Origin of the sequence: Lysobacter sp. 5GHs7-4 (assembly GCF_021284765.1) — a bacterium.
Classification (GTDB): domain Bacteria; phylum Pseudomonadota; class Gammaproteobacteria; order Xanthomonadales; family Xanthomonadaceae; genus Lysobacter.
Genome location: NZ_CP089924.1, coordinates 3979050 through 4036720, shown reverse-complemented (window position 1 = coordinate 4036720; position 57671 = coordinate 3979050). Strand labels below are relative to the sequence as shown.

At 69.6% G+C, this 57671-nt stretch carries 42 protein-coding genes and 1 pseudogene (2 of these 43 cut by a window edge); 39 read left to right on the top strand and 4 right to left on the bottom strand.

The features are described from left to right. Positions 1-1372, bottom strand: partial view of an ATP-binding protein gene (locus LVB77_RS18170; RefSeq protein WP_232907472.1) — the 5' portion only. Its footprint begins 248 nt before the window's first position; the window shows 1372 of its 1620 coding nt (coding positions 1-1372); the start codon lies at positions 1370-1372; the stop codon falls past the left edge of the window. Between the two features lie 261 nt (positions 1373-1633). Between LVB77_RS18170 and sucC the strand changes: the two genes are divergently transcribed. The 6 genes from sucC to LVB77_RS18140 all read left to right on the top strand — a co-directional run bounded on the left by sucC (position 1634) and on the right by LVB77_RS18140 (position 6618). After that, positions 1634-2800, top strand: a complete 1167-nt coding sequence (gene sucC, locus LVB77_RS18165; RefSeq protein ID WP_232907469.1) for an ADP-forming succinate--CoA ligase subunit beta — start codon at positions 1634-1636, stop codon at positions 2798-2800. 12 nt (positions 2801-2812) lie between these two features. Continuing rightward, the gene (gene sucD / locus LVB77_RS18160; protein WP_232907468.1) at positions 2813-3688 is read left to right on the top strand and encodes a succinate--CoA ligase subunit alpha; all 876 of its coding nucleotides are present in this window, start codon (positions 2813-2815) and stop codon (positions 3686-3688) included. Positions 3689-3793: 105 nt separating this feature from the next. Further along, complete coding sequence (locus tag LVB77_RS18155) at positions 3794-4084, top strand: DUF1778 domain-containing protein (RefSeq protein WP_232907467.1); 291 nt, start codon at positions 3794-3796, stop codon at positions 4082-4084. Next, positions 4081-4377, top strand: coding sequence for a type II toxin-antitoxin system RelE/ParE family toxin (locus tag LVB77_RS18150; RefSeq protein ID WP_232907465.1), 297 nt, complete (start codon positions 4081-4083; stop codon positions 4375-4377). Before LVB77_RS18155 ends, LVB77_RS18150 begins: the two co-directional genes overlap by 4 nt. A gap of 144 nt (positions 4378-4521) precedes the next feature. Then, on the top strand, positions 4522-6159 hold the full coding sequence (locus LVB77_RS18145) for an NAD+ synthase (protein ID WP_232907464.1): 1638 nt from the start codon (positions 4522-4524) through the stop codon (positions 6157-6159). A gap of 75 nt (positions 6160-6234) precedes the next feature. Next, positions 6235-6618 (top strand): RidA family protein, encoded by a 384-nt coding sequence (locus LVB77_RS18140; RefSeq protein ID WP_232907463.1) that lies wholly within the window; start codon positions 6235-6237, stop codon positions 6616-6618. A gap of 44 nt (positions 6619-6662) precedes the next feature. Here LVB77_RS18140 and LVB77_RS18135 read toward each other — a convergent pair whose 3' ends face one another. Next, positions 6663-7730 carry an AraC family transcriptional regulator gene (locus LVB77_RS18135; RefSeq protein WP_232907462.1) on the bottom strand — a complete coding sequence of 356 codons (1068 nt, stop codon included), beginning with the start codon at positions 7728-7730 and terminating at the stop codon, positions 6663-6665. A 183-nt stretch (positions 7731-7913) separates the two neighbouring features. On the opposite strand from LVB77_RS18135, the gene LVB77_RS18130 reads away from it, so the two are divergent. From LVB77_RS18130 to LVB77_RS18030, 21 genes and pseudogenes are all read left to right on the top strand, one after another. After that, positions 7914-9143 carry a parallel beta-helix domain-containing protein gene (locus LVB77_RS18130; protein ID WP_232907461.1) on the top strand — a complete coding sequence of 410 codons (1230 nt, stop codon included), beginning with the start codon at positions 7914-7916 and terminating at the stop codon, positions 9141-9143. Between the two features lie 3 nt (positions 9144-9146). Beyond that, positions 9147-10295, top strand: a complete 1149-nt coding sequence (locus LVB77_RS18125; RefSeq protein WP_232907459.1) for an SO2930 family diheme c-type cytochrome — start codon at positions 9147-9149, stop codon at positions 10293-10295. A 93-nt stretch (positions 10296-10388) separates the two neighbouring features. Beyond that, entirely contained in the window at positions 10389-12824 is a 2436-nt protein-coding gene (locus LVB77_RS18120) for a TonB-dependent receptor (protein ID WP_232907458.1), read from the top strand. A gap of 299 nt (positions 12825-13123) precedes the next feature. Continuing rightward, positions 13124-15241, top strand: a complete 2118-nt coding sequence (gene recG / locus LVB77_RS18115) for an ATP-dependent DNA helicase RecG (RefSeq protein WP_232907457.1) — start codon at positions 13124-13126, stop codon at positions 15239-15241. 220 nt (positions 15242-15461) lie between these two features. Beyond that, the gene (locus tag LVB77_RS18110; protein WP_232907456.1) at positions 15462-16451 is read left to right on the top strand and encodes a glucokinase; all 990 of its coding nucleotides are present in this window, start codon (positions 15462-15464) and stop codon (positions 16449-16451) included. Between the two features lie 97 nt (positions 16452-16548). After that, complete coding sequence (locus LVB77_RS18105) at positions 16549-17556, top strand: N(4)-(beta-N-acetylglucosaminyl)-L-asparaginase (protein WP_232907455.1); 1008 nt, start codon at positions 16549-16551, stop codon at positions 17554-17556. Further along, positions 17553-18281: a copper homeostasis protein CutC gene (locus tag LVB77_RS18100; RefSeq protein ID WP_232907454.1), complete on the top strand. Its 729-nt coding sequence runs from the start codon at positions 17553-17555 to the stop codon at positions 18279-18281. Before LVB77_RS18105 ends, LVB77_RS18100 begins: the two co-directional genes overlap by 4 nt. 465 nt (positions 18282-18746) lie before the next feature. Further along, on the top strand, positions 18747-21710 hold the full coding sequence (locus LVB77_RS18095) for a TonB-dependent receptor (protein WP_232907453.1): 2964 nt from the start codon (positions 18747-18749) through the stop codon (positions 21708-21710). Positions 21711-21862: 152 nt separating this feature from the next. Further along, complete coding sequence (locus LVB77_RS18090) at positions 21863-24154, top strand: family 20 glycosylhydrolase (RefSeq protein WP_232907452.1); 2292 nt, start codon at positions 21863-21865, stop codon at positions 24152-24154. Further along, positions 24151-26625 carry a GH92 family glycosyl hydrolase gene (locus LVB77_RS18085; RefSeq protein WP_232907451.1) on the top strand — a complete coding sequence of 825 codons (2475 nt, stop codon included), beginning with the start codon at positions 24151-24153 and terminating at the stop codon, positions 26623-26625. Before LVB77_RS18090 ends, LVB77_RS18085 begins: the two co-directional genes overlap by 4 nt. A 153-nt stretch (positions 26626-26778) precedes the next feature. Further along, on the top strand, positions 26779-27828 hold the full coding sequence (locus LVB77_RS18080; protein ID WP_232907450.1) for a LacI family DNA-binding transcriptional regulator: 1050 nt from the start codon (positions 26779-26781) through the stop codon (positions 27826-27828). A gap of 52 nt (positions 27829-27880) precedes the next feature. Then, a complete protein-coding gene (locus tag LVB77_RS18075; protein WP_232907449.1) occupies positions 27881-29197 on the top strand; it encodes a sugar MFS transporter in 1317 nt (438 codons plus the stop codon). Positions 29198-29202: 5 nt separating this feature from the next. Beyond that, positions 29203-30222 (top strand): carbohydrate kinase, encoded by a 1020-nt coding sequence (locus tag LVB77_RS18070; RefSeq protein WP_232907448.1) that lies wholly within the window; start codon positions 29203-29205, stop codon positions 30220-30222. Beyond that, the gene (locus tag LVB77_RS18065) at positions 30212-31498 is read left to right on the top strand and encodes an AGE family epimerase/isomerase (protein ID WP_232907447.1); all 1287 of its coding nucleotides are present in this window, start codon (positions 30212-30214) and stop codon (positions 31496-31498) included. Before LVB77_RS18070 ends, LVB77_RS18065 begins: the two co-directional genes overlap by 11 nt. Before the next feature lie 4 nt (positions 31499-31502). After that, a pseudogene (locus tag LVB77_RS18060) lies at positions 31503-34142 on the top strand (glycoside hydrolase family 2 protein). Positions 34143-34211: 69 nt separating this feature from the next. Then, complete coding sequence (locus tag LVB77_RS18055; RefSeq protein WP_232907446.1) at positions 34212-35639, top strand: glycoside hydrolase family 47 protein; 1428 nt, start codon at positions 34212-34214, stop codon at positions 35637-35639. Further along, positions 35636-36742 (top strand): glycoside hydrolase family 99 protein, encoded by a 1107-nt coding sequence (locus LVB77_RS18050; protein ID WP_232907445.1) that lies wholly within the window; start codon positions 35636-35638, stop codon positions 36740-36742. The genes LVB77_RS18055 and LVB77_RS18050 overlap by 4 nt, the downstream gene beginning before the upstream one ends. Before the next feature lie 216 nt (positions 36743-36958). Beyond that, positions 36959-37555 (top strand): DUF4166 domain-containing protein, encoded by a 597-nt coding sequence (locus LVB77_RS18045; RefSeq protein WP_232907444.1) that lies wholly within the window; start codon positions 36959-36961, stop codon positions 37553-37555. Further along, positions 37552-38487: a nucleoside hydrolase gene (locus LVB77_RS18040; protein ID WP_232907443.1), complete on the top strand. Its 936-nt coding sequence runs from the start codon at positions 37552-37554 to the stop codon at positions 38485-38487. Before LVB77_RS18045 ends, LVB77_RS18040 begins: the two co-directional genes overlap by 4 nt. Positions 38488-38711: 224 nt before the next feature. Next, on the top strand, positions 38712-38954 hold the full coding sequence (locus LVB77_RS18035) for a type B 50S ribosomal protein L31 (RefSeq protein ID WP_232907442.1): 243 nt from the start codon (positions 38712-38714) through the stop codon (positions 38952-38954). Positions 38955-39283: 329 nt separating this feature from the next. After that, a complete protein-coding gene (locus LVB77_RS18030; RefSeq protein WP_232907441.1) occupies positions 39284-40618 on the top strand; it encodes a citrate synthase in 1335 nt (444 codons plus the stop codon). 693 nt (positions 40619-41311) lie between these two features. Here the strand turns inward: LVB77_RS18030 and LVB77_RS18025 are convergent. Then, positions 41312-41968, bottom strand: coding sequence for a hypothetical protein (locus LVB77_RS18025; protein WP_232907440.1), 657 nt, complete (start codon positions 41966-41968; stop codon positions 41312-41314). A 164-nt stretch (positions 41969-42132) separates the two neighbouring features. Beyond that, a complete protein-coding gene (locus LVB77_RS18020; RefSeq protein ID WP_232907439.1) occupies positions 42133-44661 on the bottom strand; it encodes a penicillin-binding protein 1A in 2529 nt (842 codons plus the stop codon). Between the two features lie 230 nt (positions 44662-44891). On the opposite strand from LVB77_RS18020, the gene LVB77_RS18015 reads away from it, so the two are divergent. The 12 genes from LVB77_RS18015 to LVB77_RS17960 all read left to right on the top strand — a co-directional run. Next, entirely contained in the window at positions 44892-45950 is a 1059-nt protein-coding gene (locus LVB77_RS18015; protein ID WP_232907438.1) for a pilus assembly protein PilM, read from the top strand. Then, on the top strand, positions 45950-46795 hold the full coding sequence (locus LVB77_RS18010; RefSeq protein WP_232907437.1) for a PilN domain-containing protein: 846 nt from the start codon (positions 45950-45952) through the stop codon (positions 46793-46795). The genes LVB77_RS18015 and LVB77_RS18010 overlap by 1 nt, the downstream gene beginning before the upstream one ends. Beyond that, complete coding sequence (gene pilO, locus LVB77_RS18005; RefSeq protein ID WP_232907436.1) at positions 46792-47508, top strand: type 4a pilus biogenesis protein PilO; 717 nt, start codon at positions 46792-46794, stop codon at positions 47506-47508. The genes LVB77_RS18010 and pilO overlap by 4 nt, the downstream gene beginning before the upstream one ends. After that, positions 47508-48056, top strand: coding sequence for a pilus assembly protein PilP (locus LVB77_RS18000; RefSeq protein ID WP_232907435.1), 549 nt, complete (start codon positions 47508-47510; stop codon positions 48054-48056). Before pilO ends, LVB77_RS18000 begins: the two co-directional genes overlap by 1 nt. A gap of 15 nt (positions 48057-48071) precedes the next feature. Next, positions 48072-50072 carry a type IV pilus secretin PilQ family protein gene (locus LVB77_RS17995; protein WP_232907434.1) on the top strand — a complete coding sequence of 667 codons (2001 nt, stop codon included), beginning with the start codon at positions 48072-48074 and terminating at the stop codon, positions 50070-50072. A 291-nt stretch (positions 50073-50363) separates the two neighbouring features. Beyond that, on the top strand, positions 50364-51401 hold the full coding sequence (locus tag LVB77_RS17990; RefSeq protein WP_232907433.1) for a MoxR family ATPase: 1038 nt from the start codon (positions 50364-50366) through the stop codon (positions 51399-51401). A 63-nt stretch (positions 51402-51464) separates the two neighbouring features. Continuing rightward, positions 51465-52406 (top strand): DUF58 domain-containing protein, encoded by a 942-nt coding sequence (locus LVB77_RS17985; protein ID WP_232907432.1) that lies wholly within the window; start codon positions 51465-51467, stop codon positions 52404-52406. Continuing rightward, positions 52406-52861: a DUF4381 domain-containing protein gene (locus LVB77_RS17980; RefSeq protein ID WP_232907431.1), complete on the top strand. Its 456-nt coding sequence runs from the start codon at positions 52406-52408 to the stop codon at positions 52859-52861. The genes LVB77_RS17985 and LVB77_RS17980 overlap by 1 nt, the downstream gene beginning before the upstream one ends. Further along, positions 52861-53877 (top strand): VWA domain-containing protein, encoded by a 1017-nt coding sequence (locus tag LVB77_RS17975; RefSeq protein ID WP_232907430.1) that lies wholly within the window; start codon positions 52861-52863, stop codon positions 53875-53877. Before LVB77_RS17980 ends, LVB77_RS17975 begins: the two co-directional genes overlap by 1 nt. Next, positions 53874-55598, top strand: coding sequence for a tetratricopeptide repeat protein (locus LVB77_RS17970; RefSeq protein WP_232907429.1), 1725 nt, complete (start codon positions 53874-53876; stop codon positions 55596-55598). The genes LVB77_RS17975 and LVB77_RS17970 overlap by 4 nt, the downstream gene beginning before the upstream one ends. A gap of 5 nt (positions 55599-55603) precedes the next feature. Then, positions 55604-57319, top strand: a complete 1716-nt coding sequence (locus LVB77_RS17965; RefSeq protein WP_232907428.1) for a BatD family protein — start codon at positions 55604-55606, stop codon at positions 57317-57319. Between the two features lie 96 nt (positions 57320-57415). Then, on the top strand, positions 57416-57671 hold the 5' end (the start) of the coding sequence (locus tag LVB77_RS17960; protein ID WP_232907427.1) for a dicarboxylate/amino acid:cation symporter. 1076 nt of this gene lie beyond the right edge of the window; the window shows 256 of its 1332 coding nt (coding positions 1-256); its start codon is at positions 57416-57418; the stop codon falls past the right edge of the window.

Genomic DNA, 57671 nt, shown 5'->3' with positions numbered 1-57671 from the left:
AGGCGTGCACGGTCACGCGCGCCGGCTCGCCCGGCATACGGCCGTAGGTCAGGGCGTTGTGCACCAGCACGGTCAGGGCCTGGTGCAGCTGGCGCGGATCGACCAGGGCGGCGATGCGCGGCTGAGCGGCGGTCGCGCGCAGGCTGTCGAGTTCGATCGGGTGGCTGGTGTTGTACTCGTCGACGAACTGGCGGTTGAAGCCGACCAGGTCGACGTGCTCGGGCTTGGCCGGCTCGCGCCGCGCCATGCCCAGCACGTTCTCGACGATGCCGTTCATGCGCGTGCCCTGCTGGCGCACGATTTCGAGCAGGCGGCGGTCGGCGACGGCGATGTCGCGCGATTCTTCCAGCAATTGCACGGCGTAGCTGATCGCGGCCAGCGGGTTGCGGATTTCGTGGGCGAGGCTGGCCGAGAACCGGCCCAGCGCGGCCAGGGTGATGGATTCGGCGCGGCGCGAGACCAGCGAGGTGTCGTCGAGGAAGATCAGGGTCTGGTCGCTGCCGGCGAGCAGGCGGGTGAAGCGCGGCACCACCTCGGGCTGGTCGGGCGCCATCTGCAGTGGGGTTTCGTCCGGCACCGCGTCGGCGCGCCAGCGGCCCAGCCGGCGCGCGAGCTCCGGCGAGGCGATCGCCAGGTTGCGGTGGCTGTGGTCGGAATGTTCGCCGGGGTCGCCCAGCAGCAGCATCGCCGCCTCGTTGGCCAGTCGCAGGCGGCCCTCGCCGTCGACCAGCAGCACGCCGGTGCGCATGCGGCGGATGATGAGCTCGTTGATCTCGGCGTAGTTGGCCGCCTCGGCGCCGCGCCGTTCGGCCAGGGCCGAGCTGGCGCGCATCTCGCGCCCGAGCAGGCTGGTCAGGGTGGCGATGGCCATGAAGCCCAGCGCGAACATCACCGGTTCGCCGACCACGCGGTCGCTGCCGTTGCCGACCAGCTCGCTGAAGGCGTACTCGCCCAGCAACAGCGCCACCGCGATCACGGCCATGCTCAGGCCATAGCGCATGCGCAGCAGCAGGGCGGCCGCGCCGACGTTGAACACCAGCATCAGGGCGATGCCGGTGCCGGCGGCGGGGAGGGCGTGCAGGGCCAGGATGCCGGCCAGCAGGTCGACGGTGATGCCGATCAGGGCCTGGGTGTGCAGGTCGCCGCGGCGCCCGGACACGAACAGCAGCATCGCCGCCAGCATGTAGCCCAGGACCACGCCCCGGGCCAGCAGCGGCAGGCTGGGGGCGCGGATCAGGACCTGGGCCGGCCCGAACACCAGCAGGGCCAGCAGGGCGGCCTCGAGCAGGCGGTACAGGGTGAAGAAGTACAGCTCGCGGCGCAGCGCGTGGTCGGCGTCGGAAGCGGCGACGGGGGCGAGACCTGACGGCAAGCGGCTGTCCCTGCACGGGCGGAGTGGCGCCGAGTATGCGCGAAAGCGCCCGGATCGCCCATGCGCCGGGCCCCCTCCCGGCGCCGGTCGTCGGCGCTGACAGGCCCGTCCCACGGGCTTTGCCGGGTCTGGCGGGGGAGGGGGCGGGCGGGGCCGGTTTTGCTCGCCTCGCCGCGATCGGCGACAATGCGGCCCCCTCGCGCTGGCCCGCCCAGCGGTCCGCTACTCGCGCGGGACGTCTTTCACTCCCCTCGGTGACGCATGAATTTTCACGAATATCAGGCAAAGCAGCTGTTTGCCGACTACGGCATTGCGGTGCCCGCCGGGCGCGTCGCGCGCACGCCGGATGAGGCCGTTGCGGCCGCGAAGGCCATCCCCGGCGACCTCTGGGTGGTCAAGGCCCAGATCCACGCCGGCGGCCGCGGCAAGGCCGGCGGCGTCAAGCTGGCCAAGAGCTATGACGAAGTGAAGCAGTACGCCACCGCCATGCTCGGCACCAAGATGGAGACCTACCAGTCCGCCGGCGTCGCGCTGCCGATCGACACGGTGCTGATCTCCGAAGGCACCGACATCGCCAAGGAGCTGTACCTGTCGGTGCTGGTCGACCGCTCGACCAAGTCGGTCACCTTCATCGCCTCCGCCGAAGGCGGCGTCGAGATCGAGAAGGTCGCCGCCGAGACCCCGGACCTGATCAAGACCCTGCACGTGAACTACGTCCAGGGCCTGCAGCCTTACCAGTGCCGCGACCTCGGCTTCGGCCTGGGCTTGAACGCCAAGCAGGTCGGCCAGCTGACCAAGATCATGCTGGGCCTGTACCGCCTGTTCAACGAGAAGGACCTGGCGCTGGTCGAACTGAACCCGCTGGCCATCCTCACCAACGGCGACCTCGCCGTGCTCGACGGCAAGGTCAACAGCGACGACAACGCCACGTTCCGTCACAAGGACCTGGCCGCGATGCGCGACATCCGCCAGGAAGACGAGACCGAGGTGTTGGCCAGCCAGCACGACCTCAACTACGTCACCATGGACGGCAACATCGGCTGCATGGTCAACGGCGCCGGCCTGGCGATGGCGACCATGGACGTGATCGCGCTCAACGGCGGTTCGCCGGCCAACTTCCTCGACGTCGGCGGCGGCGCCACCAAGGAACGCGTGACCGAGGCCTTCAAGCTCATCCTGAGCTCGGACAAGGTCAAGGCGATCTTCGTCAACATCTTCGGCGGCATCGTCCGCTGCGACATGATCGCCGACGGCATCATCGCCGCGGTCAAGGAAGTCGACGTCAAGGTGCCGGTGATCGTGCGCCTGGAAGGCACCAACGTCGAAGCCGGCAAGGAACTGCTGAAGAATTCGGGTCTGGCCATTACCCCGGCGGACGACATCAACGACGGCGCGAAGAAGGCGGTTGCCGCCGTCGCCGGCAAGTAAGGGGCCTATGACATGTCCGTTTTGATCAACAAGAACACCAAGGTCATCGTCCAGGGCTTCACCGGCACCCAGGGCAGCTTCCACGCCGAGCAGATGCTCGACTACGGCACCCAGGTCGTCGGCGGCGTGACCCCGGGCAAGGGCGGCACCCAGCACCTGGGCCTGCCGGTCTTCAACACCGTGCGCGACGCGGTCGCCGCCACCGGCGCCGACGCGTCGGTGATCTACGTGCCGCCGCCGTTCGCGGCCGACGCGATCCTGGAAGCGGCCGATGCCGGCATCAAGGTCATCGTCTGCATCACCGAAGGCATTCCGGTGCTGGACATGCTGCGCGTCAAGAACACCCTGGCCGGCTATCCGGACGCGGTGCTGATCGGACCGAACTGCCCGGGCGTGATCACGCCGGGCGAGTGCAAGATCGGCATCATGCCGGGCCACATCCACCTGCCGGGCAAGATCGGTATCGTCTCGCGCTCGGGCACGCTGACCTATGAAGCCGTCAAGCAGACCACCGACGCCGGCCTCGGCCAGTCGACCTGCATCGGCATCGGCGGCGACCCGATCAACGGCACCAACTTCATCGACGCGCTGAAGCTGTTCCAGAACGATCCGCAGACCGAGGGCATCATCATGGTCGGCGAAATCGGCGGTTCGGCCGAGGAAGAAGCGGCCGAGTTCATCGCCCAGCACGTGACCAAGCCGGTGGTCGGCTTCATCGCCGGCGCCTCGGCTCCGGCCGGCAAGCGCATGGGCCACGCCGGCGCGATCGCCTCGGGCGGCCAGGGCACGGCCGCGGGCAAGTTCGCGGCGATGGAAAAGGCCGGCATCACCACGGTCAAGTCGCCCGGCGATTTGGGCGCGGCGATCGCGAAGCGTCTGGCCAAGTAAGTCGGCGTCCGCGTCGTTGCGAAGAAGCCGCCTCCGGGCGGCTTCTTTGTTTGTAGCACACGTGTGCTACAGTGGCCGCGATCTCAAAGCGATCCGGAGGCGCCGATGTCGACCACCACGATCCGACTCACCGACGAGCTCAAGGCGCGCATCAGCCACGCCGCCGAACGCGCCGGTACCACCTCGCACAGCTTCATCCTCGGCGCCATCGAGGAGAAAGTCGGCGAAGCCGAGCGGCAGCGCGAGTTTCTCGACGAAGCCGAACGCCGCTGGCAGGCCTTCGTCTCCGATGGCCAGGTCTTCGCATGGGAGGACATGCGCGATTACCTGGAGCGCCGCGCGCGCGGCGAGAATCCGGATTTGCCCGTCAAGAAGACCTACGGACGCCGGCCGTGACCCGGATCGTCCTCTCGCCGGGACTGGCGGAGGATTTCGCACGCATTCTCGATCACTTGGATCGGCACGAGGTCGCGCAACGCGAAGAGCGCATCGCCGGCATCCTGCATGCCGTGGACGTGCTGGCCGACAATCCCCTGATCGGACGAACGCAGGCCGGAGGTTTGCGCGAACTGATCGTGGGCCGTGAAGGACGGGGCTACGTCGCCCTGTATCGATACTTGAACGAGTTCGACACGATCCTGATCTTGGCTATCCGAGGCCAGCGCGAGGCCGGTTACTCGCACGAATGAGATCGTGGCGCGACCGAAACAGCAAGGCCGAAGTTCACTAAGTCGGAATCAGCGTGGCTTTAGCCAACCCGATCTAACCAGCACGTACCGACCAGCACGTACCAACCAGCACGCACCAACCCCTGTTCCTCCGAGACTCACCGCATGTCCACGCAACTCCGCATCGCCCTGGCCCAGTTCGACTTCCCGGTCGGCGCCGTCGAGCGCAACGCCGAACGCATCGCCGAGATGATCGCGCAGGCGCGCGACCAGCATGGCGCCGACGTGGTGCTGTTCCCCGAACTGGCGATCAGCGGCTACCCGCCGGAAGACCTGCTGCTGCGCCCGAGCTTCCTGGCCGACTGCGAAGCCGCGCTGCTGCGAGTGGCCGCGACCACCACCGGCATCACCGCCGTGGTCGGCTGGCCGCAGGCGGCCGGCGCGGTGGTCTACAACGCCGCCAGCGTGCTGCGCGACGGGCGCGTGGAGGCCACCTACCGCAAGCGCGAACTGCCCAACTACGCGGTGTTCGACGAGCGCCGCTACTTCGACGTCGACCCCGACGGCGAGAACTGCGTGTTCGAGGTCAAGGGCGTGCCGGTGGGCGTGGTGATCTGCGAAGACCTGTGGTTCCCCGAGCCGCTGGCGGCGACCGCCGCGGCCGGCGCGGAACTGGTGCTGGTGCCCAACGCCTCGCCGTTCGCGCGCGACAAGCACGCCCAGCGCGATGCGCTGATCGCCCAGCGCGTGCACGAAAGCGGCTGCGCGCTGGCCTACCTCAACGTGGTCGGCGGGCAGGACGCGCTGGTGTTCGACGGCGCCTCGGTGCTGGCCAACGGCGACGGCCGCGTGCACAACGCCGCGCGCGCGTTCGAGGACCATTGGCTGGTCGCCGACTACGACGCCGCCACGCGCGCGTTCGCGCCGGTGGCCTGGCCGGAGGAAAGCGACGACGGCCGCGATTCGCTGGCCTGGCGCGCGGTGGTGCGCGGCACCCGTGACTACTGCCGCAAGAACGGCTTCGACTCGGTCTGGCTGGGCCTGTCGGGAGGCATCGATTCCTCGCTGGTGCTGGCGATCGCGGTCGATGCGCTGGGCGCGGAAAACGTCACCGCGGTGCGCATGCCCTCGCGCTACACCGCCGATCTGTCCAACGACCTGGCCGCCGAGCAGTGCCGGGCGCAGGGCGTGCGCCTGATCGCGCTGCCGATCGAAAAGCCGTTCCAGGGGTATCTGGACACGCTGGCCGAGGCGTTCGCCGGCAAGCCGGTCGATGTGACCGAGGAAAACCTGCAGTCGCGCACGCGCGGCGCGCTGCTGATGGCCCTGAGCAACAAATTCGGCGGCCTGCTGCTGACCACCGGCAACAAGAGCGAGTACGCGGTCGGCTACGCCACCATCTACGGCGACATGTGCGGCGGCTACGCGCCCATCAAGGACCTGTACAAGACCGAGGTCTACGATCTGGCGCGCTGGCGCAACGCGGTCGCCGGTGCGCCGCTGATTCCGCCCGGCGTGATCGACCGTCCGCCCTCGGCGGAACTGCGCGACAACCAGAAGGACCAGGACTCGCTGCCGCCCTACGATGTGCTCGACGCGATCCTGTTGCGTCATGTCGATCAGGAGCAGTCGCGCGACGAGATCGTCGCCGCCGGTTTCGCCGCCGACACCGTCGACCGCGTGTTGCGGCTGGTGCGGATCAGCGAGTGGAAGCGCCACCAGGCCGCGCCGGGGCCGAAGGTCTCGCACCGCGCGTTCGGGCGCGAGCGTCGCTATCCGATCAGCAACGGTTATCGCGGCTGATCTTCCGCCGGCGCGCGGTGGCGCCTTAGCATTCGTCGGTTCGTTCCGCCCCTATCCCCCATCAGGATTCCGCCCATGTCCAAGCAGATCATCAACACGCCCAAGGCCCCGTCCGCGATCGGTCCCTATTCGCAGGCCGTGCGCGTCGGCGATACCGTCTACACCTCCGGCCAGATCGCGCTGGACCCGGCCAGCGGCCTGGTCGTCGAGGGCGATATCGAAGCCCAGGCGCACCGCGTGTTCCTCAACCTCAAGGAAGTCTGCGAAGCCGCCGGCGGCTCGCTGGAGAACATCGTCCGCCTCGGCCTGTTCATGACCGACCTGAGCGATTTCGGCAAGGTCAACGCGGTGATGGGCGAGTACTTCAATCCGCCGTATCCGGCGCGCTCGACGGTGCAGGTGTCGGCGCTGCCGCGCGGCGTGAATTTCGAGGCCGACGCGATCATGGTGCTGGACTGATCGCCAACGTCTGAGAACACGATGCGCGGCGCCCGCGCCGCGCATCACGGCGCGGGCGGTTTCCGCGTCGCGCCTTCCTCCAGCAGCCGCTCGCGCGCCTCGCGCGGCGTGGTGCCGGTCAGGCGCTTGAAGGCGCGCCGGAACTCGCGCGGATCCTTGTAGCCGATCGCCGCGGCGATGCCGGCGATGGGCTGTTCGCGCACCCGCAGCAGCGCATAGGCCTGGTCGACGCGCAGCCGGTCGTGCAAGGTGTTGTAGCGCGTGCCCTCGGCGTTGAGCTGGCGGCGCAGGGTGCGTTCGCTCACGTGCAGTTGCGCGGCGATGTCGGCCAGCTTGGGGTCGCTGGCCAGTTGCGCGCGCAGCAGGCGCTCGACCGCGGCGGTGGTTTCGCCCGGCGCCTGGGTCGCCGGCATCTGCGCCCGCAGCAGGGCCAATACCTGCTGCGCCGCGATCGGGTTGTGCGTGCTCAGCGGATGCCGCAGCCAGCGTTCGTCCAGCACCAGGCGGTCCTGCGGCTGGTCGAACGCGATCGGGCACTCGAACACCTCGCGGTAGCGGTCGACGTAGTCGGGCGCCGGGTAGCTGAATTCCAGGCGCAGCGGTTTCAGCGCGGTGCCGACCAGGCCGCGCGCCAGCGCCAGGCAGCTGGCGAAGAACTCCTCGCAGACGAAGCGGTGGATGGCCGCGTTGGCGACGATCATCTCGCCGGCCAGGGCGATCTCGCCCGGCGCGGCCGCGCTCTCGACGAAGCGCATCAGGCTGCCGACCACCGGGGTGAAGCGCAGGCCCAGCGCGATCGCCTCGCCGAAGGTGGCGGCGGTGGTCATGGCCAGGCCGAGCAGGCCGAAGTTGCCCACGTTCTGCTGCGCGCCCAGGTCCAGGCCGATCGAGGGCGGCAGCACCCGCACCGCGCGCTCCACCACGATCGCGGTCTGGCGGTCGGGCAGGCGCACACCGGGGTCGTCGATCTGGGCGCGGCTGAGCTGCGTGCCGAGCAGCCAGTCGGCGCTGGACACGCCGTTTTCCTCCGCGCTGCGGAACAAGCCCCAGAGCAGGTTCGGCGACATCAGGGCGATGTCGGTACGCGGTTCGTCCTGGATCCGGTGCGCCATCGTTCTCGCAACTTGGCCGTTAATCCCCCCTTAGTGTGCCGCAACTGCCCTCACGCGCGCGCGTGACCGCGGCCGAGACTCGTGAATGGAGCGGCTGGCGTCGGCATGGGGGATGCGACGCGGCCCGAAACGCAGCGGCGCGCGAGCGCGCCAGCCACGACCACACGGGGAGCGCACGACTCGATGAGCAGACTGACCCTGGTTTTCGCGATCGCCATCGTCCTGAGCGCCTGCGGGCGCGATGCCGGACCGGCGCACGTGCCCAGCGCGCAGGTCGCCGCCGGCGATCCCGCCTACGCCGAGACCTTGCGCACGCGCCTGCTCGACGCCAAGCCCGGCGACGTGATCGAAGTGCCGGCCGGCCGCTACAGCTTCGACCGCAGCCTCAGCCTGCGCGTGGACGGCGTGACCATCCGCGGCGCCGGGCCGGACAAGTCGGTGCTCAGCTTCAAGGGCCAGAAAGCCGGTGCCGAGGGCTTGCTGGTCAACGCCAGCAACTTCACTCTGGAAAACATCGCCATCGAGGACAGCAAGGGCGACGGCCTCAAGGTCAACGAGGGCGAGCACATCACCATCCGCAACGTGCGCGTGGAATGGACCGGCGGCCCCAGCACCAAGAACGGCGCCTACGGCCTGTACCCGGTCAAGACCCGCAACGTGCTGATCGAGAATTCGGTCGCCATCGGCGCCTCCGACGCCGGCATCTATGTCGGCCAATCGCGCGACGTGATCGTGCGCAACAGCCGCGCCGAGTTCAACGTCGCCGGCATCGAGATCGAAAACACCGTCAACGCCGACGTCTACGACAACGTCGCCACCAACAATACCGGCGGCATCCTGGTGTTCAACATGCCGGCGCTGTCGCAGCAGGGCGGCGCGATCCGCGTGTTCAAGAACAAGGTGTTCAAGAACAACACCGCCAACTTCGGCGCCAAGGGCACGCCGGTGGCGAGCGTGCCGGCCGGCAGCGGCGTGGTGGTGAATTCCAACGACGACGTCGAGATCTTCGACAACGACATCAGCGACAACGCCACCACCAACATCATCATCTCCAGCGTCTACTCCACCGGCTACAAGGACGAGCAGGCGAACAAGGATTTCGACCCGTATCCCGAGCGCATCTCGGTCTACGGCAACCGCTTGTCCGGCGGTGGCGACGCGCCCGACGGCCTGGACCTGAAGGCGCTCAAGGTCGCCAGCTACGGTCTCACCGGCAGCCTGCCGGACGTGCTCTGGGACGGGTATCGCAATCCCAAGCCGGCCAAGCCGGGCGATCCCAACCTGTGTCTGCGCGACGTGTCGGGCGTGCTCAACGCCGACGGCCCCGGCGGCTACAAGAATCCGAGCAAGGACATGGCGGCGTACAACTGCACCCTGCCCAAGCTGCCGGCCATCGACCTCAAGCGCGGTTAAGCGATGACGGGATCGCGTTTGCGCATCTGTTTGGGGTTGTTGCTGTTGTCGGCGCTGGCGGCCTGCGATCGAGCGCCGGCGCCGGTGCGCTTCCATGCGCAGGGCCAGCCCGAATTGCTCAGCGACTGGGGCGTGCTGCGCGTGGCCGACCATCGTCTGCGCCTCAACGACGGCGTGGTGCCCTACGAGCTCAACACGCCCTTGTTCACCGACTACGCGCACAAGCTGCGCACGGTATGGATGCCCAGGGGCGTGTCGGCGCGCTACACCGCCGACGGCGCGTTCGAGTTTCCGGTCGGCACCGTGGTCAGCAAGACCTTCTACTACCCGCGCGTGGCCGGCGAGGCGGCGGACAGCGAGGTGGTCGCGCGCAGCGACAGCGCCGAGGGCGAATTCCGCGACGGTGCGCTGGACCTGGATCGCGTGCGCCTGATCGAAACCCGCCTGCTGGTGCGGCGCCAGGAAGGCTGGATCGCCTTGCCCTATGTGTGGAACGCCGAGCAGACCGAAGCCAAGTTGATGCGCGGCGGCGAGCTGGTCGCGCTGAGCCTGCAGGACGCCGACGGCAAGCGCGAAAGCGCGACCTATCAGGTGCCCGACCAAAACCAGTGCGGCGGCTGCCATGGCACCGACATCAAGAGCAAGGCGCTGCAGCCGATCGGCCTGAAGGCGCGCCACCTCAATCGCGACTTCGACTATGTCGGCGGCCGCGCTCACCAGTTCGTGCACTGGCAACAGCTGGGCTATCTGCAGGGCGCGCCGACGCCGGCCGCCGCGCCGCGCGCGGCCCACTGGCGCGACAGCGCGCGCGCCAGTCTGGACGAACGCGCACGCGCCTATCTGGACATCAACTGCGGCCATTGCCACAGCCCGAAGGGGCCGGGCAACACCTCCGGCCTGTGGCTGGATGCGGCCACCGTCGAGCCCTTGCGGCTGGGCCGCTGCAAGCTGCCGATCGCGGCCGGCAAGGGCACCGGCGACCGCCGCCACGACATCGTGCCCGGCGATCCGGACGCGTCCATCCTGGTTTACCGGATGGACAGCGACGATCCGTCGGCGATGATGCCGGAGGTGGGGCGCAGCGTGGTGCACCGCGAAGGCGTGGCGCTGATCCGCGATTGGATCGCGGCGCAACAAGGAGATTGCGGCTAGCGCCGGCAAGGGCGCGCGCTGCGTGGGGAGGGCGACGAGCGTGTCCGGGGGGACGTGTCGTCCATGTCGAAAACGAGCGTGAGGAAGATCCCGATGCTCTTGCGTAAACACAAGTTGGTCACCGCGATCGCCGCCCTGTGCGGCGGTGCCGTCCTCACCTTCGGCGTGCCGGCGACGGCCCAGGCGCAATCCGCGCCCGAGCCGCAGCCGCGCGCCGAGGCCAAGGACCTCGACGCCATCACCGTCACCGCGCAGAGCCGCGAGCAGGAGCTGCAGGACGTGCCGATCGCCTTGCAGGTGGTGAGCGACCAGCTCATCGACGACGTCGCCGCCAAGGACCTAGGCGACCTCGACAGCTTCGTGCCGGGCCTGGTGGTCAACAGCCAGCAGCCGACCCAGCCCAGCTTCGAGTTGCGCGGCATCAGCACCGACGACTTCGGCATCGGCACCGATCCGGCCGTGGGCATCTACGTCGACGGCGTCTACGCCGGCCGCGGCGGCGGCGTGCTGCTGCCGTTCACCGACGTGGAACGCATCGAAATCCTCAAGGGCCCGCAAGGCACGCTGTTCGGCCGCAATACCGCCGCCGGTGCGGTGTCGATCATCACCCGCAAGCCCAGTAACGACACCGAGGCGGCCGCGCGCCTGCGCCTGGGCAACGAGGGCCGCGTCTACGCCGACGCCATGGTCAACCTGCCCACCGGCGAGGACGCCGCGCTGCGCATCAACGCGTTGTTCAACCACAGCGACGGCTGGATCCAGGACGCCAACACCGGCCGCGACCTCAACCCCGAGAACAACTGGGCCACCCGCGCCGCGTTCCGGCTCGGTTTGGGCGAGCGCACCACCGCCACCCTGAGCTGGGATCACGAGAACCTGGACCAGCTCGGCCAGGCCACCACCGGCATCGTGCCGCTGCCGCCGCGCCCGGGTCTGCCGACCCTGCCGGTGGACGAGTTGGGCTACCTGGACCCGCGCAAGGTGCCCACCGCGTCCGACGCCGAAGGCAACGAGGAATCGCGCCGCTTCGACGGCGTGACGCTGATCGTCGATCACGCCTTCGACTGGGGCTCGCTGACCGCGACCACCTCCTGGCGCGACTACGATTCGGTCAACCGCGTCGAAGAGGACGGCACCGATCGCAACTACCTCTACGTCGACTCGACCAACACCGAGAGCAACCAGAGCGTCTACCAGGAGTTCAAGTTCGCCGGCAGCACCGACCGCGTCGACTGGGTCGCCGGCGCCAGCTACTTCAAGGAGAAGGCCGACCAGACCAGCGAGGTCAATGCCCTGACCGATTCGGTGGACACCATCGTCCACAACCTGGGCTTGGCGCCCACGCCCACCGGCTACCTGTTCGGCTACGTCGATCAACAACTGGCGGCATTCGGCATTCCGATCCGCCTGCGCGGCCACCGCTGGAACGAGAAGTTCATCAACACCCTGGAGACCCAGTCCTACGCGGTGTTCGGCGACGTGATCTGGCATGCCACCGACAAGCTCAACCTGACCTTCGGCCTGCGCTACACGCGCGACGAGAAGGACTTCAGCTGGCTCAACAACCCGCGCTCGGCGCCCGAGCTGGACGCGGCGCTGGATCAGCTGGAAGCGATGGGCTTCTTCGCCCTGGCCGGCATCCCGCGCGAGACCTTCGTCTTCGACGTGGCCTTCATCGATCCGCCGGCGATGCTCAACAAGGGCGTGACCAATCGCGCCAAGCGTTCCTGGAGCGACGTCAGTCCGCGCTTCGTCGCCGACTATCACTTCAACGACAACACCATGGGCTACGCCTCGCTGGCCAAGGGTTACAAGGCCGGCGGTTTCAACTCGCTGCAGATCGGCAGCCGCTTCGACAACGAAGACGTGTGGAACCTGGAGTTCGGCCTGAAGCAGTCCTTCCCCGAGCACCGCCTGCAGTACAACCTGTCGGCCTACTACTACGTCTACGACAACCGCCAGGCGGTGGTGCTGGACATGAGCACCACCATTCCGCGCTTCGTGGTCGACACTTCGGACATGGAAGCCTACGGCGTGGACTTCGACGCGCGCTGGCAGGTCACCGACGGCCTGGGTCTGGACTTCAACGCCGCCTTTATCGACGCCACCTACAAGAACTACCAGTCCACCAACGGCGCGGACCTGAGCGGCAAGCCCACCGGCGTGCCGCACTGGTTCCTGGCCGGCGGCATGAACTACCAGTGGAACCTGCAGGACCACGGCGATCTGCGTTTCTCGCTGCGTCACGCCTACCGCAGCAAGCAGCGCTGCAATGCCGAGTCGGTGGCGCAGAGCACCTGCGGCCCGAGCCCGGCGCTGGACCTGGGCGAGTCGCGCAACCGCACCGACCTGCGCCTGGCCTGGACCGCGCCCAACGGCCACTGGGGTTTGGCGCTGTTCGGCAACAACGTCTTCGACAACCAGTACATCAACTCCTTGGGCACCTACGGCAAGACCGTGCTGGGCACCGTCGGCGCGCGCGTCACCGATACGCGCACCTACGGCGTGGAGTTCAACGCGAAGTTCTAAGGGCGCCGCAGCCCGGCCGCGTGCCGGGCGACGACACCGAACCCCGGCGCTGCGAGGCGCCGGGGTTTCGGTTTTGGGGGTGGACGAAAGCGCAGCGGATGCAGGACGCTGCGATCTCCAAACCGTCGCACGTCGGCTCCGTCGTCACTGTCATCCCGCCACCCTTTCAATCACCGTCATTCCGGCTTTCGCCGGAATGACGGGAAAGGGGCGCGCGAATCGAGTCGCGCACGCACGCGTCGCAACCGCGCACGCGTCTGCGGTTTTGCCTTTCCCGATTCCCGCCCTATCCTTGCCGCATGCCGAGCCGTAAGGACGGGCCCTCCGTCGAACTCCACAGCCAACCGCTGCCGCGTCTGCCCGGAGTCGGGCCGGCCATGGCGGAGAAGCTGGCCGCGCGCGGGTTGCTGAGCCTGCAGGATTTCTGGCTGCACCTGCCGCGCCAGTACGAGGACCGCACCCAGATCACCCCGGTGCGTTTGCTGCAGCCCGGCGTCGCCGCCCAGGTCGAGGGACGGGTGGAGGCGGTCGAGCGCGGCTTCCGTTACCGGCCGATGCTGCGGGTGGCGGTGGGCGACGACTCGCACGGCACCGTGGTGCTGCGCTTCTTCCATTTCCGCGCCGCGCAGGTCGCGCAGTTCCGCATCGGTGCGCGCGTGCGCCTGTACGGCACGCCCAAGCCCGGTCAGAACGGACTGGAAATCGTGCACCCCAGTTACCGCGTGCTCGACGACGACAGCGACGAAGCGCTGGGCGAACAGCTGGATCCGGTGTACCCGGCGATCGAGGGCATCGGCCCGGTCACCCTGCGCCGGCTGATCGGCCACGCCCTGGACCGCTTGCCCGACGAGGCCGCGCTGGAGCTGCTGCCGCGCGAGCTGCGCGAACGCCTGAACCTGCCGACCCTGCGCGAGGCGCTGCTCACCGTGCACCGGCCGCCGGTGGACGCCGACGTCGCCGCGCTGATCGACGGCCGCCATCCCGCGCAGCGCCGCCTGGCCCTGGAAGAGTTGCTGGCCCATCATCTGAGCCTGCGCCGTCAGCGCATCAGCCAACAGGCGCACAAGGCGCGGCCGCTGAAGCAGATGCCTCTGGCCGAGCGCCTGCGCAAGTCGCTGCCGTTCAAGCTGACCGGCGCGCAGAAACGCGTGTTCGACGAAATCCGCGTCGACCTGGCCAAGCCTTCGCCGATGCTGCGCCTGGTGCAGGGCGACGTCGGCAGCGGCAAGACCGTGGTCGCCGCGCTGGCGGCGATGCTGGCCGTGCAGCACGGCCGCCAGGCTGCGCTGATGGCGCCGACCGAACTGCTGGCCGAGCAGCACCTGCACAACCTGCGGCGCTGGCTCGAACCCCTGGACGTGCGCGTGGCCTGGCTGGCCGGCAAGGTCACCGGGCGCGCGCGCAAGACCGTGCTGGAGCAGGTCGCCAGCGGCGAGGCGCAGGTCGTGGTCGGCACCCACGCGCTAATGCAGGAAGGCGTGGCCTTCGCCGATCTGGCGCTGGCGATCGTCGACGAACAGCACCGCTTCGGCGTGCACCAGCGCCTGGCGTTGCGCGACAAGGGCGCCGGCGGCGTGGTCGGCGCGCAGGCCATCGTGCCGCACCAACTGGTGATGACCGCCACCCCGATCCCGCGCACGCTGGCGATGACCGCCTACGCCGATCTGGACGTGTCGGCGATCGACGAACTGCCGCCGGGCCGCACCCCGGTGCAGACCGTGGCGCTGAGCGAGGAGCGGCGGCCGGACCTGGTGCAGCGCATCCGCACCGCCTGCGCCGAGGGGCGGCAGGCGTATTGGGTTTGCACGCTGATCGACGATTCCGACGAGGTGATCGCGCAGGCCGCGCAGACCACGTTCGAGGAGCTGTCGCGGCAACTGGCGCCGCTGCGCGTGGGCCTGGTGCACGGGCGTATGAAGCCCAAGGACAAGCAGGAGACCATGCGCGCGTTCAAGGACGGCGAGCTGGATCTGCTGGTCGCCACCACCGTGATCGAAGTCGGCGTGGACGTGCCCAACGCCTCGCTGATGATCATCGAGAACGCCGAGCGCCTGGGCCTGGCGCAGCTGCACCAGCTGCGCGGGCGGGTGGGGCGCGGCAGCGCCGCCTCCAGCTGCGTGCTGCTGTATCGCTCGCCGCTGTCGGGCCTGGCGCGGCAACGGCTGGAGACGATGCGCCAGACCCACGACGGCTTCGTGATCGCCGAAAAAGACCTCGAGCTGCGCGGCCCCGGCGAACTGCTGGGCACGCGCCAGACCGGCCTGGCCGGGTTCCGGGTCGCCGATCTAGCCCGCGACGCCGACCTGCTGCCGCAGGTGCAGGCCCTGGGCGAGCGCCTGCTGGCGCAGGCGCCGGAGACCGCCGAGCGCATCGTGGCGCGCTGGGTGGGCGGCGCCGCGCGCTACGCCTCGGCCTGAACGGCGACCCGCGAATTAGCGAAATTCGCTGGTTTTGATCGATACAAATCATCCGCGACTTGTTCGATAATCGGGCCAACCCCTCCGGAAGCCGGCCATGCCCGCCGCCCGTTCCAGCGCCGCCGCCCGGTCCTTGCCGGCCGGCACCGACCTTGCCGCCCACCGCCGCAACGAGCCCGCGCTAGCGGCAGCGCCCCCGAACCTGACAAGCTTGTCGGTTATGGCAGTAGACCCTTTGTGCGCGCAGTTGCGCGATCTGATCGCCGCCGACGTCGGCGGCACCCATGCGCGCGTCGGGCATGTGCGCGTCGGCGACGACGGCAGCCTGTCTGTGGTGCGCTATCGCCAGTACGCCTGCGCGCAGGCGCCCAGCCTGGCGGCGATGCTGCGCGACTTCGCCGAGGAAGAACCGCTGGCGACCGAGCACGCCGTGGTCGCGATCGCCGGACACCTGGACGGCGACCGCCTGGTCAACAGCAACCTGCCTTGGCCGGTGTCGCTGGAGCGCACCCGCGTCGAGGCCGGGCGCCGGCGTCTGGTGCTGATCAACGATTTCGAAGCCGTGGCCTACGCCGTGCCGCGCACCGATCCGGCGCGGATGCAGTTGGTCTGCGGCGGCGACGCCGCGACCGCCGGCCCGGCGCTGGTGCTGGGGCCGGGTACCGGCTTCGGCGCCGCGCTGTACGTGCCGGGTGCGCCCGCGCGCGTGCTGCCCAGCGAGGCCGGCCACGCCGCGCTCGCCGCCGGCACGCCGCGCGAACTGGACCTGCTGCGGCAGCTGCTGCAACGCTGGCCGCACGTGGACAACGAGCGCGTGCTGTCCGGTCCCGGCCTGGTCCACACCTATCAGGCGCTGTGCGCGTTGGACGGTGTCGCGACGGCGCTGGACACGCCCGCGGCGATCACCGCCGCCGCCCAGCGCGGCGACGACGCGCAGGCGCTGGAAACGCTGTCGATCTTCTGCGCCATGCTGGGCAGCCTCACCGGCGATCTGGCGGTGACCTTCGGCGCCGAGTCGGTGTACCTGGCCGGCGGCATCCCCGCGCAGATCGCGCCGTTCCTGCTGCGCAGCGATTTCGCCGCGCGCTTCCGCAACAAGGGCGTGTTCGCCGACCTGATGGCGCGCACGCCGGTGCGTCTGGTCGAACACGGCCAGCTCGGCTTGCTCGGCGCCGCGGCCTGCTACCTGGAACGCCATGCCGCCGACTGACGGCGCCCAGCCCTAATCGATTGCCCGCGCGCCGCGCTCGGCCATCGGCCCTGCGGCGTCGTCCTCCGGTCCGACTTGCCGTACTAGGGAATCCGCCATGAGCACACGCCGCCAGTTCCTCCAGTCCTCGCTGCTGGCCGCCGGCGCGCTGGCCGTGCCGCGTGTAGCCTCGTCGGCCGCCGTCAGCGGCGCCAAGGTGGTGTCGACCTGGGATTTCGGCGTGGGCGCCAATGCCGCCGCGTGGCCGACGCTGGCGCGCGGCGGTACCGCGCTGGACGCGGTGGAGGCCGGCGCGCGCTGGGCCGAGGCCGACCTGTGCAATCCCACCGTCGGCCGCTGCGGCAATCCCGACCGCGACGGCGTGCTGACCCTGGACGCCAGCATCATGGCCGGCGACGGCCGCTGCGGCGCAGTGGCCGCGCTGCAGGACATCCTGCATCCGGTGTCGGTGGCGCGCGCGGTGATGGAAAAAACGCCGCACGTGATGCTGGTGGGCGAGGGCGCGCAGCAGTTCGCCGTGGCCCAGGGCTTCCCCAAGCAGCCGTTGCTGACCGATGAGGCGCGTAAGGCCTGGCGCGAGTGGCTCAAGACCAGCGAATACAAGCCGCAGATCAACGCCGAGCGCCGGCAGCGTCCCGGCGATGCCAGCAACCACGACACCCTCGGCATCCTGGCGATCGGCGCCGACGGCAAGCTCGCCGGCGCCTGCACCACCAGCGGCATGGCCTGGAAACTGCACGGCCGGGTCGGCGACAGCCCCATCGTCGGCGCCGGCTTGTACGTGGACAACGACGCCGGCGCGGCCACCGCCTCCGGCGTGGGCGAGGAGATGGTGCGCAACGCCGCCAGCTTCCTGGTGGTGGAACTGATGCGCCAGGGCCGCTCGCCAGCCGAAGCCTGCCGCGAGGCGATCGAGCGCGTGGTGCGCAAGCGCCCGGAGGCCAGCAAGCAATTGCAGGTGTGCTTCCTGGCCCTGAGCAAGCACGGCGAAGTCGGTGCGTATGCGCTGCACCAGGGTTTCGTCTACGCGATCCACGACGGCAGCGCAGGCCCGCACGACCGCCTGCACGAGTCGGCCTCGGTCTACGCCGCGGAGCGCAAGTGAGCCGCATCCAACTGGAGATCGCGGCCAACTCGCTGGCCTCGGCGCTGGCCGCGCAGGACGGCGGCGCCGACCGCATCGAGCTGTGCGAAAACCTGGGCGAGGGCGGCTGCACGCCGTCGCAGGCCAGCATCGCGATGGCGCGTGAGCGCCTGCGGATTCCGCTGTACGTGCTGATCCGCCCGCGCGCCGGCGATTTCCTCTACGACGCGCTGGAGCGCGAGCTGATGCGGCGCGACATCGAACACTGCGTGCGCCTGGGCTGCGACGGCGTGGTGATCGGTGCGCTGGACGCCGACGGCGACGTCGACCGCGCGACCTGCGCCGAGCTGATCGCGGCGGCCGGCGGCGTGGGCATCACCTTCCATCGCGCCATCGACGCCGCGCGCGAGCCCGCGCGCGCGCTCGAGGACGCGATCGCGCTGGGCTGCGAGCGCGTGCTGACCTCCGGCGGCGCGTCCGCCGCACCGGACGGCGCCGCGGCCATCGCCGCGCTCGCGCAGCGGGCCGGCACGCGCATCGCGGTGATGGCGGGCGCGGGCATCGAGGCCGGCAACGTCGCATCGCTGCTGGCCGCGACCGGCGTGACCCAGGTGCACGCCTCGGCCAAGGCGACGCAGCGCTCGCGCATGCGCTACCGCAACGCCGCGCTGGCCGGGCTGGAGCCGGACTGGATCGCCAGCGAACGCGAACGCGTGGCCGCACTGCGCCGCGCCCTCGACGCCTAGCGCCGCCGAGACTTCGTAAGCTGCGGTGAGCCGAGGGCGAACCATCCTCGTGTTGATCCAGTCGTCCACACCGGGCGTTGGAGCACATCCGGAGCCAGGCCGAACAGCCTCCCCCTTTGGAAAAAATGGGGGATTGAGGGGGATTTGCTCTTCGCCCGCTTCAAGCCCAACCCCAGCCCCAAAACCCAAGCGCGCAACAACCGCCCACCGTCACGCCGCGGCCAACCCTCGCCTGCCGCCCGAACTCCCCGCCGGCCAAGCACTTAGCCGCCACCGGCCTGGGTATTGCTGCACCGCAGAATGCAATTGCCCCGCGCCTGTGATGAATTTAGATCGATCCAGATTCAGGGGGAAAGGGACTGCCGACGCGGCGTCCCTTTTAAAGGATCGAATTTTTAGATCGTGACAAACGCCACAAATCGCGCTCCGTGTGTCCCGTTGCAGTTCACTTCCGAGATCGCCGTGATGACTCAATCCACGCTTCATCGCAATGCGTTGGCCAGCGCCCTCGCGCTGGTGTTGTTCGCCCCGCTGGCCGCAATGGCCCAAGACGCGCCCCAGGGGGCGGCCGCGCAGGACCAGGTAACCGAAGTCGAGAAAATCACCGTCACCGGCTCGCGCATCAAGCGCACCGATATCGAAGGTCCGGCACCGGTCACGGTGATGACCGCCGAACAGATCAAGGCCGAAGGCTTCGTCACCGTCTACGACGCGCTGAGCACGCTCAACGAGGCCATCGGCACGGTCGAGGCCGACGTGCAATGGGGCTCGCACACGCCCAACGCCAGCCCGCTGAACCTGCGCAACATGGGGCCCAACCGCAGCCTGCTGCTGGTCAACGGCCGCCGCGTCGCCGACTACCCGCTGCCCTACGGCGGCCAGAGCAACTTCGCCAACTACTCCAACATTCCCGCCGCCGCGGTCGAGCGCATCGAAGTGCTGACCGGCGGCGCCTCGGCGATCTACGGTTCCGACGCCATCGCCGGCGTCATCAACGTGATCCTGAAAAAGAACTACAGCGGCGACGAAATCCGCGTCCGCGGCGGCACCTCCACCGAAGGCGGCCGCGACACCTGGGACCTGTCCTGGGCCGGCGGCAAGACCGGCGACAAGTGGAGCGTGAGCTACGCGCTGCAGTGGACCAAGCGCGACGCGCTGTTCGGCCGCGACCGCCCGCAGATGGACGACTCCGACGATGCCGCGCCCAGCTCGTGGAACACCGAGCAGCGCAAGGTCGGTTTCCGTCCGTTCACCGGCCTGGCGCTGCTGGACGCCGGTAACGGCAACCGCCGCCTGGCGCCGCCGGCCGGCGCCTGCGAACAGTTCCGCGGCGAGTACTACCGCGCCGACCGCCTGACCTACAACTACGGCACCGACACCATCAGCAACACCGGCCAGCTCTGCGGCAAGAGCGCCGACTTCGCCGACTGGCTGCTGCGCAGCGGCAGCGAGGACTGGTCGGCCTACGCGCACGCCACCTGGGACTTCTCCGACAATCTGCAGGGCTGGGTCAACGTCGCGTTGTACGACTCCAAGGCGCAATGGGGCAGCTCGCCGCCGTCGCTGCAGCTCACCGACGGCCTGGACGGCGGCGCCTTCATCGACGCCAATACCGGCCGCCGTCTGATCGGTGTGCGCAGCTTCACGCCGGTCGAAGTCGGCGGCATGGACAACATGCGCAACCTCAACAAGGAGCAGTCCTGGGATCTGAGCGCGGGCCTCAGCGGCACCGTGTTCGACGGCCGCTTCAACTGGGACGCCTCGGTCGGCCGCTCGCGCTACACCGTGCACGAGCGCATCGCCACGGTCGACTGGGACCAGGCCGAGAACTTCTTCCTCGGCCCGCAGATCGGCACCCAGGACGGGCTGCCGGTGTACAACTTCAACGAAGCGCGCTGGTGGTCGCCGGTGACGCCGGAGCAGTACCGCCAGTTCGGCGTCAACTCGATCAACAACGCCGCCTCCTGGGTCAACCAGGCGCAGGCGTCGCTCAGCGGCGACCTGTTCGAAGGTTGGGCCGGTCCGATCGGCTTCGCCGCGGTGCTGGAAGCGGCCAAGCAGGGTTATCAGCTCGATCCCGATCCGCGCGGCAACGAAGACTACTGGGTGCAGAACATCGATCGCGGCGGCGGCGAGCGCACCCGCTACTCGGCCGGCATCGAGTTCAAGATTCCGCTGCTGCAGTCGCTGACCCTGACCGCCGCGGCGCGTCGCGACCACTACGGCAGCTACGAGGCCTTCGACAGCGCCGCGCGCCTGGCGATCGGTTCGCAGGCCGAAACCACCTGGAACGCCGGCATCGAATGGCGACCGCTGGACAACCTGTTGCTGCGCGGCAGCTACGCCACCAGCTTCCACGCGCCGGACATGCACTTCCTGCTGGCCCAGCCCAGTACCTCGGACGTGGGCATGACCGATCCGCTGCGCTGCATCGAGAGCGGCGCCTCGGTCACCAACGACTGCGGCAGCGGCAATCCGGACGTGTTCTACGCCTTCGGCGCCAACCGCCGCGGCACGCCCGACCTGAAGTCGGAACTGGGCGAGTCGTGGACGGTCGGTTTCGTCTGGGACGCGATGGACAACCTGTCGCTGTCGGCCGATTACTGGTCGATCGAACTGGAAGACGAAATCCGCGATCTGCCGCTGACCACCATCCTCACCGACGAAGCGGGCTGCCGCACCGGCCGCACCGTCGATCCCTCGGTGCCGTGGTCCAACCCCAGCGGCGCGGCGTACTGCTCGACCATCCTGGCGCGCGTGAACCGCGACGCCGCCGGCCGCCTGGTGTCGGTGGAAACCGGTCCGATCAACATCGCCCAGCGCAGCGTCGCCGGCATCGACGCCTCGCTGCGTTACCGCCTGAACACTGCGCGCTGGGGCAACTTCCAGTTCGGCCTGAACTACACCAACCTGATCTCGATGAAGGAGCAGGTGTACGCCTCGGATCCGAACCCGGAACGCCGCGACCGCGACGTGCGCAGCAAGGTCCGCGGCAGCGTGAGCTGGCAGGGCGAGAAGTGGAACTGGACCGTGTACGGCGACCGCATCGGCTCGGTGCCGGGCGTGCGCTACCACTGGGGCACCGACCGTCTCGACAATCCCGGCGGCTGCCGACCGTTCCCGGACGGCTACGTGCCCAGCGACAGCCTGGATGCCAATTGCGCGGTGCCGCCGGGCAGCAGCAATCCCAACGCCGGCAAGAGCACCTCGCGTTACTACGGCCGCGTCGGTCCGGCGATCACCTGGAATTTCAACGCCGGTTACAAGGTGACCGACCGCGCCAAGATCAACTTCTACGTCAACAACGTGTTCAACAGCACCGGCTGGAACCACAAGGACCCGTACAAGCTGGACTACGAGTTCTACAACAGCCGTCTGTTCAGCCCGATCGGCCGCGAAGTTTCGCTGGAGTACGTGTTCGACTTCTGATTCAGCCCGACCTCTCCCCCGGGTCCTGGGCCCGGCCGACCGGCCGGGCCACTTTTATCCCTGCGACGGCGCCGGCATGCCGGTGTCGTCCGACCTGCGGCCGTACGCTGTTCCCGCCTGCGGCCGCGGGCCCCATTCGGAATGCGTCGGACTTGCGTAATCGCCTCGCCACGATGCTGTTGTCGCTGCTGCTGGTGCCGGCCTGGGTCGGCGCGCAGTCGCTGCCGTCGCCCGCGCAGGCCGCACCGGCGCAAGGCGACGCGCGCGAGCCGGCCGTGCAGGAGGCGACGTCCGCGCCGCTGATTCCGCGCCCGCGCCGCTGGCAGCCGGGCGAGGGCAGTTTCGTGCTCGACAGCGGCGTGGCCGTGCTGGCGCCGCGCGATGCGCGCAGCCGCGAGATCGCCGATTTCCTGCGCCAGGCGCTCGCCGACGATCACGGCCTGTGGCTGTCCGCCGCCGGCACGCGCGGCGAGCGCGCGATCGAGTTGCGCCTGGACGCCGCCGTGACCGGCGCCGAGGCGTACCGCATCGAGATAACGCCGCAACGCGCGCTGCTGTCGGCCGCGCAGCCGCGCGGTCTGTTCTGGGCCGTGCAGAGCCTGCGCCAGTTGCTGCCGGCGGGCCGCGCTGATCGCATCGAGCTGCCCGCGGTGCGCATCGACGACGCGCCGCGCTACGGCTATCGCGGGCACATGCTGGACGTGAGCCGGCATTTCATGTCGGTCGATTTCATCAAGAAACAGCTCGACCTGCTGTCGTACTACAAGATCAACACCTTCCGCTGGCACCTCACCGACGACCAGGGCTGGCGCATCCAGATCCGGCGCTATCCCAAGCTGACCCAGGTCGGCGCCTGGCGCAGCGAGGACGACGGCCGCCGTTACGGCGGCTACTACAACCAGGCGCAGATCCGCGAGGTGGTGGAGTACGCGCGTTTGCGCAACATCATGGTGATCCCCGAGATCGAGATGCCCGGGCACGCGTCGGCGGCGCTGGCCGCCTACCCGGAGCTGTCCTGCCGCAAGCAGCCGATCGAGGTGCCCAACAGCTGGGGCGTGTTCAAGGACGTCTACTGCGCCGGCGACGAGTCGACCTTCGAGTTCCTGTACAACGTGCTGGACGAGGTCGTCGAGCTGTTCCCCGCGCCTTACGTGCACATCGGCGGCGACGAGGCGCCCAAGGACCGCTGGCAGGAAAGCGCGTCCTCGCAGCAGCGCATGCGCGCGGAAGGGCTGAAGAGCGAGGACCAGTTGCAGGCCTGGTTCGTGCGTCGCATCCAGCGTTACCTGGCCGGCAAGGGCAAGACCCTGATCGGCTGGGACGAAATACTCGACGGCGGCCTGGGCAAGGACGCCATCGTCGAGGTCTGGCGCGGCGACGAACCGGCGCAGCGCGCGCTGCGCAACGGCAACCGCATCGTCGTCGCCAGCCCGTTCTATCTGGATCGCGCCAGCAGCGACCTGAGCCTGGAAGCGCTGTACCGCACCGATTTCGCCGCCGCGCCGGTGTTCGCGCGGCACGCCAAACAGGTGCTGGGCGCCGAGGCGCCGTTGTGGACCGAGCGCGTGACCCCGCGCAACGCCGAGGCCATGCTGTATCCGCGCCTGCTCGCGTTCGCCGAAAACACCTGGAGCGGCATCGGCGAGTACCCGGACTTCCAGCGTCGTGTCGCGCTGCAGTACCCCAGGCTGGATGCCTGGCAGGTGAACTACGGCCCGGAATCGGCGGACCTGGTGAGCTACCGCGTGCAGCGCGATCCGGAACAGCGCCTGTGGCGCGTGCAGGCCCAGCGCGGCTTCGCCGACCTGCGCATCCACTACACCAGCGACGGCCGCGAACCCGACGCGAGCTCGCCCTGGTTTGAGGACGCGCTGGAAGTCCGCAAGCCCGGTCTGCTGAAACTGACGCCGATCCGCCACGGCCGCGCCTACGCGCCCAGTCGCGGCTATGCGCTGGTGAAGCATCTTGGGCTGGACCGTGCCGTGACCTATTCGCAGCCCGCGCATCCGCGCTACCGCGGCAACGCCGACACGGCGACCCTCAGCGACGGCGTACTGGCCGGCGACGACCACGCCGACGGCCGGTGGACCGCCTGGAATAGCGGCGACGTCGACGCGACGGTAGACCTGGGCAAGGCCGCCAAGTTGCGCGCGGTGTCGGCGCGTTTCCTGCAACAGACCAACAGCTGGATCCTGCCGCCGCGCGGCCTGCAGTTGTCCACGTCCGACGACGGCGAGCATTGGACGCCGCAGGCCGAGCTGATCCTGGACGTGGACGCCGCCGACCTGAGCCAGCGCTATCACAACCTGCGCCTGGCCTTGCCCGAGCCAGTGCGCGCGCGCTACCTGCGCCTGCACATCCAGACCTATGGCGCGCTGCCCGAAGGCCATGCCGGCGCGGGCAGCCCGTCCTTCTACTTCGTCGACGAGATGGTGATCGAATGAAGCCTCAGCCGCACACGCCGCCGCACGCCGCCGGTTCCGCTTCCGCATCGCGCGCGCGTCTGCGCTGGCTGGGCTTCGCCCTGGCCCTGGCCGGCGCGACCGTGCAGGCCGCGCCCGCGCGCGAGGACCTGGCCGCGTCGGTCAACACCTTCATCGGCACCAAGGACGACGGCAACACCTATCCGGGCGCGTCGGCGCCGTTCGGGCTGATCCAGATTTCGCCGATCGGCGACCACTACGCCGGCTGGCGCTACGACGAAGCCAAGATCCGCGGCTTCGGCCACTCTTTCCTGTCCGGCGCCGGTTGTTGGGAGCAGGGCGGGCAGCTGTCGGTGTTGCCGGTGACGGGCGCGATCGCGCCGGGCGGCGCGTTCGATACCGCCAAGGCCGACAGCTTCGACCAGCGCAAGTACGCCGCCAGCTACACCCACGAAGGCGAGGTCGGCCAGGCCGGTTACTACAAGGTGCGGCTGACCGACTACGGCGGCATCGACGCCGAGGCCACCGCGCTGACCCGTGCCGCGGCCGAGCGTTACACCTACGCTGCCGACGCCGGCAGCGGGCACGTGCTGGTCAACACCGGGCAGGCCAACAACCGCCATTGGGTGGTCGGCAGCGCGCTGCGCGTGGTCGACGAGCGCACCGTCGAGGGCCGCATCACCACCAAGAGCTTCTGCGGCGGGCAGAACTACAGCACCTGGTTCGTGCTGCGTTTCGATCGTCCGTTCCAGAGCCACGGCACCTGGGACGAGGAGGGCGGTCATCCCGGCGGCCGCAGCGCCATGCAGGGCGACGGCCGTCCTGCCGGCGCCTGGTTCAGCTTCGACCTCAAGCAGGGCCGCGCGATCACCGCGCTCAGCGCGATCTCGCACGTCGACCAGCAGGGCGCCTGGAACAACCTGCGCGCCGAGGCGATGACGGGCGAGCAGGCGCTGAGCTTCGACGCCATGCGCACGCGCGCGCAGGACGCCTGGCGCAAGGAACTGCAATCGGTGCGCGTGCGCGGCGGCAGCGGCGACGACCGCACCGTGTTCTACACCGCGCTCTACCACACCCTGCTGCAGCCGCTGACCGGTAGCGACGCCGACGGCCGCTACCGCGGTTACGACGACGGCATCCACCGGGCCGACGGCTGGACCTACTACGAATACTTCTCGCTGTGGGACACCTACCGCTCGCAGAACCAGCTGCTGGCGATGCTGCGTCCGCAACGCGCGCGCGACATCGCCCAGTCGGTGCTGAAGATCCGCGAGCAGGGCGGCTGGCTGCCGCGCTGGGGCTACGCCAGTTTCGAGACCAATGTGATGACCGGCGACCCGGTCACGCCGTTCCTGGTCGACCTGTGGAAGTTCGGTGCGCTGGACGGCCGCGAGCGCGAGGCCTGGACCGCGCTGCGCGAGAACGCATTCGGGGTGCCGCCATTCGGCTCGCGCAGCAGCGGCCGCGCCGGCAACCCCAGCTATCTGCAACGCGGTTTCGTGCAGTACGACCGCGCGTTCCCGGTCAAGAGCATGGACATCGATCCGCACCACGGCGGTTCGGCCACGCTGGAATACGCCTTGGCCGACTGCTCGCTGGCGGGTTTCGCCCAGGCCATCGGCGAGGACGCCGACGCGCGCACGCTGCGCGCGCGCGGCGGCAACTGGCGCAAGGTCTGGGATGCCGATGCCAAGGACGCCGAGCTGGGGTTCACCGGTTTCCCGCGCCCGCGTCTGGACGACGGCAGCTGGTACACCGGCCCGGATGGGCGCTACAACCCGCGCTCGCATCACGGCTTCCACGAAGGCACCGCCTGGCAGTACCAGTGGCTGGTGCAGCAGGACGTGCCGGGGCTGGCCGCGGCGATGGGCGGGCAAGCCGAAGCGCTGCGCCGTCTCGACGCCTTCTTCGCTTACGACGCACTGGTGGCCGACCCGGCCAACGCCGCGCGCAAGCAATGGGTGGTCGGGCCTTACAGCTACTACAGCCAATACCGCTACAACCCCAACAACGAACCCGACCTGCACGCGCCCTGGCTGTACGCGTTGATGGGTCAGCCGTGGAAAACCTCGGCGGTGTTGCGCTCGGCGCAGACGCTGTTCACCAACGCGCCCAACGGCGTCACCGGCAACGACGACCTGGGCACCATGTCGGCCTGGTACTTGTTCAGCGCGATCGGGCTGTATCCGCTGATGCCGGGCAGCGGCGAGCTGGTGCTGCACGCGCCGCGCTTCGAACGCGTCGAACTCGACCTGGGCCACGGCAAGACCCTGCGCATCGAGGCGCCCGGCGCCGACGGCCGCAAGCTGCAGTACCCGCAGGCCGTGCGCTTCGATGGCGCGGCGGTTGACCGGGTTTGGCTGGATTGGTCGCGCATGCGCGACGGCGGCACCCTGCGTTTCGATCTGGGCGCTGCGCCGTCGGATTGGGCCACCGCCGCTGCGGCGCGTCCGGCCGCGGCTTGCGCGGCGCCTGGCGGGAGCGCGCCTTGAGCCTGCTTGCGTTCCCGGCCTGCCGCCGTCCGGCGGACCGTGCCGTCCGCGGACCGGCGCGTTCGCGCGCTGCCGGCCGGGCGGGCAAACTTGGATCGATCCACTTGGTGAATAATCGGCCGACGCCAAGAGTCCAAGGACGCGGGATCCTCGATGACGACCCACAAAGCCGGCGCCGGCCGCTCCAGCCGCAAGCAAGTCACCGTGACCGACATCGCCCAGGCCTGCGGCGTGTCGCGCGCGACGGTGTCGCTGGTGCTGCGCGGCAGCCCACTGGTGCATGCCGACACCCGCGCACGGGTGGAAGCCGAACTCAAACGCCAGCGCTACGTCTACAACCGCGCGGCGGCCAACCTGCGCCGGCAGACCTCCAGTTCGATCGCGCTGGTGATCAACGACCTGTCCAATCCCTTCTTCGCCGAGTTCGCCGCGGGCGTGGACGAGGCCCTGGGCGAGGAGGGCTACGTCACCCTGCTGGGCAGCACCGCCGAATCGCCGCAGCGGCAGCTGGCCGTGCTGGGCTCGCTGGCCGAGCACAGTCCGGCCGGCATCATCCTGTCGCCGGCCGAGCACAGCGACGGCGCGGCCCTGCAGCGATTGCTGGGCGCGCATACGCCGGCGCTGGTGTTCAATCGCGCGTTGCCGGGCGTGGACTGGGATTTCCTGGCCCTGGACAACGAGCGCGGCGCGCGCCTGGCCACCGAACATCTGCTGTCGCTGGGCCATCGGCGCATCGCGTTCTTCGGCGGGCATGCCGATTCCAGCTCCTGCCGGCAGCGCCGGCAGGGCTATACCGAAGCCTTGCGCGCGGCCGGCATCGAGCCGGCGCCGGATTGGCTGGTGGAGTGCAGCCCGACCCGCGTCGACGCGGCAGCGCGCAGCGGCGAGTTGTTCGCGCACGCCGCGCAGGCGAGCGCGGCGGTTTGCTACAACGACACCGTCGCCCTGGGCCTGATGCTGGGCCTGAGCGCGCGCGGCACACGGCCGGGCGCGGACTTCGCCCTGACCGGTTTCGACGACATCACCGAGGCGGCGCTGTCGACGCCGTCGTTGACCACGCTGGCGGCGCAGCCGCGCGCGTGCGGGCGCCAGGCCGCCGAGCTGCTGCTGCAGCGCGTGCGCGACCCGGGCGCGCCGCCGCGCAAGGTGATCGCGCCGGTGACGCTGGTGGTGCGCGGCAGCAGCGGAGCCGCCGCCATGTGAGTTCCTCCCTACCGCGCCGTCCGCACGGCGCCCCCATCGAGCAGTCGACTCCATGAGTACGCAAGCCCGTACCGCGCCGGCGCCTGCCGCGCATGCCGCACGCAATCGCGCGGCCTTGGTCGCGATGACCGCGATCTTCTTCATGTGGGGCTTCATCACCGAGCTCAACGGGGTGCTGATTCCGCACCTGCAGTCGGTGTTCCAGCTCACCCACGCCCGCTCCATGCTGCTGGACTCGGCGTTCTTCGGCGCCTACTTCGTGATGGCGATACCGGCCGGGCGGGTGGTGGCCAAGGTCGGCTACAAGCTGGGCATCGTCATCGGCCTGCTGATCGCCGGCGCCGGCGCGCTGCTGGTGCTGCCGGCGGCGCAGGCGGCCTCGTTCGAACTGTTCCTGCCGGCCTTGTTCATCCTGGCCACCGGCATCGTGCTGCTGCAGGTCTCGGCCAATCCCTACGTCAGCCTGCTGGGCGTGCCCGAGCGCGCGGCCAGCCGCCTCAACTTCGCCCAGGCGGTGAACTCGCTGGGCCACACCATCGGACCGTACGTGGCCGGGCTGCTGATCTTCAGCGCCACCCTGCTCAGCGCCGAACAACTGGCCAAGCTGCCGGCGGTGGAGCGCGTGCAGACCGTGCAGCCGCTGTACATCGGCGTGGCGGTGGCGCTGATCGTGCTGGCGCTGGCGGTGTACTGCTTCCGCATGCCGGCGCTCACCGAGGCCACCGAGCAGGCCGACACGCGCAAGCACAGCTACGCCGACGTGCTGCGCCTGCCGCACCTGCGCTGGGGCGTGCTGGCGATCTTCTTCTACGTGGGCGTGGAGGTCACCGTCGCCCACTTCATGGTCAAGTACGTCTCGCGCCCGGAGATCGGCGCGATGAACGAGGCCGATGCCTCGCTGTACCTGTCCTACTACCACGGCATGGCCATGGTCGGCCGCTTCCTGGGCGCGGCGTTGCTGATGAGCGCCAACCCGCGGCGCATGCTGCCGTTGTACGCGGCGATCAACATCGTGTTGCTGCTGGTCACCATGAACACCGTCGGCGGCGCGGCGCTGTGGTCGGTGGTGCTGGTGGGCCTGTTCAACTCGATCATGTTCCCGACCATCTTCACCCTGGCGATCGAGCGCCTGGGGCCGATGACCGAGAAAGCCTCCAGCCTGCTGGTGATGGCCATCGTCGGCGGCGCGGTGATTCCGCCGCTGCAGGGCGCGTTCGTCGATCTGTTCAAGGGCGCGCTGGGCGACGAAACCCGGGCGCTGCAGTACGCGTTCTTCGTTTCCGCGCTCTGCTACGCCTACATCGTCTGGTACGGCCTGCGCGGCTCGCGCCTGCGGGCTGCGGACCGCACCGCACAGGGGCAGGACTGAACCGCATGCGCGATATCGTTTGTTTCGGCGAGGCCTTGATCGATTTTCTCGCCCAGCCCGCGGCGTCCGCGGACGCGCCGCGCGCGTTCGCGCAGTACGCCGGCGGCGCACCGGCCAACGTCGCCGCGGCGGCGGCGCGCCTGGGCGCGCCGACCCAGTTCGTCGGCATGCTCGGCCGCGACATGTTCGGCGACTTCCTGCTCGACAGCCTGCGCGGCTGCGGCGTGGCCACCGATCATGTGCGGCGCACCGACGCGGCCAAGACCGCGCTGGCCTTCGTCGCCCTGGACGAACAAGGCGAGCGCAGCTTCAACTTCTATCGTCCGCCGGCGGCGGACCTGCTGTTCCGCCAGGAGCACTTCTCCGCCGACTGCTTCACCCGCGCGGCCGCGTTCCATGTCTGCTCCAACAGCCTGACCGAGGACGAGATCGCGGCGGCCACACTGCACGGCATGCGCCTGGCGCGCGAGGCCGGCGTGCTGGTCAGCCTGGATCTCAACCTGCGCCCGATGCTGTGGCCGGCCGACGCGCAACCGCGTCCGCGGTTATGGCAGGCCCTGGCCGCCGCCGATGTGGTCAAGCTGGCGCGCAACGAACTGGAGTATCTGGCCGAGCCTTACGGCGGCGGCGAGGCCGGCGAACGCGCGGTACGCGAGCGCCTGTTCGCCGGCGCCGCGCGCTGGCTGGTGGTCACCGACGGTGGCGCGCCGCTGCGCTGGTACACCGCCACAGCCGCGGGTGCCGACGACGAGGGCGAACTGCGCGGCTTCAGCGTCACCGCGGTGGACACCACCGCCGCTGGCGACGCCTTCGTCGGCGGCCTGCTGTCGCGCCTGGGCGAGCTGGGCGTGGACGCGGCAGGCCTGCCCGCCTTCCTGCACAACCGCGCGGCGCTGGAGGACGCGTTGCGCTTCGCCGCGGCCGTCGGCGCGCTGGCGGTGACCCGACACGGCGCCTTCGCCGCGATGCCCACGCGCGCGCAGGTGCAGCAACTGCTCAAGGATCAGTATGACGATGCCGCTTGATACCGATCAGTCCGATCGCGCGCAGTCCGATGCGGCCGCGCCGGATTTCCGCTCCGCCGATTTCCTGCGCGCGCACATCGCGCGCAGCATGGCCTTCTACCATCCGCGCTGCATCGATCCGGCCGGCGGCTACTTCCACTACTTCAAGGACGACGGCGGGGTCTACGAGGCCTCGCACCGCCACCTGGTCAGCAGCACCCGGTTCGTCTTCAACTACGCCATGGCCGCGCGCGAGTTCGGCGCCGACGAGGCGCTGCGCGCGCAGTACCTGCAGGCGGTGCGCCATGGCCTGAACTACCTGCGCGAGCGGCACCGCAATCCGGACACCGGCGGTTATGCCTGGACCCTGCGCGACGGCCGGGTCGAAGACGAGACCTACCACTGCTACGGCGTGGCCTTCGTGTTGCTGGCGTATTCCACCGCGCTCAAGGCCGGCATCGAGGACGCGCGCGCCTGGATAGACGAGACCTGGCAGCTGCTGGAGCGCCGCTACTGGGAGCCGCAGCACGGCCTGTACCGCGACGAAGCCGACGCGCAGTGGCACTTCAGCGGCTACCGCGGCCAGAACGCCAACATGCACATGTGCGAGGCGATGCTGGCCGCGTTCGAGGCCAGCGGCGAGCGCCGCTACCTGGACCGCGCGCTGGCGCTGGCCGAGCGCATGACGCGCCACCACGCCGCGCGCGCCGGTGGATTGGTGTGGGAGCACTACGACGCCGACTGGAACATCGACTGGACCTATCACCTGGACGATCCCAGACACCTGTTCCGGCCCTGGGGCTTCCAGCCCGGCCACCAGACCGAATGGAGCAAGCTGCTGCTGATCCTGGACCGCCACGTCGACGAGGACTGGCTGGTGCCGACCGCGCGCCATCTGTTCGATACCGCGTTGGCGCATTCCTGGGATGAGGAGCGCGGTGGCATGTATTACGGCTTCGCGTACGAAGGCCTGCGCCATGCAGGCGAGGGCAGGGCGGCGGTCGAGGGCGGCGCCTACGTCTGCGACGACGACAAATATTTTTGGGTTCAAGCCGAGTCGCTTGCCGCCGCCGCGCTGCTGGCCGAACGCACCGGCGAATCGCGCTACTGGGATTGGTACCAGCGCCTGTGGGCTTATTCCTGGGCGCACCTGGTCGATCACCGCTACGGCGCCTGGTTCCGCATCCTCGACGCCGACAACCGCAAGTACAGCGACGAGAAGAGCCCGGCCGGCAAGACCGATTACCACACCATGGGCGCCTGCTACGAGGTGCTCAACGTCGTGCGCGGGGGCTGAGGCGATGCGGGCGGCGGCGTTCCTGCATAGCTGGCGGCGCTCGCTCGCGCTCGCGGCGACGGCCTTGTTCGTCGCCGCCGCGCAGGCCGCGACGCCGGGCGTGCGCACGCTGGACCGGCACTGGGAGTTCCGCCTGTTGCCGGACAACCCGCAGGCGCGCGGGCACGCGGACGCGACGCAATGGCGCACCGCACGCGTGCCCGGACACGTGCACACCGATCTGCTCGCGCACGGACTGATCCCCGATCCCTATGTCGGCGCACCCGAGGCGCAGTTGCAATGGATCGGCCTGGGTGCCTGGGAGTACCGCAGCCGTTTCGATCTGGATGAGGCGACGCTGCGCCGCGCGCATGCCGAATTGGTGTTCGAAGGCCTGGACACCTACGCCGACGTTTCCCTCAACGGCGAGCCGCTGCTGTCGGCCGACAACGCCTTCCGCACGTGGCGACTGCCGGTGGCCGGTAAGCTGCGCGCGCGCGGCAACGAACTGCGCGTGCTGCTGCATTCGCCGATCGCGCGCCTGCTGCCGCGGGTGCAGGCCATGCCGCACAAGATCGCCGGCAACTATCCCTCGCCCTACGGCGACGAGCCCAAGGACGCGATGACCGGCAACTTCGCGCGCAAGCCCGGCTACCACTACGGTTGGGACTGGGGTCCGCGCTACGTCACCGCCGGCGTGTGGCGCGAGGTGCGGCTGGAGAGCTGGGACGGACCGCGCATCGACGCGTTGCAGCTGCGCCAGCGACGCGTGGACGCCGAAGTCGCCGAGCTCAGCGCGCAGTTGCAAGTGCGCGCCGATGCGGCCGGACCGGCGACGCTGGAAGTGGATTGGCTGGACCCCGACGGCCGCCGTGCGGGTACACAGCGACAGACCGTCGAGCTGCGGGCGGGACCGCAGACGCTGAGCCTGCCGATACGCATCGAACGGCCGCGGCGCTGGTACCCCTACGGTTACGGCGAACAAGCGCTGTACACCTTCCGCGCGCGCTTGCGCGGCGAAGGCGGCCAGCAGGCGCAGGTGCAGCAACGCACCGGCCTGCGCACGGTCGAGCTGCGCCGCCCGCGCGACGCCGCGGGGCAGGGATTCGCCTTCGCGGTCAACGGGATCGAGATCTTCGCCAAGGGCGCCAACGCGATTCCGTTCGACATGTTCCCGGCGCGGGTGAGCGTGCAGCGCCTGCGTAAGACCCTGGAGGACGCGCGCGCAGCCAACATGAACATGCTGCGCAACTGGGGCGGCGGCTATTACGAGAGCGACGCCTTCTTCGATCTGGCCGACGAGCTGGGCCTGATGGTGTGGCAGGACTTCATGTACGGCGGCGGCATGCAGCCAGGCTACGACGCCGATTTCCGCGCCAATGCGGTGGCCGAGGCGCGCGACCAGGTGCGGCGCCTGCGCCGCCATCCCAGCATCGTGCTGTGGTGCGGCAACAACGAAGAGGAAACCGCCTGGAAGGACTGGGGCCACCGGCGCACGCTGACCCAGGCCGATCCCGCCTTCGCGCAGACCGTCTGGGACGGCTACGTGCAGCTGTTCGGCCGCGACCTGCGCGAGGTGGTCGCGCAGGAGTCCGGCGAGGTGCCGTACTGGTCCAGCTCGCCCAGCAACGACCTGGACGAGAAGGCCAACGACTCGGCCAAGGGCGACAAGCATTACTGGGACGTGTGGGCCGGCTCCAAACCGGTCGCCGCCTACCTGGACGAGACCCCGCGCTTCATGTCCGAGTTCGGCCTGCAGGCCTGGCCGGTACAGCGCACCGTCGATGCGTTCGCGGCCAAGTCCGAGCAGGGCATCGACACGCCGGTGATCCGCGCCCATCAGAAGTTCCTGGCCGGCGCCGGCAACGAGCGCCTGCTGCTCTACCTCCGCGCCGGCTACGGCGAGCCGCGCGATTTCGCCGACTTCGTCTACCTCAGCCAGGTCATGCAGGCCGAGGGCATCGAACTGGCCGCGCTGCATCACCGCACCAGCCGGCCGCACACCATGGGCTCGCTGTACTGGCAGCTCAACGACGTGTGGCCGGGCGCGTCCTGGTCCAGCATCGATTACTACGGGCACTGGAAGGCGCTGCAGTTCCACGCACGCCGCTTCTTCGCGCCGGTGGCGGTATCGGCGCTGCGCAAGGACGGCCGCACCGCATTGGCCTTGCTGTCGGATCGCACGCAGGCCAAGTCCGCGCAATGGACGCTGCGCGTGATCGACTTCGACGGTCGCGAGCATTGGCGCACGCAGGGCTAGATCAGCCTGACCCCGCTGGCGGTCACGCCCGCGGGCGCATGGACCGACGCCGAGCTGCTGCGTGGCGCCGATCCCAAGCGCACGGCCGCGGTGTTCGAGCTGCACGCGCCGGGCGAGCCGCCGTCGCGGCGCGTGGTCTATTTCGACGAGGCCAAGGCGCTGGCGTTGAGCGATCCGCAGCTGCGCACGCAATGGCGCCGCGACGGCGACGTCGCGGTGCTGAGCCTGCACGCCACGACGCTGACGCGCGCGCTGTGGCTCGAATTCGACGGCCTGGACGCCGAGCTGTCCGACAACGCCCTGACCGTGTTGCCCGGCGAGACCGTGCAGCTGCGCGTGCGCGCCGATGCCGACCTGGAGCGGCTGCGTCGCACGCTGCGCCTGCGCTGGCTCGGCGCGCCCTGAGTTCGCACTAACGATACCCGCAGTGTCCGCCGCTCCCGGCGCGATGCCTCCACTCCCTTGGTGACCCTGATGAAACTACGCACGCTCGCCTGCCTCATCGCCGCCGCCCTGATCGCCGGCTGCGCCCAGCCCGCCACCGACACCGCTGCGCCCTCGACGCCCGCACCCGCCGCGGCCGCGTCGGCCGCCACGATCGACGAGGCCGAGGCCGCGCGCCTGGCCGAACGCGTCAAGCAGGAAACCCAGCACGCCTGGCAGGGCTACAAGCGCTACGCCTGGGGCCGCGATGCGCTCAAGCCGCTGAGCAAGAGCGCCCACGACTGGTATCCGCATTCGCTGCTGATGACGCCGGTGGACGCGCTGGACACCCTGTTGCTGATGGGCTTGAAGACCGAGGCCGACGAGGCGCGCGAGCTGATCGCGACCCAGCTGGACTTCGATCGGGACATGTACGTGCAGAACTTCGAGGTCACCATCCGCCTGCTCGGCGGCCTGTTGTCGGGCTATCAGATGACCGGCGACGAACGTCTGCTCAAGCTCGCCGACGAGTTGGGCACGCGCCTGCTGCCGGTGTTCGATTCGCCGACCGGGCTGCCGTACACCCACGTCAATCTGCGCACCGGCAAGACCCGCGGCAAGGTCAGCAACCCGGCCGAGACCGGCACCCTGCTGATCGAGTTCGGCATGCTGTCCAAGCTCACCGGCAAGCCGGTCTACTACGACAAGGCCAAGCGCGCGCTGGTCGAAACCTACAACCGCCGCGATCCCAAGACCGGTCTGGTCGGCTCCGCGATCGACGTGGAGAGCGGGCGCTGGACCGACACCGGTGCGCACATCGGCGGCGGCATCGATTCCTATTACGAGTACCTGTACAAGTGCTGGCGCCTGTTCGGCGACGCCGAGTGCAAGACGATGTGGGACCAGAGCATCGTCGGCGTCAACCGGCACCTGAGCGACGAAGTGCGCGACCGCGAGCTGTGGTACGGCCACGCCGACATGGCCACCGGCCAGCGCACGGCCACGCGTTATGGCGCGCTGGACGCGTTCATGCCGGCGCTGCTGGCGCTGGGCGGCGACCTGGACCGCGCGCGCCGGCTGCAGGATTCCGGCGCGAAGATGTGGCGCCTGCACGGCATCGAGCCCGAGTCGCTGGACTACGCCAAGCTGCAGGTGACGTCGCCCGGCTATGCGCTGCGGCCGGAGATCGTCGAGTCGGCGTACTACCTGCACGTGCTGACCGGCGATCCCAAGTACCGCGCGATGGGGCGCGAGTTCTTCGAGGACTTCGTCCGTCACTGCCGCACCGAAGCTGGTTACGCCGCGCTCAAGGACGTGACCAGCAAGCAGCAGGACGACTCGATGGAGAGCTTCCTGTTCGCCGAGACCTTCAAGTACTACTACCTGCTGTTCGCGCCGGCGCAGACGCTGGACTTCAAGGCGGTGACCTTCAACACCGAGGCGCATCCGCTGCGGCTGCCGGCGGCCAAGCCGCAGTGAGCTGGCGCGTAGCGCTGGCGCTGGGCGTGCTGTGGCTGGCGGCCTGCGCCGCCGCCCCGCAGCGCGCCACGACGCCGGCCGCGCATCCGCGCGCGATCGTCTTCTACTACAACTGGTATGGCAGCCCCGAGCGCGACGGCGCGCGCCTGCACTCGGCGCATCCGGTGCTGAAGTTGCGCGCGCAGGACCCGGACGCGCCCGCCATCCCCGGCGGCGGCGACATCGCCGCCGACTTCTATCCGGCGCTGGGCGAATACAGCAGCGCCGACCCGACGATCGCCGATCGGCATATGGCGATGGTCGCGCAGGCCGGTATCGGCATCGTCGCGGTGACCTGGCTGGGACGCGAGGACCCGAGCTACCGCAGCCTGCCGGCGCTGTTCGACGCCGCGGCCCGGCACGGCCTGCGCATCTGCTTCCAGATCGAGCCGGCGTCGCGGCCCGACATCGCGGCGGCGCGCGCGCAGCTGCTGGCGACGATCGACGACTTCGGGCGGCATCCGGCGTTCTACCGCGATCCCGGCAGCGGGCGACCCTTGTTCTTCGTCTACGACTCCTACCAGCTGCCGGCCGCCGATTGGGCGCGCGTGCTGCGCGCCGACGGCGCGGACTCGATACGCGGCGGCGCCTACGACGCCGACGTGATCGGCCTGTGGGTGCAGGCCGACGAGGGCGCGTTCTTCCTCGAAGGCGGCTTCGACGGCGTCTACACCTACTTCGCCAGCCGCGGTTTCACCTGGGGCTCGACGCCGGCGCACTGGCCGCGCATGCGCCGCTGGGCGGACCGGCACGGCTTGCGCTTCATCCCCTCGGTGGGGCCGGGCTACAGCGATCGCCGGGTGCGGCCGTGGAATCGGGCCAACGAACGTGGACGCGAGGGCGGGGCGTACTACGACGCGATGTTCGAGGCGGCTGTCGCCAGCGATGCGCAGTGGGTGTCGATCACTTCGTTCAACGAATGGCACGAGGGCACGCAGTTGGAGCCGGCTGCGGCGGCGGATGACCATGGCCGCTACTTCGACTATGCGCCGCTGGCGCCGGATCACTACCTGCGTCGCACGCGTTATTGGCTATCGCGGTTTCCGGCAGGGCAAGCGCGCTAAGGCGACATCGAGCGCATTCGCGCTGCGCGCTCATCCCCTCACCCCAACCCCTCTCCCGTAAACGGGAGAGGGGTTGGGGTGAGGGCACGCGAGGCGGCAAATCGCCACGTAAGGACAGCCCGGGTAACGAATCCAAACGCCCTGGGCCACACCCCACCCACACAAACCGCCAAAACTCTGGCTATAGTGTCCCGCCGCCAGGAGCGCACCCCCCGGATGCCGGGAGCCCCTTACAACGCGGCCACACTCTGGTTCGGCCCGGCTTTCGAGCGGCTGCACCCTTTGCTGCAAGCACTGCACCGCGGCGGCGGACGCCTGAGCGGCGAAGTCGCGATCTCCACCGGCACCGGCCTGGCCGGGCGCCTGGGCCGGCGCCTGGCGCAACGTCTCGGCATTCCCCTGGACCGCCCGAGGCGCGGCTTCGAAGTCCGCATCGTCCACGACGAAGACGCCATGCAATGGCGCCGCCGCTTCGACGACGGCAGCGAACTGATTTCGATCTTCCGTCCCGTCGGCCGCTACCCCGACGGGCATTGGCTGGAAGACACCGGCCCGGCGCGGCTGCGCCTGGGCGTGGACCTGGATGGCGGCGGCTGGCGCTGGCGGCTGCGCTCGGTGGCCTGGCGCGGCCTGCCTTGGCCGCGCTTCCTGTTCCCGAGCACCGACGCCTACAAACGCATCGAGGACGGCGACCGTTATCGCTTCGCCGTCGCTTTCTCGCTGTTTCCCTTCGGCGAACTGCTGCGCTACGAAGGCGCGCTGCACGCCATCCCGGCCGATCCGGCCGTTCCCGTAGAAAGAGTGGCTACATGACCGACCGCATTCCCCTGCTTATCGATACCGACCCGGGCGTGGACGACGCGCTCGCGCTGCTGATGGCGTTCAACGACCCGCGCCATGAACTGGTCGGCCTGACCATCGCCGCCGGCAACGTCGGCCTCAAGCACACCGTCGCCAACGCGCTGAAGCTGTGCGAGGTCGCCGGCGTCGACGTGCCGGTGTTCGCCGGCGCCGCCGCGCCGCTGCTGCATCCCTCGCCGGACGCCGGCTACGTGCACGGCCAGGACGGCTTCGGCGATGTCGGCTATGAGGCCGCACAACGCCAGGTCGAGGCCGAGCACGCCGCGCTGGCGATCCTGCGCCTGTCGCACGAGCACGCCGGCAAGCTGCTGCTGGTGGCGCTGGGACCGCTGACCAACATCGCGCTTGCGCTCAAGCTCGACCCGACCCTGCCTGAGCGCGTCGCACGCTTCGTGGTGATGGGCGGGGCGGTCACCTGCCGCGGCAACATCACGCCGGCGGCCGAGTTCAACATCTACTTCGATCCCGAAGCCGCGCACATCGTGTTCGAGGCCTTCGAGCGCATCGAGCTGGCCGATTGGGAAGCGGTGATCGCGCACGGTTTCCTGCACGACGACGTAGTCCGCTGGCTGCAGGCCGACAGCCCGCGCGCGCGCTTCTACGAGCGCATCTCCGAGCGCACCCGGCTGTGGTCGGCCGACCGCCGCGGCGCGCACTGGCATGCCGCCGACGCGCTGGCGATGGCGTTCGCCTTGGAGCCCGACGGCGCCGTGGAGGTGCTGGATCGGGCGCTGTCGATCGAGCTGGCGGGTCAGCACGGCCGTGGCGCGACCATCGTCGACTGGCGCGGGGAGGGCGGGGCGCCGGCGCGCGTGGCGATCCTGATGCGCTACGACCAGGAGCGCTTCCAGGGCCTGATCCGCGGCGCTTTGGCGGCCGTCTAGGCCGTCCAGGGCTCGTCCGGATTGCCGCGAGCCCGCGATGGCGCGCTCGCGGCTTCGGTGCGTAAGTGATTGATCCGGCGGGGCGGAGCCGGGTTCGGCCCCGCCTTGCGATGTTCGGATATGCCCGCGTCGGGCCGGTCCGTAGCGTCGCCAGGGCAGGACTTGCCTCGGCCTCGAAGGGGCGGCTATAATGCCGCTCTTTCCCGCATCAATTTGTGAGTGCCATGAAGGCAGGTATCCATCCCGAGTACCGCGACGTCGTTTTCCAGGACGTCACCACCGATTTCCAGATCGTGACCCGTTCGACCCTGTCGAGCAAGGAAACGATCAAGGTCGACGGCACCGAGTACCCGCTGATCAAGGTCGATATCTCGTCGGCTTCGCACCCGTTCTACACGGGCAAGCACAAGATCATGGACACCAGCGGTCGCGTCGACAAGTTCCGCAAGCGCTACGCGCAGAAGTAATCGCGTCGCCCAGCGTTGCGCACAACGGCTGCCTTCGAGGCGGCCGTTTGCGTTTGTGGCCGCCGCGCGCGGTTTGCCGGACCCATAGGGCTATGCCCATCGGATGGCGCGTCGAACGCGCGCGTTAGAGTCCGTGCACTAATGTCGGCGGCTGCGTCCGAGGCCCGATCGACGCCGCCGGCGGAACAGCCCGGCCCGTCCCCGGGACTAAAGTCCGAGTCGGTGCTCGATGCCGGTATGCGATAATTGGCGGACGCGGTGCGCCCGCGATTTCCTGTCCCTACCTCGCCCGCGGCCATCCCTGCGGGCGCAGACATGAGGAGCTGTTCGTGTCCGCTTCTGAAAAATCCGCTGCTGAGAAAGCCGTCCCGAATAAACCCGCCTTCGACCAGGTGACCCTGGCCGCCGGCGACAAGAGCGTGGCCCTGCCGGTCCAGCATCCGACGCTCGGCGCCTCCTGCATCGACATCGCCAAGGTGCCGAAGGAGACCGGTCTGTTCACCTACGACCCGGGCTTCACCGCCACCGCCAGCTGCAAGTCGGCGATCACCTACATCGACGGCGACGAAGGCGTGCTGCTGTACCGCGGCTACCCGATCGAGCAGCTCGCCGAGAAGTCGAACTTCCTCGAAGTCGCCTATCTGCTGATGAACGGCGAACTGCCGACGGCGAACGAGTTCAGCAAGTTCGAGCACGAAGTCACGCATCACACGATGATGCACGAGGCCTTCCGCACCTTCCTGTACGGCTTCCGCCACGACGCTCATCCGATGGCGATGCTGGTCGGCATGCTCGGCTCGATGGCGAGCTTCTACCACAACGAACTCGACCTGGAAGATCCGGAGCAGCGCCGTCTGGCCGCGATCCGCCTGATCGCCAAGGTGCCGACGATCGCCGCCGCCTGCCACCGCTATTCGATCGGCTGGCCGATCCGCTATCCCAAGAACAGCCTCGACTACACCACGCGCTTCCTGCACATGCTGTTCGAAGTGCCGAGCGAGCCGCTGGAGCTCAACCCGGTCGCCGCCAAGGCGATGGACCTGTTGTTCATCCTGCACGCCGACCACGAGCAGAACGCGTCGACCTCGACCGTGCGCCTGGTCGGTTCGACCGGTGCCAATCCCTACGTCAGCGTCGCCTCCGGCGTCGCCGCGTTGTGGGGCCCGGCGCACGGCGGCGCCAACGAGGCCGTGCTCAAGATGCTCAACGAGATCGGCCGTCCGGAGAACGTCAAGTCGGCGATCGACAAGGCCAAGGACAAGGAGTCGGGCTTCCGCCTGATGGGCTTCGGCCACCGCGTCTACAAGAACTACGATCCGCGCGCGGCGCTGGTGCGCAAGATGACGCACGACGTGCTGGGCGCGCTGGGCGTGAACGATCCGCTGCTGGAAGTGGCGATGAAGCTGGAAGAGGCGGCGCTGCAGGACGAGTATTTCGTGCAGCGCAAGCTCTATCCGAACGTCGACTTCTACTCGGGCATCATCTACAAGGCGCTGGGCATTCCGGTGGAGATGTTCACGGTGATGTTCGCGATCGCGCGCACCGCCGGCTGGGTGTCGCATTGGCTGGAGCAGCAGAACGATCCGGAAAACAAGATCGGCCGTCCGCGCCAGATCTATACCGGTCACGGCGTGCGCGATTACGTGGCCAGCGACAAGCGCTGATCGCTACCGTTGCACGGCACGAGACGCCCCGCATCGCGGGGCGTTTTCGTTTGTGCGGCGGGCGTTGGGATAGAGCGGCATTCTTCAGCCGCTCTCTGTGGGAGCGGCGCGAGCCGCGACCGCGAATCCCGGTTACTGCGTTGCGCCTTGGCTCCCTCTTTTGGAAAAGGAGGGTTGGGGAGGATTCGCTTTTGTTCTTGCCCTGCTGCTTCTGACCGAAGGTCAAAGGCTTCCGCCTGCTGCGCATGCGGGTCGCTCGCGCCTATCCGGTTGCGCCTTTGGCTCCCTCCTTTGGAAAAGGAGGGTTGGGGAGGATTTGCTCTTGCTGTTGTCTTCGCGGTTTCTGACCGAAGGTCAAAGGCTTCCGCCTGCTGCGCATGCGGGTCACTTTCTCTTGCTGACCCAAGAGAAAGTAACCAAAGAGAAGGGTCTGAGCCAGGAGCTCCCGTGTGGCTTCGGATCTGGCGCCGGGATTTTTCGATAGGACATCCCTGTCCTATCGAAAAACGGCGCGCGTCCTGCGCGCCGCCCTACGGGTCTGGGAATGGTCGTGTGGCTTCGGTTCTATGGACTTCAACGCCGGAGCAACCGCAACCGCAACCGCTGTTGCCGAACTCGCGGGAATCGCTTTCTGTGGGAGCGGCGTGAGCCGCGATGGCTTCACCCTTGGAGACGTAGGCCGCGCTGGCGATGCTAGCCGCCCTCATACCCCGCGATCTCCTCCTCCGCCAGCAGCTGTCGCAGCTGCGCCAGCGAGGCGCGCTTCATCGGTTTTTCGTCCACGCCCGACAGCGGTGCCTGGCGCAGTACGTCCAGCGGCAGCACGGTGAGGTCGAAGCTGAGGTCTTCGGCGCTGAAGACCCAGACCGGGAAATCGTCGCTGCGTTCGCGGTCCAGGCGCAGGCGGCGGCTGCGGGCTTCGGCGGGGATGCCGTGCTGGTCTAGGAAGCGCGGAGCGGCGTCGGGGTCGTCGCTGTACAGCTGCAGCGCGACCGGGCTGCGCTCGTCGGCGGTGCCGTCCAGGACCGGGCCGACCAGGCGCGGGTCGAAGTCGGCGAAGAATTCCATCGCGCGCAGCGCGGCCTCGCGGCGCTGGCGCAGGCCGGCGGCATGGTCGCGGTGGAACAAGCGTTGGTATTCGCGCAGGGCGTCCTCGATCTCGCGGTTACGCGGCAGCGAGGCATCATCGAAGATGCCCAGGCGCTCGGCGGCCTTGAGCTTGGCCTGGTGGTAGTCGCGGATGCCGCCCTCGGCCATCAGCCGCGCGGCCTCGTGGGCGAGGCGGTGGCGGCGTTCGCGGGTGCGGGTTTCGGCGTGCTGCTGTGCGTGCTGTCGGGCGTGATGGGGCATGACGGCCTCCGCGGCGGGCACGGCGACGGCGAGGGGGCTCGCCGCGGCCGGCGGTGCGTGCCGGCGGGTCCAACGCTAACACGCCGATGCGGATTTGCTCATCACCTGGCGCTGGCGCCGTCCGCGCCCGCGTGGAGCGGGCGCGGACCGGCCGAGGCCAGGACTCAGAAGATGTCGAACGACTCTTCCGACGGCGCCGCTTCGGCCGCACCGTAATCGACGTAGGACTGCATCTTGTCCAAGTCCTCGGCCTTGACCCATTCGACGATGCCGCCGACGCCGTCCGGAATCAGCGAGCCGTTGGCGCCGACGGAGACCTTGACCATGCCCTGCGGCGGTTCGTTGGGCGCGATCGGCTTGTCCTTCAACGCCACGCGCATGTAGTCGATCCAGATCGGCAGCGCGGCCTTGCCGCCGTACTCGCGGTAGCCCAGCGACTTGTAGTTGTCGCGGCCGACCCAGACCGTGGTCACCAGCGGGCCGCCGAAGCCGGAGAACCAGGCGTCGCGGTGGTCGTTGGTGGAGCCGGTCTTGCCGCCCACGTCCTCGCGGCCTAGCACCTTGGCCGCGGTGCCGGTGCCGCGCAGGACCACGTCGCGCAGCATCGACACGATCTGGTAGGCGATGCGGTCGTCGATCGCGCGCGGCGCCATCACCTGGTCGGCCGGGCGGGCGGCGGCCGGCTTGGCCGGTTCGGAGGCCTTGGCGCTGGCCTTGGGGTCGGGCTTGGTTTCGTTCAACGTGCCGAAGTTGAAGCCGTCGACGACGGTGCTGGAGCGCACCGTGCTGCCGCCGTCGCGGCCGCCGCATTCGGGGCAGGCGGTGGGCGGCTTTTCCTTGAACACCACTGCGCCGGCGCGGTCCTTGATCTCGTCGATGAACCAGGGGGTGACGCGGAAACCGCCGTTGGCGAAGGTGGCGTAGCCGCGCGCGACCGACAGCGGGGTCAGCGAGGCGGTGCCCAGCGACATCGACAGGTTCGGCGGCAGCTGTTCGATGTCGAAACCGAAGTTGCTGATGTACTTGCGCGCGAAATCCACGCCCATGGCATCCAGCAGGCGCACCGACACCAGGTTGCGCGACTGCACCATGGCCTCGCGCACGCGCATCGGGCCGGCGAAGTTGCCGCTGTCGTTCTGCGGGCGCCAGATGTGGCCGCGGCGGTCGCGGAACACCACCGGCGCGTCGAGCACGATCGAGGCCGGGTTGTAGCCGCGCTCGAACGAGGCCGCGTAGACGAAGGGCTTGAAGCTGGAACCGGGCTGGCGGCGGGCCTGGGTGGCGCGGTTGAACTTGGCGCCGGCGAAGCTGAAACCACCCGACAGGGCGCGCAGGGCGCCGTTGGACGGTTCCAGCGAGACCAGTGCGGCCTGCGCCTGCGGCAGCTGCTCCAGGCGGTAGCCCAGCGGCGCGCCAACCACCGGCGGCGCGACCGCGACCGGGGCGTCGGGCTTCTTGGGGTCGGGCTTGGGCGCCGGCGGTTCGATCTTCTCGACCCGCACCAGGTCGCCGCGCTTGACCAGGCTGCCCGGGCTGCGTCCGCCCCAGCCCTGGTTGGCGGCCAGGCTGATCTCGCTGCCGTCGGCCAGGGCCAGGCGCGCGCCGCCGCCGTCGCTGGCCAGCACGATCGCCGGCAGCAGGCCGGCCTGGGCCGGGATCGAACGCAGGCGCTGCTTGGCGGTGGCGGCGTCCTCGTTGGCGGCCAAGTCGAAGTGCTGCTCGACCCCGTGCCAGCCGTGGCGGCGGTCGTAGACCTTGAGCCCGTCGCGGACTGCCTTGTCGGCCGCGGCCTGCAGGGTCGGGTCGATGGTGGTGGTGACGTGGTAGCCCTTGGTCAGGGCCTCGGCGCCGTAGCGCTCGATCATCTGCTGGCGGACCATCTCGGCCACATAGGGCGCGTAGACCTCGACCGGGCGCTCGTGCGGGGTCGCGTGCATGGGCACGGCCTTGGCCTGGGCGGCCTCGGCGGCGCTGACGTACTTGAGCTCGGCCATGCGGTCGAGGATGTAGTCGCGGCGCTCCTTGGCGCGCTCCGGGTTGCTCAGCGGGTTGCCGCTGGAGGGGAACTTGGGGATGCCGGCCAGCGAGGCCATCTCGTCCAGCGACAGCTCGCTCATCTTCTTGCCGTAGTAGAACTCGGCCGCGGCGCCGACGCCGTAGGCGCGGTTGCCGAAGAAGCTCTTGTTCAAATACAGCTCGAAAATCTCGTCCTTGCTGAGCTCGCGCTCCATGCGCATGGCCAGCAGCATCTCGCCCAGCTTGCGCTTGTAGCTGTATTCCGAGCTCAGGAAGAACTGGCGCGCGACCTGCTGGGTGATGGTGGAGCCGCCCGGCACGCGCTTGTCGTCGGTGGTGGCCAGCAGCCAGACCGCGCGCGCGATGCCTTTGTAGTCCACGCCGTGGTGCTGGTAGAAGCGGGCGTCCTCGATCGAGATGAAGGCCTGCTTGAGCCGGGCCGGCACGTCCTCGATCGCCACCGGGTAGCGGCGGGTCTCGCCGAACAGGGCCATCAGGCGGCCGTCGGCCGCGTAGACGTACATGGGCTCCTGCAGCTCTACGTTGCGCAGGGTCTCCACGTCCGGCAGCTTGGGGGCGATCAGGTAGTACAGGGTGCCGGCGGCGATCACCCCGAGCAGGGTCAGGCCGGCGAACGCATACAGCGCCCAGCGCAGAAGGCGACGGAGACGGGGCATCGAAGCGGGTTCCGATTGCGGGTAGTAGTGGGCGTGGAGTATAGAGGAGCCGGGGACAGGGACCGCCCCGGGGGGCAGGCGGCCGGTGATTTCCGCTAAGGCCGTTACGCAAAAAAGGCGGTCTCGGTTGGCATTCCTGAAAGAAATGGTTGCCAGCCTGTGAAAAGTCCGTTATCTAAGGCGGGGCCACACGAAGTGCGCGTAAGCGCTTGTGGCATGGGGAGAAAACAGTGGGCGTCATCACAAAAAGCCAGCCGGCCCTCGTCGGCGTGGATATCAGTTCGACCGCAGTGAAGCTGTTGCAGCTCTCCCGAGCCGGCAACCGCTACCGCGTCGAGCATTACGCCGTCGAGCCGCTACCGCCGAACGCCGTCGTCGAGAAGAACATCGTCGAGGTCGAGGCCGTGGGCGAGGCGATCAAGCGCGCGGTCGCTAGGTCCGGAACCCGGGTCAAGTTCGCCGCCGCGGCCGTCGCCGGGTCCTCGGTGATCACCAAGGTGATCCCGATGCCGGGCGACCTGGACGGCGAGGAACTCGAGTCGCAGGTCGAATTGGAGGCGGTGAACTACGTGCCGTATCCGATCGAGGAAGTAAATCACGACTTCGAGGTGCTGGGACCGATGCCCAACAGCCCGGACATGATCCAGGTGCTGCTGGCCGCGTCGCGCTCAGAGAACGTCGAAGTCCGCGCCTCGGCGCTGGAGATCGGCGGCCTGACCCCCAAGGTCATGGACGTCGAGGCGTTCGCGGTCGAGAACGCGTTCGCGCTGATCGCCGACCATCTCAGCACGCCGCGCGACGGCATCGTCGCCCTGATCGACTCGGGCGCGACCATGACCACGCTCAACGTGCTGCGCAACGGCCGCAGCCTCTACAGCCGCGAGCAGGTCTTCGGCGGCAAGCAGCTCACCGACGAGGTGATGCGGCGCTACGGCCTGAGCTACGAGGAAGCGGGCCTGGCCAAGCGCCAGGGCGGCTTGCCCGAGAGCTACTCGGCCGAAGTGCTGGAGCCCTTCAAGGAAGCGATGGTGCAGCAGGTCAGCCGCCTGTTGCAGTTCTTCTACGCCGGTAGCGAGTTCAACCGCGTGGACCAGATCGTGCTCGCCGGCGGTTGCGCCTCCATCCCCGGCATCGCCGAGATGGTCGAGGAGCAGCTGGGCGTGCCCACCATCATCGCCAACCCGCTGGCGCACATGACGCTCGGTCCGCGCGTGCAGGCGCACGCGCTAGCGCAGGACGCGCCGGCGTTGATGATCGCGTGCGGCCTCGCCCTGAGGAGCTTCGACTGATGGCACGCATCAATCTCCTCCCGTGGCGAGCCGAACGCCGCAAACAGCGGCAGAAGGAATTCGTCACCATGATCGCGATCGCGGTCGCGAGCGCCATGGCGCTCTCGTTCCTGATCGTCAGCTTCTACAAGGGCCAGATCAACGGCCAGAACACCCGCAACACCTTCCTGCAGGACCGCATCGCCGAGGTCGACAAGCAGATCACGGAGATCGAGGAGCTCGACAAGAAGAAGTCGAAGCTGCTGGCCCGCAAGGAAGTGATCGAGCAGCTGCAGTCCAACCGTTCGCAGATGGTGCACCTGTTCGATTCGCTGGTGCGCACCATTCCCGACGGCGCGGTGCTGACGGCGATCAAGCAGGACGCCGACACTCTGACCCTGGAAGGCCGTGCGCAGTCCAACGCCCGCGTCAGTACCTACATGCGCAACCTCGAAGGCTCGGGCTGGATGACCAATCCGGACCTGTCGATCATCGAGGCCAAGGGCACGGACAAGGGGCTGCCGTACGAGTTCAAGCTGCAGGTCAAGCTGGCCAATCCGAACGCGCCCAAGGACGAGAACGGCGACGGTCAGCCCGACGCGCCGGCCGCCGGCACCGAGGCCGCCGCCGCCAACGCGACCGCTCCGGCCGCGGCGCCCGCCGCCGCAGCGCCGGCCGCTAGCGCGCCGGCCGGCACGGCCGCTCCCGCGGCGATCGCTCCGGTGGCGCCGGCCGCGGCACCCGCCGCACCGGCCGCCGCGCCGGCTCCGGCTCCGACCAATGCGCCGGGCGGCGTTCCGACCCCGGTCCAGGAGCCGCCCGCAGCGGCCCCGGCCGCAGGCAACAACAAGGGGGCCGAATCGTGAGCCAGAAGAAGATGTCGCTCAAGGACCTCGACTTCAACAACATGGGGTCGTGGCCGGTACAGGCCAAAATCGGCTTCTGCGTGATCATCGGCCTGGTGATCGTCGGTCTGTCCTGGTACCTGTTCGTGCGCGACAAGCGCGCCACGCTGGAAGGCCTGGAGCGCACCGAGAGGGATCTGCGCGCCGAGTTCGAGACCAAGCAGGGCCGCGCCGCCAACCTCGAGCCGCTCAAGCAGCAGCTGGTGCAGATGGAACAGCAGCTGCAGCAGATGCTGCGCCAGCTGCCGAGCAAGACCGAAATGCCCGACCTGATCGTCGACATTTCGCAGACCGCGCTCGCCACCGGCATCACCAACGAACTGTTCCAGCCCGGTCCGGAGCAGCCCAAGGACTTCTACGCCGAGAAGCCGATCGCGCTGCGCATGGTGGGCACCTACCACCAGTTCGGCGGTTTCGTCAGCGGCGTCGCCTCGCTGCCGCGCGTGGTCATCATGACCATGCACGACATCTCGCTGCGCCCGCGCGGCGCCGCGGCCGGCGACAAGACCGCGGTGATCACGCCCAACAGTCCGTTGGAGCTGGCCGGCACGGTCAAGACCTACCGTTACCTGGACGAAGAAGAAGTGTCGGCGCAGGAAAAGGCCAACGGCGATCCTAATGCCGCCGCGGCCGCACCTGCCGCAGCTGCTGGCGACAAGAAGGAGGGCGGCTGATGCGTACGACATTCAACGCGGGCGCTCGCGGCCGCATCCTGATCGCGGCGACGCTGCTGCTGGCGGCCACCGGCTGCGGCCGCGGCATCACCAGCACGCCCGGCGACGCGCCCAATCTCGAGAAGTGGGTGGCCGAAGTGAAGGCGCGTCCCGCGCCGCCGCTGGATCCGCTGCCGGTCATGCAGCAGTTCGAGACGTTCGAGTACGCCGCGCAGGCGATGCGCGATCCGTTCAGCAACGCGTTCACCGATCAGGGCGGCGGCAGCGGTCCGCGTCCCGACGCGACGCGACGCAAGCAGACTTTGGAGCAGTTCCCGCTCGACAGCCTGGACATGGTCGGCACGCTCGGCCGCGGTCCCGGGGTGATCGCCCTGGTGATGGCGCCCGACAAGGTGACCTACCGGGTGCGGCCGGGCGCGTACATGGGCCAGAACGACGGTCGGGTCACCAGCGTGTCCGAAGATCGGATCGAGCTGGTGGAACTGGTGCCGGACGGCGCAGGTGGTTGGCTCGAAAGGCCGGCGACCGTGGCGTTAGAAGACAATTGATTGGGGGATAGCACGATGACCGTATTCAACGCCAAAAGCTCGCCGGCTCGGCGCCCCTTGGTTCTCAGCACGCGCAGCGCCGGCCTGGTGGTCGGCTTGCTCGCGGGCCTCAGCGCCGCGCACGCCGCGACGCCGGCAGCTGGAGCCGCGACTCCGGTGGCGGCACCCGCCGCGCCGGTGGTCGCTCCCGCACACAGCCTCGATCCGGCCAAGCAGTTGCCGGGCGCGATCTCGGTCGCGAACATCGACTTCAAGCGCGGCGAAGACGGCTCCGGCAAGCTGATCCTGAAGTTCACCGGCGACGGCGCCGCGCCCGACCTGCGCAACCAGGGTTCGAGCGTGATCGTCGACGTCGGCAACGCGCAGTTGCCGGCCGCCCTGGCGCGCCCGCTCAACGTCACCGACTTCGCCACGCCGGTCCAGCGCATCGACGCGCGCGCCAGCGGCAACGGCACGCAGCTGGTGCTCAACACCAAGGGCGGCTTCGAGTCGCTGGCCTACCAGACCGGTCGCGAGTACATCGTCGAGATCGTGCCCAAGTCGGCCGCAGCCGCTTCCGGCCGCGCGGTCGGCGCCAGCTCCGCCAGCAGCACCAGCGACGCCAGCAAGCGCGGCTACAGCGGCCGTCCGGTGACGTTCAACTTCCAGGACGTGCCGGTGCGCACCGTGCTGCAGCTGATCGCCGAGGAGTCCAATCTCAACGTGGTCGCCGCCGACACGGTCCAGGGCAACGTGACCCTGCGCCTGGTCAACGTGCCGTGGGATCAGGCCCTGGACATCGTGCTGCAGGCCAAGGGCCTGGATAAGCGCCGCAGCGGCAACGTGGTGTGGATCGCGCCGCAGGCCGAGGTCGCCAAGTACGAGCAGGACAAGGAAGACGCGCGCATCGCGCTCGACAACCGCGTCGACCTGGTCACCGAGTACATCCAGATCAACTACCACAACGCCGGCGCGATCTTCAAAGCGCTGACCGAGGCCAAGGGCGTCGGCGGTTCGGGCGGTGGCGGCGGTGGCGGCGGCGGTCAGAGCCAGAACGAGAACGGCTTCCTGTCGCAGCGCGGCCGTCTGGTCGCCGACGAGCGCACCAACACGCTGATGATCAGCGACATCCCGAAGAAGGTTCAGCAGATGCGCGAACTGGTTCGGGTGATCGATCGCCCGGTCGACCAGGTCGTGATCGAGGCCCGCATCGTGATCGCGACCGAATCGGTCTCGCGCGAGCTCGGCGCCAAGTTCGGCATCAGCGGCAGCAAGGACAACGCCTACTTCAGCGGCGACCTGGCGTCCAACCTCGCCACCCGCAACTCGGAAGTCGCCGCCAACCTCGCCTACGCCAATGCGTACCGCGACTGGTTCAACGGCGGCCAGGTCGGCACGCCGCCGGTGCGCACCGTCGGTGCGATCACCCGCGGCCTGATGAGCAACCTGGGCGTCGACAACCCGGCCGGTTCGCTGGCGCTGTCCATCCTCAACGCCGGCTACCTGCTCGACATCGAGCTGTCGGCGATCCAGGAAGAAGGCCGCGGCGAAGTCATCTCCAACCCGCGCGTGGTCACCAGCAATCAGCGCGAAGCGGTGATCAGCCAGGGCCAGGAAGTGGGCTACGTGACGATCTCGCCGCAGCAGGGCGGTAACGCCACGCCGATCCCGAACGTCCAGTTCAAGGACGTGCTGCTGGAGCTGAAGGTCACCCCGACCATCACCAACGACGGCCGCGTGTTCCTGAACATGGCGGTCAAGAAGGACGAGGTCGACGGCACCCTGAACACCTCGATCGGCCAGGTGCCGATCATCGCCAAGCGCTCGGTCAACACCGCCGTGCTGGTCGAGGACGGTCAGACCGTGGTGGTCGGCGGCGTGTACGAGTTCCGCGATCGCAGCGACGTCACCAAGGTGCCGTTCCTGGGCGACATCCCCTTCCTGGGCAACCTGTTCAAGAAGAAGGGCCGCTCGAAGGAAAAGGCCGAGTTGCTGATCTTCGTCACCCCGAAGGTGCTCAAGGTCACGCAGCGCTAAGCGCCGCACCGATAGAGAAACGCGAGAGGGCCTTCGGGCCCTCTTCGCGTTTGAGGGGGGATCGGCTTGCGTGAAGCAAGAGCAAATCCCCCCTAGCCCCCCTTTTTCAAGGGGGGAATCGCATTTGTCTTCGATGATTTCGTCATCGCTTGTCTTCCCCCTTCGAAAAATGGGGGATTGAGGGGGATTTGCGCTTGCAAGCCCCAGCCTGAACGTACGTGCCATCCGTTGGGTGAACCCCGGCGGCCAAGTTCGGTCAAAATCGGGACTCGCCCCCGCATCGGAACATCGATGGACAGCCCCGAAAGCCTCGCCGGCACCGCGCCGGTTCGCCCGCCCGTCCCTGCCGACGCCGAACTGGCGCGCCTGCACGACGCCTTCCGCGAACTGCGCGAGGCGCTGTCGGCGGAGATCGTCGGCCAGGCGGCCCTGATCGAACGCCTGCTGATCGCCTTGCTCGCCGACGGCCACCTGCTGGTCGAGGGCGCGCCCGGCCTGGCCAAGACCAGCGCGGTGCGCGCGCTGGCCGCACGCCTGGAAGCCGACTTCGCGCGCGTGCAGTTCACTCCCGATCTGCTGCCGGCCGATCTCACCGGCACCGAGGTCTGGCGCCCGCAGGACGGCCGCTTCGAATTCCAGGCCGGGCCGATCTTCCATCCCATCCTGCTGGCCGACGAGATCAACCGTGCGCCGGCCAAGGTGCAGTCGGCGCTGCTGGAGGCGATGGGCGAGCGCCAGGTCACCGTCGGGCGCGCCACCTATGCGCTGCCGCCGTTGTTCCTGGTGATGGCCACGCAGAACCCGATCGAGCAGGAGGGCACCTTCCCGCTGCCCGAGGCCCAGCTCGACCGCTTCCTGATGCACGTGCGCATCGGCTATCCAGAAGCGGCGGCGGAGGCCGAGATCCTGCGCCTGGCGCGCGAACGCGCGCGCGATTCGCTGCGCGCCGCGGCGCCGATCGAACGCCGCATGCCGCTGGACGACGTGTTCGCCGCGCGCGCGGCGGTGCTGTCGTTGCACGTCGCGCCCGCGGTCGAACGCTATCTGATCGAACTGGTGCTGGCCTCGCGCGACGCCGCGCGCTACGACGCCGCGCTGGCGCGCCGGATCGCCTGGGGCGCCAGCCCGCGCGGCTCGATCGCGCTGGAGCGTTGCGCGCGCGCGCATGCCTGGCTCGCCGGCCGCGACTACGTGACCCCGGACGACGTGCGCGCGATCGCGCCGGAAGTACTGCGCCATCGCATCCTGCCCAGTTACGAGGCCACCGCCGAGGGCTGGGACGGCGACCGCCTGCTGGCCGAACTGCTGCAGCGCGTGCCGCTGCCGTGAGGGCCGCGGGCCGGCCAACGGACGCGGGCATGAGCAAGCGTCGGCCGTCGAAGGAGTAGGGCCGTGGCGAACGACTCCCACCCGCCGAACTCCGATTCGCGCGCCCAGTCCGGCGACGGCATCGTCCCCGGTCTGGCCGAGCTGGTCGCGCTGCGCGCCGCCGTCGGCGGCCGCCGCAACGCGCGCCTGGGACGCCACGGCGTCAGCGGCCATGCGCTGTCGCCGCTGCGCGGCCGCGGCATGGAATACGCCGAATCGCGCGAGTACTCCAACGGCGACGACGCGCGCCATATCGACTGGCGCCTGACCGCGCGTACCGGCCGCGCCCACACCAAGCTGTTCCAGGCCGAGCGCGAACGCCTCAGCCTGATCGTCGCCGATACCTCGCCGTCCTTGTATTTCGGCACCCGTGTGCGCTTCAAGTCGGTGCAGGCCGCGCGCGCCGGCGCGATCGCGGCCTGGGCTGCGGCGCGCGACGGCGACCGCATCGCCGCATTGCGCGGCAGCGTGCGCGAGGCGCCGGTGGCGCCGGCTTCGGGGCCGCGCGGGGCCTTGCGCGTGCTCGATGCGCTGGTGCGCTGGTACGCGCGTCCGCCCGAGGACGACGCCGGCCTGGCGGTGGCGCTGGACCACGCCGAACGGCTGCTGCGACCGGGCTCGCGTCTGGTGGTGCTGGCCGATCCGCGCAGTTTGGAGCGCGTGCCCGAACGTCGTTGGCCGGCGCTGGCGCAGCACCACGAAGTGATCGTGCTGCTGCTGACCGATCCGCTGGAGCGCGCGCCGCCGGCGGCGGCGCTGCCGTTCCGCAGCGGCGAGCGCCGTATCGAACTCGACCTGGGCGTGCCGGCGCAGCGTCAGCGCTGGGCGCAGGAATTCGTAGCGCCGGTGGCGGCCGCGCTGGAGAAACTGCCCTCGCGCGGCGTGCGCGCGCAGGCGCTGTCGACCGAGGCGCCCAGCGAATCCTGGTTGCCGCTGCTGGGCCGCGCGCGGCCGCTGGTGGCGTGATGGCCGATCCGACCCTGCTGCTGCGCGATGTGCACGACACCGCCGCGCCCTCGTGGTGGCCGCCGGCGCCCGGCTGGTGGATGGTGTTCGCGGCGGTCGCACTGATCGCGTCGGTAGTGTGGTTCCTGCGCGCGCGCCGGCAGCGCAAGCGCCGCACGGCCGAACGCGTGTTCGACGATGCGCTCGCGGACGCGGCGACGCCGGCCGCGCAGGTCGCGGCGATGTCGGAACTGCTGCGCCGCGCGTCGCGCCGCCGCGAAGGCGCCGCCGACCGCCTGCAGGGCGAGGACTGGCTGTCCTTCCTCGACCGCGGCGCCAAGTCGCCGCAGTTCGTCGAAGCCGCGGGGCGCCTGCTGTTGGACGGTGGTTTCCGCCGCGACGTCGATCCCTTGCAGGTCGAGGCGTTGCGCGTGCCGGTGCGCGCGCGTTTCCTCGAACTGATGGGCGTGCGCTGATGGACGCGCTGACCGGTTACTTCAATCAGGCGCGCGATGCGTTCGCGTGGCCGTGGTGGCTGCTGGCCTTGCCGCTGCCGCTGCTGGCGCGCTGGCTGCTGCCGGTGGCGCGCGACGGCTCGGCGGCGTTGAAGGTGCCGTTCGGCGAACGCCTGGACGCGGTCGCCGCGGTCGGCGGCCACGGCCTGCGCGGGCGCGGTCCCGGCTGGCTGGCCTGGGCGGCCTGGGCGCTGCTGTGCGTGGCGGCGGCGCGGCCGCAGGAACTCGGCGACGCGGTGCAGCCGCCGCAGGTCGGGCGCGACCTGATGCTGGCGCTGGATCTGTCGGGCAGCATGCGCGAACCGGACATGGAGCTGGGCGGCGAGCCGGTCGATCGCCTGACCGCGGCCAAGGCGGTGTTGTCGGACTTCCTCGATCGCCGCGTCGGCGATCGCGTCGGCCTGCTGGTGTTCGGCCGCCGCGCCTACGCGCTGGCGCCGCTGACGCTGGACCGCGCGACCGTGCGCGATCAACTTGCCGACAGCGTGGTCGGTCTGGCTGGCCAGGAGACCGCGATCGGCGACGCGATCGCGTTGGCGGTGAAGCGCCTGCGCACGCAGCCGGCCGAGCAGCGCGTGCTGATCCTGCTCACCGACGGCGTCAACACCGCCGGCGCGATCGACCCCAAGAAGGCCGCCGAACTGGCCCTGGCCGATCAGGTGCGCGTGCACACCGTGGCCTTCGGCGGCGACGGCGCGCTGTCGCTGTTCGGCATCAAGCTGCCGATGCCGGGCGCTGGCGACGACATCGACGAAACCACGTTGCGCGCGGTCGCCAAGGACACCGGCGGGCGTTTCTTCCGCGCGCGCGACACCTCGGAACTGGCCGGCATCTACGCCGAGATCGATCGCCTGGAACCGGTGCAACGGCCGGGCCAGGCGGTGCGTCCGCGCATCGAACGCTACGCCTGGCCGCTCGCGGGCGCGTTCGTGCTGGCCTTGCTGGCGTTCGCCTGGCAGGGGAGGCGGCGCGCATGAGCCAGTGGCTGGGCGAGTTTTCGCAATTGCATCTGCTGCGTCCGCACTGGCTGTGGGCGCTGCTGACCCTGCCGGCTCTGGCGCTGTGGTGGCGCGCGCGCCGGCGCCGCGCCAATGCCTGGCGCAACACGGTCGATCCGCACCTGCTGCCGCACCTGCTCGAAGCCGGGCAGGACCGGCGCACGCGCTACGGCGCCTGGCTGGCGATGCTGGGCGGCGTGCTGGCGGTGCTGGCCCTGGCCGGACCGAGCTGGCGCCAGACCGAACAGGCGCTGTGGCAGAGCCGCGCGCCGCTGGTGATCGCACTGGATCTGTCCAGCGCCGCGCTCGCCGCCGATCTGCCGCCCTCGCGCCTGGCCCAGGCGCGGTCCAAGATCGCCACCCTGCTGCGCGAACGCGACGGCGGCCAGGTTGGCCTGGTCGCTTACGCCGGCGATGCGTTCACGGTGGCGCCGCTGACCGACGACGCGGCCAACGTCGCCTTGTTCCTGGACTCGCTGAGTCCCGACGTGATGCCGGTGGACGGCCAGCGCGGCGATCGCGCGATCGCCTGGTCGGCGCGACTGCTGCGCCGCGCCGGTTTCGAGCGCGGCGACATCCTGCTGCTCACCGATCACAGCGACGCGCGCACCCGCGCGGCCGCTGCCGAAGCCGCGTCCGCGGGCTACCGCGTGCTCGCGTTGGGCCTGGGCAGCGTCGCCGGCGCGGCGATCCGACGCAGCGACGGCAGTATCGTCGGGGTCAAGCTGGACCCGGATTCGCTGCGCGATCTGGCGTCCGCCGGTGGCGGCGCCTACGCGGCCATGAGCGGCGACGACGAGGATCTGCGCGCCTTGGGCGTGCTTACGCCCAAAGCCACCGATGCGACCGCGGCCAAGGGCGCCAAGGGGCGGGTCTGGCAGGACGAAGGCTATTGGTTGCTGCCGCCGCTGTTGCTGCTGGCGCTGTTCGCGTTCCGCCGTCGCGGCGGCGCGTTGGCGGCGCTGCTGCTGTGCGCGTGGTTGCCGTGGCAGCCCGCACAGGCCGCCGACCTGTGGCAGCGGCCCGACCAGGTCGAACACCGGCGCATGCAGGAAGGCAGCCAGGCCTACCGCGGCGGCGATTACCCGCGCGCCGCGCGTCTGTACCGCGAGTCCGGCGCCGACAGCGCCGACGCGCACTACAACCTTGGCAACGCCCTGGCCAAGGCCGGCCAGTATCCGCAGGCCATCGCCGCCTACGACCGCGCGCTGCGCCTGCAACCGGGCATGGCCGATGCGCTGGCCAACAAGCGCGCGGTGGAAGCGGCGATGAAGCGCAAGCCGCCGCCGAAAGACAAATCGCAACAGAACCAGTCTTCGCAGGGCGGCCAGGGCCAGCAGCAGCAACAGCAGAATCCGCAGCAGGGCGAACAGAAACAGCAAAAGCCCGAGCAAGGCCAGCCCAAGCCCGAACGCGACCAGTCCGCATCGCCCAAGCCCGATCCGGCCGCCACCGCCAAGGCGCAGGAGCAGGCCGATCGCGCCCAACGCGAGCGCATGCAGCGCGCGCTGCAGCAACAGCAGGACGAGCAGCCGGCGCAAGCGCGCAAGCGCGGCAAGGAAACCGCGCAGCAGCGCGAGGTCCGCATCGCCAACGAGGCCTGGCTCAAGCGCGTGCCCGACGATCCGGGCGGGCTGCTGCGCGAGAAATTCCGTATCGAGCACGAACGCCGCCAGGTCCTGGGCGAGCAAGGAGATTGACCGCGATGCCGCGCATGCCGTCCTTCCACGTCCGCACCGTCGGCCAGTTCGCGCTGTGGCTGCTGCTGTGCCTGGCCAGTGCCGGCGCGCTCGCGCAACCGCGCGCGTGGCTGGACCGCGACAGCATGAACGCCGGCGAGACGGTCACGCTCAACATCGAGACCACCTCGGTCGCCGGCGCCGGTCCCGACTATTCGCCGTTGAACAAGGACTTCGAGGTCAGCAACAACACCAGCCGGCGTTCGTTCGAGCGCAGCAACGGCCAGTTCGTGACCCGCTCGCTGTACGGCGTGGCGCTGCGTCCGCGTCGCGACGGCCGCCTGACCGTGCCGTCGCTGAGCGTGGGCGGCGAGCGCACGGCGCCGCTGACCCTGGTGGTGGCGCCGGTGGCCGCGCGCGCGCCGGCGCGCGCTGGCGACGACGTTTTCATCGAGAGCGAGGCCGACGCCGCCGATCCTTACGTGCAGCAGGCGGTGGGCTGGGTGGTGCGGCTGTATTCGGCGGTGCCGATCGTGACGGGCCAGCTCGACCAGCCGGCGCCGCAGGGCGCTTCGTTCCAGCGCGTCGGCGACGACGCGCAGTACTCGCGCGAACTGGCCGGCCGGCGCTACAACGTGGTCGAGCGCCGCTACCTGCTGGTGCCCGAACGCAGCGGCGCGGTCGACGTGCCGGGCGCGCGTTTCGAGGGCCGCACCGCACCCAGCTTCTTCGACGGCATGTTCGGCAACAACGGCGACAGCCTGCGCACCGCGGCGGCGGCCAAGCGCCTGCAGGTGCGCGCGATGCCGGCCGACGCGCCGCAGCCGTGGCTGCCGTTGCGCGATCTGCAGCTGCGCTACCAGTCGGCGCCGCAGGATCTGCGCGCCGGCAGCGCCGCGACCCTGACCGTGGAGGTCAGCGCCGACGGCGCCACCGCCGCGCAGCTGCCCGAGTTGCAGTTGCCGCCGATCGACGGCGTGCAGGTGTTCGCCGAGCCGGTGCAGTCGCAGGAAAACTTCGTCAACGGCCGTCCGCGGGTCAAGCTCACGCGCAAGTTCTCGCTGGTGCCCTCGCGCACCGGCGAGGCGCGCATGGACGGCCTGCGGTTGGGCTGGTGGGACGTGGCCGGCGGCAGCGCGCGCAGCGCCCAGCTGCCGCCGCTGAGCTGGAAGATCCTCGCCGCCGACGGCTCGACGCCGGCGCCGCTGCCGGCATCGGCGGCGGCCACCGACGCCAAGGCCGCGTCCACCGCCTCGCCGATCGCCGCGATCGCCCAGGACCCGGCCGCGCGCTGGTGGGCGTTGGCGGCGCTGGTGTTCGCGGCGCTGTGGCTGGCGACGCTGGTGTGGGCCTTGCATCTGCGCGCGCACCCGTCGGCGGCGCGCGCCGACGCGGCCGCGCCGCGCACGCCTGCGGGCGAGGGCGCGCCGGCGCCGCTGCCCGCGCCCGGACGCCGCGGCTCGCTCAAGCAGGTGCTGGACAGCGGCGACTTCGGCGAGGTCGCGGCGGCCTTGTGCGCGCTGGCGCAGCCGCCGGCGGCCGACATCGACGAGGTGATCGCACGCCTGGACGATCCTGCCCAACGCGCGGCGCTGCAGGCAATGCAGCGTGCGCGCTGGGCCGGCGGCGACGGGCCGGCTGCGCGCGCGCAGCTGCGCGCCGCGTTCGCGCAAGGGCCGCGCTGGCGCGCGGTGCGGACGGCGCCGGCCTCGCCGCTGCCGCCGCTGTATCCGCAGCGCTGAACGAGACGCGCTCCCACCCCAAGGCCCGATCGGGCGCGTCGCGGCCCGTCCGGCCCGGTTTGCTAAGCTCCGCAGGTTATTTTTGGGAGCGGGACGATGACCGAAGCGAATACCGGCGCCGGCGGCGCCCAGCCCACCCGTAGGGACGGCAAGCTGCCGCTGCACTGGAAGATGGCGATCGGTTTCGTGGCCGGCCTCGCGCTGGGCCTGATCGTGCACTACGGCATCGGCGGCGACGCGGGCTGGGTCAAGGGCCTCACCACCTACGTCACCCAGCCGGTGGCGACGATCTTCCTGCGCCTGATCTTCATGCTGGTGATCCCGCTGCTGTTCTCGGCGCTGGTGATCGGCG

Coding starts and splice junctions, on each gene's coding strand:
- sucC (WP_232907469.1), top strand. CDS start 1,634: ATGAATTTTCACGAATATCAGGCAAAGCAGCTGTTTGCCGACTACGGC.
- sucD (WP_232907468.1), top strand. CDS start 2,813: ATGTCCGTTTTGATCAACAAGAACACCAAGGTCATCGTCCAGGGCTTC.
- LVB77_RS18155 (WP_232907467.1), top strand. CDS start 3,794: ATGTCGACCACCACGATCCGACTCACCGACGAGCTCAAGGCGCGCATC.
- LVB77_RS18145 (WP_232907464.1), top strand. CDS start 4,522: ATGTCCACGCAACTCCGCATCGCCCTGGCCCAGTTCGACTTCCCGGTC.
- LVB77_RS18140 (WP_232907463.1), top strand. CDS start 6,235: ATGTCCAAGCAGATCATCAACACGCCCAAGGCCCCGTCCGCGATCGGT.
- LVB77_RS18135 (WP_232907462.1), bottom strand. CDS start 7,730: ATGGCGCACCGGATCCAGGACGAACCGCGTACCGACATCGCCCTGATG.
- LVB77_RS18130 (WP_232907461.1), top strand. CDS start 7,914: ATGAGCAGACTGACCCTGGTTTTCGCGATCGCCATCGTCCTGAGCGCC.
- LVB77_RS18125 (WP_232907459.1), top strand. CDS start 9,147: ATGACGGGATCGCGTTTGCGCATCTGTTTGGGGTTGTTGCTGTTGTCG.
- LVB77_RS18120 (WP_232907458.1), top strand. CDS start 10,389: ATGCTCTTGCGTAAACACAAGTTGGTCACCGCGATCGCCGCCCTGTGC.
- recG (WP_232907457.1), top strand. CDS start 13,124: ATGCCGAGCCGTAAGGACGGGCCCTCCGTCGAACTCCACAGCCAACCG.
- LVB77_RS18110 (WP_232907456.1), top strand. CDS start 15,462: ATGGCAGTAGACCCTTTGTGCGCGCAGTTGCGCGATCTGATCGCCGCC.
- LVB77_RS18105 (WP_232907455.1), top strand. CDS start 16,549: ATGAGCACACGCCGCCAGTTCCTCCAGTCCTCGCTGCTGGCCGCCGGC.
- LVB77_RS18095 (WP_232907453.1), top strand. CDS start 18,747: ATGACTCAATCCACGCTTCATCGCAATGCGTTGGCCAGCGCCCTCGCG.
- LVB77_RS18085 (WP_232907451.1), top strand. CDS start 24,151: ATGAAGCCTCAGCCGCACACGCCGCCGCACGCCGCCGGTTCCGCTTCC.
- LVB77_RS18080 (WP_232907450.1), top strand. CDS start 26,779: ATGACGACCCACAAAGCCGGCGCCGGCCGCTCCAGCCGCAAGCAAGTC.
- LVB77_RS18075 (WP_232907449.1), top strand. CDS start 27,881: ATGAGTACGCAAGCCCGTACCGCGCCGGCGCCTGCCGCGCATGCCGCA.
- LVB77_RS18070 (WP_232907448.1), top strand. CDS start 29,203: ATGCGCGATATCGTTTGTTTCGGCGAGGCCTTGATCGATTTTCTCGCC.
- LVB77_RS18065 (WP_232907447.1), top strand. CDS start 30,212: ATGCCGCTTGATACCGATCAGTCCGATCGCGCGCAGTCCGATGCGGCC.
- LVB77_RS18055 (WP_232907446.1), top strand. CDS start 34,212: ATGAAACTACGCACGCTCGCCTGCCTCATCGCCGCCGCCCTGATCGCC.
- LVB77_RS18045 (WP_232907444.1), top strand. CDS start 36,959: ATGCCGGGAGCCCCTTACAACGCGGCCACACTCTGGTTCGGCCCGGCT.
- LVB77_RS18040 (WP_232907443.1), top strand. CDS start 37,552: ATGACCGACCGCATTCCCCTGCTTATCGATACCGACCCGGGCGTGGAC.
- LVB77_RS18035 (WP_232907442.1), top strand. CDS start 38,712: ATGAAGGCAGGTATCCATCCCGAGTACCGCGACGTCGTTTTCCAGGAC.
- LVB77_RS18025 (WP_232907440.1), bottom strand. CDS start 41,968: ATGCCCCATCACGCCCGACAGCACGCACAGCAGCACGCCGAAACCCGC.
- LVB77_RS18020 (WP_232907439.1), bottom strand. CDS start 44,661: ATGCCCCGTCTCCGTCGCCTTCTGCGCTGGGCGCTGTATGCGTTCGCC.
- LVB77_RS18010 (WP_232907437.1), top strand. CDS start 45,950: ATGGCACGCATCAATCTCCTCCCGTGGCGAGCCGAACGCCGCAAACAG.
- LVB77_RS18000 (WP_232907435.1), top strand. CDS start 47,508: ATGCGTACGACATTCAACGCGGGCGCTCGCGGCCGCATCCTGATCGCG.
- LVB77_RS17995 (WP_232907434.1), top strand. CDS start 48,072: ATGACCGTATTCAACGCCAAAAGCTCGCCGGCTCGGCGCCCCTTGGTT.
- LVB77_RS17990 (WP_232907433.1), top strand. CDS start 50,364: ATGGACAGCCCCGAAAGCCTCGCCGGCACCGCGCCGGTTCGCCCGCCC.
- LVB77_RS17980 (WP_232907431.1), top strand. CDS start 52,406: ATGGCCGATCCGACCCTGCTGCTGCGCGATGTGCACGACACCGCCGCG.
- LVB77_RS17975 (WP_232907430.1), top strand. CDS start 52,861: ATGGACGCGCTGACCGGTTACTTCAATCAGGCGCGCGATGCGTTCGCG.
- LVB77_RS17970 (WP_232907429.1), top strand. CDS start 53,874: ATGAGCCAGTGGCTGGGCGAGTTTTCGCAATTGCATCTGCTGCGTCCG.
- LVB77_RS17965 (WP_232907428.1), top strand. CDS start 55,604: ATGCCGCGCATGCCGTCCTTCCACGTCCGCACCGTCGGCCAGTTCGCG.